The sequence below is a fragment of the Microbulbifer sp. MLAF003 genome, from assembly GCF_030012965.1.
Taxonomy (GTDB): Bacteria; Pseudomonadota; Gammaproteobacteria; order Pseudomonadales; family Cellvibrionaceae; genus Microbulbifer; species Microbulbifer variabilis.
This window is the reverse complement of record NZ_CP120232.1, coordinates 2,525,930-2,583,600: the sequence shown is the minus strand read 5'-3', so window position 1 is coordinate 2,583,600 and position 57,671 is coordinate 2,525,930. Positions and strand designations below refer to the sequence as shown.

General features: G+C 50.0%; 39 protein-coding genes (1 of these 39 cut by a window edge). 28 read left to right on the top strand and 11 right to left on the bottom strand.

The window, feature by feature from the left end; all coding sequences use genetic code 11:
• On the top strand, window positions 1-232 hold the end of the coding sequence (locus tag P3339_RS12330; RefSeq protein WP_282950663.1) for a DUF6702 family protein. 254 nt of this gene lie to the left of the window's left edge; 232 of the gene's 486 nt are visible here — the last part of the coding sequence; its start codon lies off the left edge, out of view; its stop codon occupies window positions 230-232.
• Window positions 233-703: 471 nt separating this feature from the next.
• Window positions 704-1,309 carry a hypothetical protein gene (locus P3339_RS12325; RefSeq protein ID WP_282950662.1) on the top strand — a complete coding sequence of 202 codons (606 nt, stop codon included), beginning with the start codon at window positions 704-706 and terminating at the stop codon, window positions 1,307-1,309.
• Window positions 1,310-2,068: 759 nt separating this feature from the next.
• Here the strand turns inward: P3339_RS12325 and P3339_RS12320 are convergent.
• The 4 genes from P3339_RS12320 to P3339_RS12310 form a co-directional block, all read right to left on the bottom strand.
• Entirely contained in the window at window positions 2,069-2,284 is a 216-nt protein-coding gene (locus P3339_RS12320) for a PD-(D/E)XK nuclease superfamily protein (RefSeq protein WP_282950661.1), read from the bottom strand.
• Between the two features lie 163 nt (window positions 2,285-2,447).
• On the bottom strand, window positions 2,448-3,266 hold the full coding sequence (locus P3339_RS23480; RefSeq protein ID WP_353056822.1) for a TonB-dependent receptor domain-containing protein: 819 nt from the start codon (window positions 3,264-3,266) through the stop codon (window positions 2,448-2,450).
• 29 nt (window positions 3,267-3,295) lie between these two features.
• Complete coding sequence (locus P3339_RS23475; protein WP_353056821.1) at window positions 3,296-4,753, bottom strand: TonB-dependent receptor; 1,458 nt, start codon at window positions 4,751-4,753, stop codon at window positions 3,296-3,298.
• A 42-nt stretch (window positions 4,754-4,795) separates the two neighbouring features.
• Entirely contained in the window at window positions 4,796-5,518 is a 723-nt protein-coding gene (locus P3339_RS12310; protein WP_282950660.1) for a DUF1826 domain-containing protein, read from the bottom strand.
• 630 nt (window positions 5,519-6,148) lie between these two features.
• Here P3339_RS12310 and P3339_RS12305 point away from each other — a divergent pair.
• Window positions 6,149-8,374 carry a S46 family peptidase gene (locus P3339_RS12305; RefSeq protein WP_282950659.1) on the top strand — a complete coding sequence of 742 codons (2,226 nt, stop codon included), beginning with the start codon at window positions 6,149-6,151 and terminating at the stop codon, window positions 8,372-8,374.
• Window positions 8,375-8,425: 51 nt separating this feature from the next.
• On the opposite strand, the gene P3339_RS12300 is transcribed toward P3339_RS12305, so the two are convergent.
• The gene (locus P3339_RS12300) at window positions 8,426-9,049 is read right to left on the bottom strand and encodes a DUF3299 domain-containing protein (protein WP_020415345.1); all 624 of its coding nucleotides are present in this window, start codon (window positions 9,047-9,049) and stop codon (window positions 8,426-8,428) included.
• 86 nt (window positions 9,050-9,135) lie between these two features.
• Between P3339_RS12300 and P3339_RS12295 the strand changes: the two genes are divergently transcribed.
• The 3 genes from P3339_RS12295 to P3339_RS12285 are packed head-to-tail and all read left to right on the top strand — an operon-like array spanning window position 9,136 to window position 11,070.
• On the top strand, window positions 9,136-9,582 hold the full coding sequence (locus tag P3339_RS12295; protein WP_282950658.1) for an ATP-binding cassette domain-containing protein: 447 nt from the start codon (window positions 9,136-9,138) through the stop codon (window positions 9,580-9,582).
• On the top strand, window positions 9,543-9,872 hold the full coding sequence (locus tag P3339_RS12290; protein WP_282950657.1) for an ATP-binding cassette domain-containing protein: 330 nt from the start codon (window positions 9,543-9,545) through the stop codon (window positions 9,870-9,872). Before P3339_RS12295 ends, P3339_RS12290 begins: the two co-directional genes overlap by 40 nt.
• A complete protein-coding gene (locus tag P3339_RS12285; RefSeq protein WP_282950656.1) occupies window positions 9,862-11,070 on the top strand; it encodes an ABC transporter permease in 1,209 nt (402 codons plus the stop codon). The genes P3339_RS12290 and P3339_RS12285 overlap by 11 nt, the downstream gene beginning before the upstream one ends.
• 119 nt (window positions 11,071-11,189) lie before the next feature.
• Here P3339_RS12285 and P3339_RS12280 read toward each other — a convergent pair whose 3' ends face one another.
• The gene (locus P3339_RS12280) at window positions 11,190-12,809 is read right to left on the bottom strand and encodes a (2,3-dihydroxybenzoyl)adenylate synthase (protein WP_282950655.1); all 1,620 of its coding nucleotides are present in this window, start codon (window positions 12,807-12,809) and stop codon (window positions 11,190-11,192) included.
• A gap of 121 nt (window positions 12,810-12,930) precedes the next feature.
• On the opposite strand from P3339_RS12280, the gene P3339_RS12275 reads away from it, so the two are divergent.
• The 19 genes from P3339_RS12275 to P3339_RS12185 all read left to right on the top strand — a co-directional run bounded on the left by P3339_RS12275 (window position 12,931) and on the right by P3339_RS12185 (window position 43,970).
• Window positions 12,931-13,668 (top strand): thioesterase II family protein, encoded by a 738-nt coding sequence (locus P3339_RS12275; protein WP_282950654.1) that lies wholly within the window; start codon window positions 12,931-12,933, stop codon window positions 13,666-13,668.
• Window positions 13,669-13,985: 317 nt separating this feature from the next.
• Window positions 13,986-14,315, top strand: a complete 330-nt coding sequence (locus tag P3339_RS12270) for an isochorismate lyase (RefSeq protein WP_282950653.1) — start codon at window positions 13,986-13,988, stop codon at window positions 14,313-14,315.
• The gene (locus P3339_RS12265; protein ID WP_282950652.1) at window positions 14,312-15,727 is read left to right on the top strand and encodes an isochorismate synthase; all 1,416 of its coding nucleotides are present in this window, start codon (window positions 14,312-14,314) and stop codon (window positions 15,725-15,727) included. Before P3339_RS12270 ends, P3339_RS12265 begins: the two co-directional genes overlap by 4 nt.
• Window positions 15,705-21,770: a non-ribosomal peptide synthetase gene (locus P3339_RS12260; protein WP_282950651.1), complete on the top strand. Its 6,066-nt coding sequence runs from the start codon at window positions 15,705-15,707 to the stop codon at window positions 21,768-21,770. The genes P3339_RS12265 and P3339_RS12260 overlap by 23 nt, the downstream gene beginning before the upstream one ends.
• Window positions 21,713-22,339: a phosphopantetheine-binding protein gene (locus P3339_RS12255; protein ID WP_282950650.1), complete on the top strand. Its 627-nt coding sequence runs from the start codon at window positions 21,713-21,715 to the stop codon at window positions 22,337-22,339. The genes P3339_RS12260 and P3339_RS12255 overlap by 58 nt, the downstream gene beginning before the upstream one ends.
• A 48-nt stretch (window positions 22,340-22,387) precedes the next feature.
• Complete coding sequence (locus P3339_RS12250) at window positions 22,388-27,973, top strand: non-ribosomal peptide synthetase (RefSeq protein WP_282950649.1); 5,586 nt, start codon at window positions 22,388-22,390, stop codon at window positions 27,971-27,973.
• Window positions 27,974-29,443 (top strand): ABC transporter ATP-binding protein, encoded by a 1,470-nt coding sequence (locus P3339_RS12245; RefSeq protein WP_282950648.1) that lies wholly within the window; start codon window positions 27,974-27,976, stop codon window positions 29,441-29,443.
• A 32-nt stretch (window positions 29,444-29,475) separates the two neighbouring features.
• Window positions 29,476-29,781 carry a hypothetical protein gene (locus tag P3339_RS12240; protein ID WP_282950647.1) on the top strand — a complete coding sequence of 102 codons (306 nt, stop codon included), beginning with the start codon at window positions 29,476-29,478 and terminating at the stop codon, window positions 29,779-29,781.
• Window positions 29,778-31,229, top strand: coding sequence for an ABC transporter ATP-binding protein (locus P3339_RS12235; protein ID WP_282950646.1), 1,452 nt, complete (start codon window positions 29,778-29,780; stop codon window positions 31,227-31,229). The genes P3339_RS12240 and P3339_RS12235 overlap by 4 nt, the downstream gene beginning before the upstream one ends.
• Window positions 31,148-31,531: an ATP-binding cassette domain-containing protein gene (locus tag P3339_RS12230; RefSeq protein ID WP_282950645.1), complete on the top strand. Its 384-nt coding sequence runs from the start codon at window positions 31,148-31,150 to the stop codon at window positions 31,529-31,531. The genes P3339_RS12235 and P3339_RS12230 overlap by 82 nt, the downstream gene beginning before the upstream one ends.
• On the top strand, window positions 31,528-32,628 hold the full coding sequence (locus P3339_RS12225) for a saccharopine dehydrogenase NADP-binding domain-containing protein (RefSeq protein WP_282950644.1): 1,101 nt from the start codon (window positions 31,528-31,530) through the stop codon (window positions 32,626-32,628). Before P3339_RS12230 ends, P3339_RS12225 begins: the two co-directional genes overlap by 4 nt.
• Window positions 32,625-33,116 carry a hypothetical protein gene (locus tag P3339_RS12220; protein WP_282950643.1) on the top strand — a complete coding sequence of 164 codons (492 nt, stop codon included), beginning with the start codon at window positions 32,625-32,627 and terminating at the stop codon, window positions 33,114-33,116. The genes P3339_RS12225 and P3339_RS12220 overlap by 4 nt, the downstream gene beginning before the upstream one ends.
• On the top strand, window positions 33,017-33,775 hold the full coding sequence (locus tag P3339_RS12215; RefSeq protein WP_282950642.1) for a class I SAM-dependent methyltransferase: 759 nt from the start codon (window positions 33,017-33,019) through the stop codon (window positions 33,773-33,775). Before P3339_RS12220 ends, P3339_RS12215 begins: the two co-directional genes overlap by 100 nt.
• 9 nt (window positions 33,776-33,784) lie before the next feature.
• The gene (locus tag P3339_RS12210) at window positions 33,785-36,346 is read left to right on the top strand and encodes a class I SAM-dependent methyltransferase (protein WP_282950641.1); all 2,562 of its coding nucleotides are present in this window, start codon (window positions 33,785-33,787) and stop codon (window positions 36,344-36,346) included.
• A complete protein-coding gene (locus P3339_RS12205) occupies window positions 36,336-37,442 on the top strand; it encodes a Gfo/Idh/MocA family oxidoreductase (RefSeq protein ID WP_282950640.1) in 1,107 nt (368 codons plus the stop codon). The genes P3339_RS12210 and P3339_RS12205 overlap by 11 nt, the downstream gene beginning before the upstream one ends.
• Before the next feature lie 67 nt (window positions 37,443-37,509).
• Entirely contained in the window at window positions 37,510-38,397 is an 888-nt protein-coding gene (locus P3339_RS12200; protein ID WP_282950639.1) for an ABC transporter ATP-binding protein, read from the top strand.
• Window positions 38,394-41,807, top strand: coding sequence for an ABC transporter permease (locus P3339_RS12195; protein WP_282950638.1), 3,414 nt, complete (start codon window positions 38,394-38,396; stop codon window positions 41,805-41,807). Before P3339_RS12200 ends, P3339_RS12195 begins: the two co-directional genes overlap by 4 nt.
• A gap of 19 nt (window positions 41,808-41,826) precedes the next feature.
• Window positions 41,827-42,621 carry a TonB-dependent receptor gene (locus tag P3339_RS12190; RefSeq protein ID WP_282950637.1) on the top strand — a complete coding sequence of 265 codons (795 nt, stop codon included), beginning with the start codon at window positions 41,827-41,829 and terminating at the stop codon, window positions 42,619-42,621.
• Window positions 42,561-43,970: a TonB-dependent receptor gene (locus P3339_RS12185; RefSeq protein ID WP_282950636.1), complete on the top strand. Its 1,410-nt coding sequence runs from the start codon at window positions 42,561-42,563 to the stop codon at window positions 43,968-43,970. Before P3339_RS12190 ends, P3339_RS12185 begins: the two co-directional genes overlap by 61 nt.
• 89 nt (window positions 43,971-44,059) lie before the next feature.
• Here the strand turns inward: P3339_RS12185 and P3339_RS12180 are convergent, their stop codons facing one another.
• Window positions 44,060-44,743 carry a VOC family protein gene (locus P3339_RS12180; protein ID WP_282950635.1) on the bottom strand — a complete coding sequence of 228 codons (684 nt, stop codon included), beginning with the start codon at window positions 44,741-44,743 and terminating at the stop codon, window positions 44,060-44,062.
• 298 nt (window positions 44,744-45,041) lie between these two features.
• Window positions 45,042-46,931, bottom strand: coding sequence for a potassium transporter Kup (locus tag P3339_RS12175; RefSeq protein ID WP_282950634.1), 1,890 nt, complete (start codon window positions 46,929-46,931; stop codon window positions 45,042-45,044).
• Between the two features lie 324 nt (window positions 46,932-47,255).
• On the opposite strand from P3339_RS12175, the gene P3339_RS12170 reads away from it, so the two are divergent.
• The 3 genes from P3339_RS12170 to P3339_RS12160 all read left to right on the top strand — a co-directional run bounded on the left by P3339_RS12170 (window position 47,256) and on the right by P3339_RS12160 (window position 54,108).
• A complete protein-coding gene (locus tag P3339_RS12170; protein WP_282950633.1) occupies window positions 47,256-48,896 on the top strand; it encodes an acetolactate synthase large subunit in 1,641 nt (546 codons plus the stop codon).
• 285 nt (window positions 48,897-49,181) lie between these two features.
• Window positions 49,182-49,832 carry an MOSC domain-containing protein gene (locus P3339_RS12165; protein WP_282950632.1) on the top strand — a complete coding sequence of 217 codons (651 nt, stop codon included), beginning with the start codon at window positions 49,182-49,184 and terminating at the stop codon, window positions 49,830-49,832.
• Between the two features lie 676 nt (window positions 49,833-50,508).
• On the top strand, window positions 50,509-54,108 hold the full coding sequence (locus tag P3339_RS12160) for an amino acid adenylation domain-containing protein (protein WP_282950631.1): 3,600 nt from the start codon (window positions 50,509-50,511) through the stop codon (window positions 54,106-54,108).
• Window positions 54,109-54,268: 160 nt separating this feature from the next.
• Here P3339_RS12160 and P3339_RS12155 read toward each other — a convergent pair whose 3' ends face one another.
• From P3339_RS12155 to P3339_RS12145, 3 genes are all read right to left on the bottom strand, one after another.
• On the bottom strand, window positions 54,269-55,504 hold the full coding sequence (locus tag P3339_RS12155; protein ID WP_282950630.1) for an MFS transporter: 1,236 nt from the start codon (window positions 55,502-55,504) through the stop codon (window positions 54,269-54,271).
• Window positions 55,505-55,681: 177 nt separating this feature from the next.
• On the bottom strand, window positions 55,682-56,944 hold the full coding sequence (locus tag P3339_RS12150; RefSeq protein WP_353056820.1) for a type II toxin-antitoxin system HipA family toxin: 1,263 nt from the start codon (window positions 56,942-56,944) through the stop codon (window positions 55,682-55,684).
• Between the two features lie 28 nt (window positions 56,945-56,972).
• Window positions 56,973-57,356, bottom strand: coding sequence for a helix-turn-helix transcriptional regulator (locus P3339_RS12145; RefSeq protein ID WP_282950629.1), 384 nt, complete (start codon window positions 57,354-57,356; stop codon window positions 56,973-56,975).
• Window positions 57,357-57,671: the final 315 nt, after the last annotated feature.

The following is a 57,671-nucleotide window of genomic DNA, read 5'->3' as shown; positions in this document are numbered from 1 at the left end:
TGGTGATGTGTTAAATCTCAATTGGGTAGGTATGGAAGCCGATGTTCATGATATCTGGATATATCAGGAAGTGCCTTTGGTAGATCTTTCCAGTAAAAAATTGAGCATTAAGCAATCGATGCTGATGGAGATTGAGCGGGATCAAGTGAACACTATTACTGTAAATAATAGCAGTGGAAATCAAAGCTATACCTTAAAGTCAGGTGAGAGTAGGGTAGAGTTCAGTTTGTAATCTGATCATATACTAGTTAATCACTATGAACAGTGAGTGATATGTGGGGTTTCAGCATACCTCACTCACTCTAACCAAATTCAGTCACTTATTATGGCTGTTGGCACCGTTATACAGTTCTACTGTTGTGGCCATTAGTGATAATAGCCACTGGGTCCAATTATTACTAATCAACCTGTTTTCAATAAGTGAAAAACCTCTTAAGAACCTAAAATATCAAAACGACTGGTAAGACCTCTGAACCCTCTTAGCCGGCAGAATAAGTTCTCTATCTCGCTCTGTTCTCCTATATGCCAGGCCGTCTTTACTTTATACGAGAAGATCCATGAGAACGTAGGCGTTAAAATCCATTATTGATAGTCTCTGTAGATGTAACTTGAGACTATCTTTTGAGCGCTACAAAAGTATATCTTCAAATGGGAAATATCAGTTTATATTCAATTCGACTTTTAAATTCCAAGGGAGACACTCATGACGAAGCATTCATTTTTACTCACAGTGGTTTTGATTGCCCTTGTCTTTGTGAGATTTGAAACGTCAGCTGAAGAAGACAATCTTAATTCCATCAAAAGTGGCAAGGGTATCATTTGCAGTAATGAGTATGTCTTATGCACATCTGCCCCCTGTATTCCAGACCCCAGGAATCCGGATTCAAATGCAATATGTAGGTGTGATGTTAACAAAGGATTGAACTTTGGGTTATCAGAATGTAAAACCCGGATACCTGCGACCAACTCAAACGGCGTTAAAAAAGCCTTGTCGACATTTTCTTTCGCTCAGGCTCCTACTAAGCCTGTACTTTCCTGCCCCGAGGGTAAACCGTGGACAGATTGCCTGGATCAGCCTTGTATTGTCGACCCAATGAATCCGCTCAAGGCCATATGCACATGCAAGATTGTACGTGATAAGCCTTTTGTAACTTTTGGAGGGGATTGTGTTTCTCTGACTTGTGATACGGGTTATTGGTCAGGCGCAACTGCAGAGTCCTATCTTGAGGCAAGTAGACAGCTTATGAAGGCAGTTGATTTAGATGAAATGCCCGCTAAATACTGTGTGGGAAGGCCCCCTGAGATTTAAAAGTGATTCCTGTATCATTCTGAGCCTTTCCACGGCTTCAGCCAATCGTTAAAAATGATATTCGATTTTTTCTATACGGTCCGTTGATCGTTAAATTGATTTGCTGCTCGTATATATCTGCGAAAATAGATGTTTTATGTCTATGGCCAGATGTATCTCTTCAAGTCTGGTGCCTCCTAAATCAGCATTTAGACGGATACGTATCTGCGAAAGACTCCCATTTGCCTCGACAATCAGATTATTGCCCGAGCCAACCAGATTGAATATCTACTGAGCGATTGTTAACGCAACATAAACATCTAAAGAAAAACGGAAAATTCCGGGATCTCCGCTTGTCAGTGAGTGGAATAGTCCTATTGTATTTTTCTTTCATATCTATTTAGGGCACTTCTCCCCGCAAATCAAAGGTTGGCACAATAAGAAAATTATTTAAATAGAGGCTCAAACGGAGCAAAATTAAAGTTTTTCCAGGTATATTAACCTGGCTCCTTCTATTTACTAATAAACCCCTTCAGGAACATTCCTGACTCTAGATGGCGCGAAAGCTAAGTCGCGTCATGGCACTGCCGGAGCATTAAAAATGGTCCACAGACTGTCGCTAAATAAAGAGGTGGATGGATATATAAATTTTATATGGTGGTGATATATGACTAAAAAATCTTTACATTTTCTTCATTTTGATAAGTTGGATTGATTTTTATATTCTTTGTCAGATTTTAATTTTTTGCAGATAGGCCGAAAGTGTTGATAGGTGCTAGATTATATTTTTTCACGCACTTGCTTAAACCAGTTGAGGACTTTCTGGTGGTGCTCTTGCCCATATAAGAGAACAAAGTTACGGGTATGGTAGTTATTCTTATCTTGGAGTGCGCTGATACGTTCATCAACAAAGCCTGGTGTTAGCTCAATACCGCATTCTATCGTAATACAATGCAGCCAAGCATTAAAATCTTCGGGTACTATTGGCTGAGTCATGTTAATTCCTAATTAGACTTTTGGTAACTGCACGTCCTATGGGTGAATTTATAGAAACGTTAGAATATTTCTCAGTACTTATTGAGTACTACTCATATAAAAGAAAAACCACCGGTAATAATCATTGCCGATGGTTTTTTTGACTGACTAGAGCTTCCCTTGATTAAAACATGCCCCGCAATCCAACACTAAAGTTCCTCCCGGGAAGTGGAGCAAGTTCTTTCAGGAAGGATGAATGCACATAGGCTAACTCGTCAGTTAGGTTATTACCCTTTAGGTAGACTGTAAGGTTGTGCTGATTTCCTAGAAAAGTGTACGCAAGCTCAGTATTCAAAAGTGTGTAAGCAGCGGTGCTAGTTTCCAGTTCTGATACTTTGTTTTGCTCAAACGCGTGCGTAATCTCAATTCCTGCATCCCATCCATTGGAGCTATAACTTAACATACTGCCCAATCGTGCAGGTGGAATGCGAGGCAGGTTACCTCCGTCATCCAACTTTCCACGAACAGTGTCTCCCCACAGTGTTAATGTGAGTGGCTTGGATATTTGCCAGGCAAACTCAGCTTCTAGCCCGTAGAGTGTCGAATCAGCTTGATCGAAGACATAAACGGGTAATTCGCCATGATCGTGACTCTCTTCTTCCTCATCGTGACCATGCTCTTCAATATCTTCGCTGGTGTAGCCCGTATTGCGCTCGTAGTAGAAATTATCAACCTGGTTGTAGAATAGATTCAGCACCCAGCCGATATTTCCGGAATGCCGGCGAAAACTGAGGTCAATGTTGTTGGAAACCTCTTCCTCAACATTGTTCTCGTAGTAAAAATAGGGCTCTTCTGTGTCATCCAGTCTAAATAGTGCGCCGACTTCGAAGGTGCTGGTGCCAATATGGGGACCATAAGAAAAAAGTTCAGCGGCACTGGGTGCTCGTTGGGCGTGGGTAAAAGAGATGCCGGCATTGTAATTGGCGGCAATGTCCCAGACCAAGCCGGCAGAAAAGCTATAGGGTGTGAAAGCTAACTTATCGAGATTCCCCCCTCCCAGTCATCATCGGTGGCTTCGATAGTGACTCTTTCGATTCGGGCTCCTAACTGCCATAGGAACTCTCCCGTTTGCTTTTCCTGTATCAGCCCAATTGCTGAGCTTTCTGTTGTGCTCGGCGGGGTGAAGGCCTCTTCACCTATCGCTTCAAAATCGGTGGTTTTGCTTTCCAGGGTTATTGCGCCGCGCCATCCGGCCCTTTCTTGCAGTAATAGGTTGACCCGAGCTTGAAGTGTCTGATTGCTGAATGTTGTACCGACAGCGTCGTTTTCGATTTCAGAATGTTCGTAGTCTGTGTATCCAATTCTGGCATCCAGGCCGCTCAACCATATGTTGTCCAGAGACAGTTCACTGACCAGCTGCCATCGGTCCTGTTTCAAATCAGAAACTACTTCTTCTTCATGTTCATCATGATGCTCTGATTCATCATCTTCGTGTTCATCAGAGTGGCCGTGCCCGGGAATACCGTTAATTCGCTCCAGGCGCCCATAGGCAAGGCCGATCGAACCATTATCTAAAAACCAGTTGCCACCGATGTTGAACCCTTTGCTTTTTGAGTCACTGTTCTCTAATACCCCACTGGATTCTTCGCCATAGTCGCTTGAGGTGGGAATTTCATAGTCGTCACCTTTGCGCCAGAAACCGTCCACGTGATACGCCAGCTGATCATTGCCGCCGGTATGAGCCAGCGAGGCTTCGCGCTCATCTGCCACGGTATTGCTTCCCAGCGAGTAAGCGGTCCTGTTTTCACTAGAGGTAGGGATCCGCTCATCTACCACATTGACTACGCCACCGATGGCTCCTGAACCATAAAATAAAGTGGCAGGCCCCCGCAGGATTTCTATCTGCTCTGCAGTAATGGTCTCAGTGGCGACGACATGGTCTGGGCCAACTCGGGAGGCATCAGCGCTATCGAGCCCATTTTGGGTAATCAGAACGCGGGGGCCGTTGAGTCCGCGGATAATGGGACTACTGGCTACTGGTCCAAAGTAGCTGGAATGAACCCCTACTTCATTCTTGAGGGTTTCTCCCAAAGTGGAGGCTTGTTTTCTACGTAGCTCTTCGCCGGCTACCACTGTTACTGGTTGTGCTGATTCAATGGTGGAAGCATGTAATGGCGTGGCTGTTACGTCAATTTGTTCGATAACAGTGTGTTGCAAGGTAACTTTCAGGGGCTCATCCTGACCAGCTTGTAAAATTACTGTCTTATGGCTGTGCCCCGGGGCATTGATATGGATCTCGCGGAGCTGTGAAGTATTCATCTCAAGTGAAAATCGGCCCTGCGCATCTGTTTGTGCCTGCTGTCTACTTCCCGCGACTTCAATACTAGCGCCATAGATGGGCTCTCCAGAAGTATCTAATACCTGTCCGGAAATTCCATGGGCCAAGTTTGAAAGAGTCATCAGTGCGAAAAGGTTCGCGGTAAGTTTCATGAGTTATTCCTAATAGAATTTTTACGTCCCAGTAAGCGCTCGTCATTCGTCGGCGGATCCGAAATCGAATGTGAGTAGCAGTCGCAGTTGGCCGGGCTCGACACTGGGCGAGCGGTGGATTAGGCCAAAACCTTTATTGCCCTCCCAGAGTTCGCCCTTGAGTAGAGCAACTGAGCCGCATGTCAGGTGATTGATGGAAGTTGAGGGGAATTCCTGGTTAGCCTTTAAGTCGAGCGTATTTGGGTCAATAGAGTCTGGAGTCAGCCACTCAGTCCCCGTGCCTAAATAAGTCGTAATCAATCGGCAGGGCACCCGATCTACATGAAACTTGGGGCACATTGCACCGTTCAGGGTTGTTAAACGAATACCGACTCCGCTTAGCTCGAATAGGTAACTGAACATATCTGCCAGTAACTGGATATCAGCACACAAGTGCGGGTAGGGACCAAGCTCTGGCAATGCTTCACCGAGACGCTCGATCTTGGCGGTAGGTAATAGAATCCTACGGTTGGGATGGACACCACTACTTAAGAGGGAGCGGCAATCACTGGCTATGCTACTGGACAGTTCCCGTTGCCAGATGGCCATATTGATATCAGCTTGGAAAATATCTGCTAAAACTTCTCCATTATCTGCAGATACGGCCCGACGGGTATTTGGCAGGTCTGCCACTGACAGTCCTTCCTCTTTCGGAGCCAGTTCAGCACTTGGAGCTTGTGTGATAAGTGTCTCATGGCTTCTTTCTGTAAAGTCGGTCAGGCTCAAGCTAATCTCCAATTAAGTAACTTCGGCTAATAAACACTATTTTCAGAGGCTTTAATTGCTTTGCTCTCTGCTGTGGCGGGCGGTGCAATACCTAAATTCCTCACTCACACTACCCATCCTTTAAGTTTAGCTATGATATAACATATCATATTGAGGATGGTCGGCCTAGGCAACCTCCAATATTGGGGAGAATCAAGCTTGAAGCCCGAATTCATCGGGAGTTCTGATAGCTGGAGGGAGCCCTGGTGAGGCGTATTGACCAGTGCCTGGCGCAAGTAGGTTATTCGGCGATATTCTTTTTAGCTGCAAAACTGTTTATCGCAGATTTCTTTCTTGCTGTCGTCGTAATTCACATTTTGTTCAGATTTGATTGGATCAAAATGATACAGTGTATCAATTGTGTATTTATGGTTTATCCCATTTGAGTGGAAAAGCCAGGGAAATAATGGCAATGATTGGCAGGGTTTAGCTAGGGGTGCAGCTTCGTGCCGGCCTGCAGCCGGGGAGGGTATGTTACTCTGTCAGCCTGCCGTGTTTATATGTGAATTTTCGGTGTACCGGAAAAGACAGGGTTAGCGTTGGGAAGTACCCAAAATTAACCTGTTATTTTTTAAATATTGCTGAGTAAATATGAAAATCAATAATTCTATTGTTTACGGGGTTGCAACTGCTGCATTATTTGCTGGAGCGAGTTGCGCCAGCCTCGCCGCAGAGAAAGAGAGTGTTTCGACTGAAGGCATGTGGCAACCTCACCAGTTGCCTGAGCTGTCCAAAGAGCTTCGGACTCATGGCCTGGAGCTGGACCCAGCCAGCATGACCAAGCTTACCGAATTTCCAATGAACGCGGTGATCAGCCTGGGGGGATGTTCCGCTTCCTTTGTCTCTCCCACGGGATTGGTGATTACCAACCACCACTGCGCCTACGGTTCAATTTCATACAATTCAACTGAATCCAAGGATTTACTGGCTGAAGGTTTCCTGGCCGGAGATTTGTCTGAAGAGCTGCCTGCTGCACCGGGCTCCCGCGTCTACGTCACCGTTGCAATGAACGAAGTAACGGACAAGGTTAACGAACGCCTGACAGATGAGATGGATGGTGCTGCACGTTTTGTCGCTATCGAAGAAGCGGAGAAGGCGCTGGTTTCCGAGTGTGAAAAAGATCCGGGCCATCGTTGTGAGGTCTATAGCTACTACGGCGGTTTGAACTACTACCTGGTTAAGCAGCTGGAAATCCGCGATGTGCGCTTGGTTCATGCGCCGGCGTCTTCGATTGGCAAATTCGGCGGCGATATCGATAACTGGATGTGGCCTCGCCATACCGGCGATTACGCTTTCTACCGCGCCTATGTTGGCAAAGATGGTAAACCGGCTGATTATTCCAAAGATAATGTCCCTTACGAGCCCAAGCACTATTTGCCTGTAGCGGCAAAAGGGCCTAAAGAAGGTGATTTCGTGATGGTTGCCGGTTATCCGGGGCGTACCAACCGTTATCGCACTGCCCAGGAAGTGGAAAGCAACTTCAACTGGTATTACCCAAACATGCAGCGGGTACTGGGTGAATGGTCGGAAACGATTGGTACGGCAACTGCCGACAATAAAGATGCAGAGTTAAAGTATGCAAGCCTCGTGGCAGGTTTGAATAATTACTCTAAAAACTTTACCGGTATGATGGAGGGTTACCAGCGCAGTGATCTATTGCAGCGTAAAGAAAAGCTGGAAAAAGATTTGCAAGCTTGGGTGGATTCAGACAAGGCCCGCGAGAAAAAATACCAGTCGACGATCGATGATCTTGAGGCGCTGGTTGTAGAAAAAGAATCAACCCGTGAACAGGACCTGGCCATCGATTATATGGATCGTTCAGCCATGCTGGGTGCCGCGAGCAAACTGTATCGATTGGCCAAAGAGAACGAAAAACCCGATGTTGAGCGCAAGCCGGGTTATCAGGAACGGGATCTAACCCGATTCAAAGAGGGCATGCGTCGTATAGAGCGCAGCTATCACCCATCAGTCGACAAACAGATCTGGCTTTACTTCCTGGACCGTTACCAGGCGCTCCCGAAGGAGCAGCATATAGCCAGCTTTGATCGTTACTTGAATATCGGCAAAGGCAATACTGACCTAGAGGCAACTCTCGACAAAATGTATAAGGAAACAGAGCTTTCCGATGTCGAGGTACGTGAAGCGTGGATCGGTAAAAAGCCTGAAGACTTCAAAGAGAGCAAGGATCCGTTTATCCAGCTGGCAGTGGCAATGTACGATGATATGCTTGCCCGTGAAGAACATGAGGAATCCATGAAAGGGCGTTTCGCCCAATTGCGCCCACAGTATATGGAGATGCTGATAGATTATTACCACTCCTTAGGTAAGCCGGTCTACCCGGATGCAAATAGCTCTCTTCGCGTGACTTATGGCCTGGTTAAAGGCTATGAGCCACCAGCTGGAACAATTAAAGAGGCAGCAGATGGTAATGACGGTAAACAAGGCTTTGTACCTTTTACAACCTTGCGTGGTATTAAGGCAAAGTATACCGGCGAGGACCCCTTTGATGCCCCCAAAGCTTTGATGGAAGCGATCGATAAGAAGAACTATGGCCGTTACTATGAAAAGCAGCTGGATTCAGTACCGGTTAATTTCCTAAGTACCGTAGATATTACGGGCGGTAACTCAGGATCTCCGACAATGAATGGTCGCGGTGAGTTGGTGGGAGTCGTATTTGACGGAACCTACGATAGCATCAATGCTGATTGGGACTTCACTGATAGTACCCGGGCGATTCATGTCGATATCGCTTATATTCTCTGGGTAATGGAGAATATTGACGGGGCCGGATACTTGGTTCGGGAGATGGGCCAGTAGCCGACTATAGTTGAGTTAACGTCCTCAAGTGAGCAATGCTCACTGAGGGCGTTATTCTTTGTAGGGTTGAATGTTATCCACTTCCATACTGTAAGCCGCAGTACCGAACTCACTCTCCATTTTTAGTGTTCTTAGTTTCCCTTCTATAGAGAAAGGCTCGTACAGAGCCTCAATTTGAACTCCCTCAGGAAAACGGCCATGGATAACCTGGTTTGGCGGTGGGGGTGGCAGATGAATACAGGCTCCGAAATAGGGCACAAAAAGGAAACGGGAAATCGTTAATTCGTCATTAAATTCAATCGGGACGATAAATCCAGCAATACGTATCTGTTGATTGTCGAACTCTGGTTTTATTCGAGTGGAAGTCAAAGCGGCTTGGTAACGGCTTTCATTTTCAGTCGTAGTGGTAATAGCTGATGTGTTAGGCATTGAGTCGGCAGCCGAGCCTTCAACAATATCATCTATGTATTCTGGTGGGTTGAGTAACGCATCCAGGTCATCTTTCGGGATTAACTCTTCCCAGCTGACTTCGCGATAATTGATACTTACTTGTTTGACTTGAGTATGTTCTGCAACTGGGGGCGAAACTGGACGAGTTTCAATTCGACTGTCACAGGCAGCAGCGAGTAGTGCGGTGGTCAGGGTGCAGGCTGCCGAAAGGGGAGTTCTGTTCATGGCTCGGATTTATTTACTATATAAAATGATGTGATATATCATTATATATCTGTTTGCAAAAATCCATGCTGCAAATGAGGTGCAAGATGAATGCCTTCACTACAAGACCTCAACTTGCTATTGAGGTGGAGCAGTTGCGCTTCGCTTATCGTAAAGGCCCGGCGGTTTTAGAAGTCCCCTATTGGTCGCTACCAGTGGGGGAGCAGGTGTTTTTACGCGGCCGCTCCGGTAGTGGCAAGTCAACGCTGCTGAACCTCCTGGCAGGCATTCTGGTTACAAAATCGGGGAGCCAAAAGGTTCTAGGCCAATCGTTGGGTGAACTGAGTGAGCGCAAGCGGGACCGTTTCAGGGCAAAACACATTGGAGTTGTATTTCAGCGATTTAACTTGATTCCCTATTTGAGTGTGGAGGACAACATTCGTGTCGCCACCCACTTCGCTGGTTTCCGGGGCGATTTTCGAGGCAGGGTTAGGGAGTTGCTAGGGGGCTGTGTTTGGGAGAAGAGGTTTTACCCAAGAAAGTGGTCCACTTGAGTGTCGGGCAGCAACAGAGAGTGGCAATTGTGCGTGCATTGATCAATGAACCGGAATTGTTACTGGTTGATGAGCCTACATCAGCTTTAGACCCCGAAGCGAGAGATGCATTTGTCCAGCTGTTGATGAATGCTTGTGAGCAAAAGAAATGCACACTGGTTTTTGTCAGTCACGATAGCTCCCTGGAACGACACTTCCCTTTGGTTGCGGATATGCGCGAAATAAATATTGCCTGGAAACTCAGGCCCGATTGGGATACTGCACCGGAGGCGTTGGCCGATGTTTATTAAGCTTGCCTGGCATAGCCTGATGCAGCGTAAGGGAAGTGTATCCCTGGCCGTTTTGTCTGTGGCAGTGAGTTTGATATTAGTGTTGGGTATCGAGCAGTTGCGAAGCCATACTAAAAGCAGCTTTGGTCGTACGGTGTCAGGGGTAGATCTTATTGTTGGAGCGCCCACTGGACAGCTAAATCTATTACTGTACAGCATATTCCATATCGGGAATGCCAGTAACCGTATTTCATGGGAGAGTTACCAGGAATTTGCTCAGCTCACGCAAGTTAATTGGGCTATTCCCCTATCCTTAGGAGATTCACATCAAGGTTATAGAGTTGTGGGAACCTCAACTGGATTTCTCGATCACTATCGGTATCGGAATAAGAGACCATTGGAGCTTTCAAGTGGCCAGAATTTTGTCGATGCTTTTAGTGTGATATTGGGGGCGGAGGTTGCTCGTGAGCTAGACTACCAACTCGATGACTCCCTAACATTAGCGCACGGCTTGGTTGGAACTCATTTTACTGAGCACGATGAAAATTCATTTGTTGTTAGGGGGATACTCAAACCCACAGGTACTCCAGTAGATCGAGTTCTGTACGTAAGCTTGGCAGGGTTGGAAGCGGTCCACGGCGCTGATGTGGAGCATGATGATCTGGTGCCAGATAACATTACTGCCTTTTTGCTGGGGCTTAATTCCCCAATGGCTACATTCCAGGTGCAGAGAAAAATTAACGAATACTCCAAGGAGCCTCTATTGGCAATATTGCCGGGCATTGCATTATCGGAGCTCTGGCAGATACTGGGAGGTATTGAAAAGATATTATTTTTTGTCTCTGCGATGGTTGTTTTAGCTGCATTACTTGGCTTGTGTATCTTGCTACTTTCTACGATGCGTGAGCGAAGATCAGAGATAGCATTGTTGAGGACTATAGGATCGGGCCCATTGTTTCTATTTTTATTGATCCAGGCTGAGGCACTATTGGTTTTGCTTTTAGGTGTTGTAATCGCAGTTGCAGGGCTTATATTAGGAGTCTGGCTGGTTGAGCCGCTGTTGGCAGATCAGTTTGGAGTTTATCTTGATGGATTTAGTATGGGCGAACATACAATCATGCTTTTGGGGGCAGTGCTTGTTAGTACTTTGATAGTAGCTGCAATACCCGCTATTAGTGCATGTCGGCAGGGTTTAAGAGATAGCCACTGGGTAGGTTGAGCGGATAATTAGGCGCGGTATGGAGTATTTTCCCTCGTGTTTATTTAAAAAGTACGTCCTTTTTTGGCCAGTAGCATCACTAAACTAATCGAAATTGATTGTTCAGTGATGCATTAGGGCTAATCTACTCCCTGCTGATTTTCTTGCTCCAAAAGCTTCTTCTTATCAATTTTACCTACGGGGGTAACTGGAAGGCGAGATAATACTTTGAGATGTTCTGGTAGCTTAAAGGTGGCCAGGCCTCTTTCGGTCAGGAAGTTGCGTAACATTTGTAGGGTGGGCGCATTATCTGCACATACAATAGCTGCTCCAACTTGCTCTCCTAGCACTTTATCCGGCAAGGGCATAACAGCTGCTTGTTGAATGCTGGGGTGGGCGAGTAGGTGCTCTTCAATTTCGTCGCATACAAATGTTTCCCCGCCCCGATTCACAACATCTTTGAGTCGCCCGGTAACTACAATATTGCCATTGTCCAGAATGCGTACACGATCCCCGCTGCGATAGAAGCCATCTGGGGTAAAAGCGCGTCGGTTATGTTCTTCTGCACGGTAATAGCCTCTCAGTGTATAGGGGCCGCGAGTGAGCAGCTCTCCTTCTTCTCCGGCTTTCACTTCCTGTCCGTACTCATCGACCACTTTTAGAGTATCGAGGGAGCTCATAGGTCTGCCTTGAGTATTGGTGATGGTTTCATCGTTATCTTCGTAGTGGGTGTAACATATCAAGCCTTCGGCCATACCGAATACCTGCTGTAGTGCACCGGGAAAAGCATCTATTGCAGCATTGGCGTCAGTTGGACTCAGCTTTGAGCCACCGACTTGCAGTAAGCGGAGAGAGCTTAAATCAGCATCTTCCCACTCTGTCGCTGCAGTCCAGACCTGAGCCAGTGCTGGGACCAGGGCTGTGGCGGTTACGCCGTAGCGCTCTATCAGCTCGAAGCAGTAGTCCGGGCTTGCATCTTTGGTGAATATTACCTGCCCACCCATGGATAGCGTGCCCAGAATGCCGGGGCAACCCAGTGGAAAATTATGGGCGGCGGGGAGTACTGCCAGGTAGATTTCATCTTTTCCTAAATTACAAGCGGCGGTAGCGCAGGTAATGTTGTAACGATAGTCATTGTGGGTGCGTGGAATAAGTTTCGGAAGTCCTGTAGTGCCACCGGAAACGAGGAATAAGGCTGGGGCGTTGGGGTCCACGGGAACTGGGGTGAAGCCTTGGCATTCTCTTCTGGGCAGGGGAGGGAATGTGTCATTTTCATCAGAGCTGTATATGCCTCGCAAGGTCGGAGATTGCGAAGCAATTTGTTCTGTCATGCTTTGACGGCTTTCACCACTTTCCGCTCCTGAAGTGATATAGATACTGGCACCCGAGACCTGTGCAAAATGGCATATTTCATTTTGGCGATGTGCAGGCAAAGCTAGTACAGGAACCAGTCCCGCTCGAAATAAGCCGAGCAGGGCTGTAATAAAACTGACCTGGTTGCTCCACTGGAGTATTGCTCGCTCCCCAGCTTTGTAGCCTTGTACCACCAGGCCTGCGGCAATACTATCGGCCTCGTTAACCAATTCTGTGTAAGTTAATTGATCCGATAGATCCCGAACTGCGCATCGGTTGGGAAAGTTTTTCGCATTACGCGTGATCAGCTCCCAAATAGGTTGGTTATCCCAAATTCCTTGTTGCTGATAGAAAGCCTCTAGTTCCTTCGGGTGAGGCGTGTAACCATTAAGTAAATTATTTTCCATGCTGGTCTCCTGAAATGTTTGGGTGGAGCAGGCGAGTGATTTTTTGAATCTTCTTTGGATTTCTAAATTAAGAATTAACAGTTAGTATTCACGGCTTCAAATTTCTTATTGAGATAAATTTATGTCCGGCGCTTGGCTACAGATTCCTCGCCCTCAACCTAAAGCGGCTATCCGACTTTTGTGTTTGCCTCATGCTGGTGGTTCAGCATCACTTTACCGGCCCTGGGCGAAATTATTGCCAGCTTCCATAGAGTTGGTTCTCGTATGTTTACCGGGTAGGGAGCAACGCTGTAATGAAGCTATGCCCGCAGATATGCAAACTTTAATTGCTTTGTTAAGTAGGGCTATCAAACCTGTCATCGATAAACCTTGGGCAGTATTTGGGCACAGTATGGGAGCTACAGTTGCTCATGAATTGGCTCTCTCCTTGTATCGCGAAAAATTGCGCGGTCCTGAACACATATTTGTCTCTGCGCGCGAAGCGCCACAATTTCAAAAGAGTGGAAACGTACACCAGTTGAGTGATGAGTCTCTCTGCCAACAACTTATTGAACTTGGTGGTACTGCCCCTGAATTATTAGAGATTCCTGAGTTAAGAGCCCTGCTGCTTCCCACTATACGCCAGGATTATCGATTGATCGAAACCAGCAAGATGTCCTCGGACCAACTTTTAGATTGCCCCATCACCGCGATGCTAGGACGGGATGATCCTGAGTTGAGCACCGATGAAGCTCGGGGTTGGCAGCAGTGGACCAATGGTGAGTTCCAATTGAAAGAATACGCAGGTAACCATTTTTATCTGTCAGATTGTCCCGATCTGGTTGTTGGCCATATTGTTCAGAAGCTCCGCTTGACCTAACTGCATGTGAAGTTAAGTTGGCCGTATAAAACCTTTCTGTTTCTTGTAACGCTATCAAAATCAATTGTCGGGAGAATAGGGCTGTTGAGCGGCTCTATATTCGCCATCGTTCAATAGATAGCGGATCTCTACTTCGATTAATTCGAGATCGCTATTTTTGATGATGTTCGAATTATTTCTCTTTAGTAACAAGTAGCACACAGTCTCTCCACCCTGATGCCCAAATCCAAAACAAACATCCCGTTGATTTCGAAAATGATATGTTATAACGTTTCATTATTGATGGGAAGATGAACAGCTTAGGTGATGGAGTTTCTATGCAAGCAACGAAGCTGCCAATGGAGTGTAAAAATCTGGATGAGATCCGCCAAGGTATTGATTCCATTGATCGCGAGATCATCAGGCTGTTGCGGCAGCGTATGGGATATGTTTTGTCTGCAGCGCAGTTCAAACCAGATGAAGCCAGTATTCCCGCTCCAGATCGGGTTGCGGCTATGTTGATTGATCGCCGTGGTTGGGCTGAGGAAGAGCAGTTATCTGCTGACTATATCGAGTTGCTTTTTTCTGGGATTATCCAGTGGTTTATCAAACAGCAAAAACTGCATTGGCGAACTGAGCGTGCCCTACATGCTGAGGAGGGTCTATGAAAGGGCGCTCTAAGTACGACGGACTGGAGGCCTGTTTGCAGGAAGCCAAGTCCAGGGTAAGCCAGGGGCAGCCAGAGGTTCTGGCATCATTTTCCTTCCCATGCCACAGGCGCGATCCAATTGGGTTGTTCGCTGCTAACTATCGACATGAACGAATAACATCTCTGTGGGGTACGCCCTCCAGTGACTTTTATGCCCTGAGTTTTGGCTCTGCCTACGAGTTTAGCTGTGCTCCTGGGAAATCCTGGTCTGAGATTCAAACTAATTGGCAAAAATTACAGGCTTCTTCTGTCGTGAGCGGGGGACATCAACCAATTTTGTGTGGTGGGTTTGCTTTTGATTACCAAAAAGACCCTTCAACGCTTTGGCAAGATTTTCCTTCAGGCGTGTTAACGCTACCTGAGTTAGCCCTTTATTGTGAAGCGGACCACAGTTATGTGGTAATAAATTTAATCGTGACTGGTCATACAGACTGCAGTCTCGCTACTGAGCAAGCCAAAGCGCGGTGGCAAGGCATCTTATCTCGTAATCCTGACTCCTCTACAAATGACAATTTACCGCTGGTGGAGAGTGATTTTAGTAATAGTGATACTGATCAAATGGATTGGCAACAGGGTGTTGTTGATGCGGTCGAATCAATTAAGCGTAACGAATTTCAAAAAGTGGTTCTCGCTCGTTCTGAAGCACTGAACGCGGATTGCTGCCCGGGAAGTATTCTCGGATATTTACAAGAATCTTACCCCGATGCCTATTTGTTTGCCTTTTCCCGCGGAAAAAGTTGCTTTCTTGGGGCTTCGCCCGAGCGCTTAGCGGCTGGTAAAGACGGGCGTATCAGTACCGTTGCTCTGGCCGGTAGCGCACCCCGGGGAAAAGATCCTGCAGCTGATTACAAATTGGGATTATCTCTGCTCGATAGTGATAAAGACCGCTTCGAACACGACCTGGTTGTTCAACATCTCCTCTCTATTTTACGTAAACACTGCCATCGTGTAGCGGAACCTGAACCGCCCCAGCTCTGTAAATTAAAGCAAATTCAGCATTTGCTGACGCCGCTAGAAGGCTTGATGAAAGATCGCGTAAATCTTTTGGATATCTTATCGGATTTACACCCAAGTGCCGCGGTGGGTGGCCTGCCGAGGAGAAAAGCGCTGAAGTATATCCGTGAAAATGAAGGCCTGGATCGCGGTTGGTATGCAGGACCTGTTGGTTGGCTCAATGCTGAGGGGGAAGGGGAGTTTGCTGTTGCGCTGCGTTCTGCGCTTTTTACCCCCGGCAGGGTCACACTATTTGCCGGTTGCGGCCTGGTTGAAGCCTCCCTTCCTACCCACGAGTATCGTGAAAGTTGCATCAAAATGCGTGTTATTCGAGACGCAATAAGGAGCGTATCTCTTGTCGCCGAAGCCGCAGAATAAATCAGAGCCAATCAGTCCGGCCAGTTTGTTAAAGGATTTAGTTTGTCAGGCTATTGATGCCGATATTAATGACATTAATCCGCAGGCTGACTTAATTGCGCTGGGGCTCAACTCAGTGCAAATCATGAGGATTGTTGGCCAATTAAGGCAGAAAAAGATCAAGGTGAAATTTGCTGATCTTATCGCGGTGCCTCGATTGGAAGCCTGGCTTTCACTACCTCAGTTGGCTATTGGAACTGAAGAAAGTACCAGTGAACATTTATCTGTGCCGGGCGCTTTTGATGAAATCACTCCCTTTGATTTGGCACCGATGCAACATGCCTATTGGATTGGGCGAGACCCGAATCAATATCTAGGGGGCGTTGCCGCACACTTTTATCATGAGTTTGATGGCCAGGAAGTAGTACCTGATCGATTGGAACAGGCTGTGCACTCCCTCTTCGAGCGACATGGGATGCTGCGTGTTCAAATCCTCGATGATGGCCGACAGCAGATTCCCGCTGAAGTGAGCTGGCCCGGTTTAAAGGTTCACGATTTCAGGCATCAGGCTGCCGCAGAAGCGGAGCAGAGTCTTATCGCTGTTAGGGAGCAACTCTCCCATCGGCAGCTGGATATATTGCAGGGTGAGGTTTTTGATGTACAGCTCTCATTGTTACCTGCGGAATTAAAAGCTGGCGGCACACGCCTGCATATTAATCTGGATATGGTCGCTGCAGATGCCTTTAGTTTGCGCGTGTTACTGAATGACCTGGCCAAGCTCTACCTGGAACCAGAGCAGTCTCTGGTTCCGTTGAATTACAGTTATCCGCGCTACCAGGCTGACCGCAGCGTTCTTCACTCAAAGGAAGAGCGCCGAGCTGAGAAGCAGCAGGCCAAAGAACACTGGCAGGATCGCCTGGCAGATTTGCCCGGCGCTCCTCAATTACCCACTGCGATAGGTACTGAGTCTAAAGACACTCGTCGCGTTGTTCGTCGCCACTATAGTCTGTCTGCTGATCGGAAAAACCAGCTAGCGGAATTTGCGAGCCGTCACGGTATTACTTTGTCCATGACCCTGGCAGCGGCGCTTGCCGAAGTGCTTATGGTCTATAGCGAAGAGTCAGATTTCCTGCTGAATCTCCCCCTGTTCGACCGGGAATCCCTGCACCGGGATGTCAACTCCCTGGTAGGAGACTTTACTTCTTCGATCTTGCTTGCCTGGCAGGGCAGCCAGAGTGGAACCTTCGTTGAGCGTGCACAGCGTTTACAACACAACTTCCGTCAGGATGTAGCGCACGGGAGTTATTCCGGCGTAGAGGTGCTGCGTGACCTCAGCAGGCAACAGGGACAAACGGTGTTTGTGCCGGTCGTCTTTACCAGTGCGCTTGGGCTGGGAGAATTATTTGGCGAGTCAGTTCGCAGTGCCTTTGGAGATGTCAACTGGATTATCTCCCAAGGGCCACAAGTGTGGCTGGACGTACAGGTTATGGAGCTCAAAGGCGGCCTGTCCGTAAACTGGGATGCGAGGGAAGCTGCTTTTGCTCCCGGCGTCCTGGATGGCATGTTTGCGGCCTTTACGCAGTTACTGGAATGCCTGATCGGCAGCCCGGAATTCTGGGCCCAGCCCATACCATCGCTGCTGCCAGCGGAGCAAAAGCAGCAGCGCCAGCAGGTAAATTCCACAGCCAAACCATACCAGCCTCACCAATTACACGAACATTTTTTTAGCAATGCTAAAAACTGCCCTGAAGCAGTGGCTCTCTATTGGAACGGCGATCAAATCCGTTACGGGGAGTTGGCCCACAGAGCTTTGGCAATGGCTGCGTATTTACAGCTTCAAGGTGTTGAGCCCGGTGATTTGGTCGGTATTTTATTACCCAAGGGGCCGGAGCAGATTGTTGCAGCCTTGGGCGTATTAGCGGCAGGAGCGGCTTATCTGCCGCTGGGTATAGACCAGCCACCGTTGCGTAGAGAGCGCGTACTCAAACTTGCTGGAGCCAAGCTGGTTATAGATAACTTGTCTGTGCTCTCCGGTGTTGCGCCTTTATCCCAGCCTGTTGTGGGAAAGGCAAAAGATCTCGCCTATATCATTTTTACCTCTGGCTCTACCGGTGAACCCAAGGGCGTCGAAATTAGTCACGGTAGTGCCTGGAACACCATAGCGGACATTAACGCGCGCTTTTCGGTTAATCAAAATGATCGCGTGCTGGCCGTATCAGCATTGGATTTCGACCTTTCCGTTTACGATATTTTTGGGCTCTTGTCCGCCGGCGGAGCACTGGTATTGGTTGAAGAGGAATCCCGGCGGGATGCTGAGCGCTGGCATCAGCTGGTGTGTCAGCATGGCGTTACTGTTTGGAATACGGTGCCGGCGCTGTTGGATATGCTGCTGACCACAGGTGGTGATACTCCAGCTGGCGAGCTGCGCCTGGTTTTAAATTCTGGCGACTGGATCAGCCTCGACCTGCCGGAACGATTAAAGCGCGTAAACCCCGGTTGCCGCTTTATCGCTTTGGGTGGCGCCACCGAAGCTTCTATCTGGTCGAACAATTTTGAAGTCAAAGAAGTTGATTCCTCTTGGCGATCTATTCCCTATGGTTACCCCTTGGCCAACCAGCAATTCAGAGTGGTGGATGCCCTGGGGCGCGATTGCCCCAACTGGGTGACAGGGGAGTTGTGGATCGGTGGTGCTGGCGTTGCTTTAGGGTATCGCGGTGCTCCCGGTATCACTGCAGCCCGTTTTGTGACAGACGAAGGTAAGCGCTGGTACCGCACCGGAGACTTGGGCCGCTACTGGCCGAACGGGTGCCTGGAGTTTTTGGGTCGCGTCGATAATCAGGTCAAGGTGCGTGGACACCGCATTGAACTCGGCGAGATTGAAGCGGCACTGACCGCGCACAAAGGGATTGCGCAAGCGGTCGCACTGCTGACTCAGCGAGGTGTGGTTGCGGTTGTCGTTCTGGAATCCAAATTATCGCAAGGGGCTATCAATCCAGAAAAGTGCTTTGTTGATTTGCAGCAGTTGCAGGCACCCTTGAACGACCTGCGGGAGTTCCTGACCCAACGATTGACCAGCGCCATGCTGCCCAGTGAGCTTTGCTGTCTCGCTGAAATACCGCTTACCGCCAATGGCAAAATTGATCGCGGCGGTTTACAGCAGTTTGCCGATGAATCCATAGCGCAACATCAGGCAAAGCAGAACCCACCGCAAGGTAAATTAGAGCAGCAGGTGGCTGCCATCTGGTGCAAATTTCTCGATGTTACCGATATAGCGCGGGACGATAACTTCTTCGCACTTGGGGGTGACTCCCTGTTAGCAACCCGTGTTGTGCGAGATCTGCGCGAGTCTGGCTTTGAAGGTGTCACACTGTCGGAATTATTTAGCCAGCCCAGCTTGGCCGACTTTGCTGCGACATTAGTTCAAGATCCAACTGAGAACCCACAGCGAAACAAAGGTACTACCGAAATTGCTGCTACACCCTGGCAATCGGATAAGGCCAATCGGTACGCCGCTTTTGAACCTACCGATGTCCAGCGGGCCTATTGGCTGGGAAGGGACCCAGAATTTGTTTTGGGTGGTATCGGTTGTCATTTTTATCGCGAATACGACGTTGTTGATCTCGATCTGGAGCGTTTGGAGTCTGCACTAAACGCGATGATTGCCCGCCATGAAATGCTGCGGGCTGTATTCGACAGCGAAGGTCGACAGCGCATCCTTGCCGATGTGCCGAGATTTTCCATCGACGTTACAGAGGTAGACCGCGATCCAGCTTCTGCTTTTGCGCAACTGCGACAGAAGTGCGCGGAGCAGGTGTTTGAGCCCAGCCGGTGGCCACTGTTTGATGTCCGTGCTGTGCGCTGTGGGCGCAATACCCGATTGGCTATCAGTTTGGATAATTTGATTCTCGATGCCTTCAGTATTCTGCTGTTTTATCGTGAGTTAAATGTTCTTTATCAGAGCCCTGAAACTCATCTACCTTCTATCGAACTCACTTTCCGTGACTATGTGCGCAATGTATTGCCGCAAACTACCGCCGTATTTGATAGTGATCTTCCCCAAGGTCCCCTGGCTGCCGCAAAAACCTTTTGGCAGCACAAACTATCGGAGCTGCCTCCCGCGCCCCAGCTACCCATTGTACGGGAGCCGGCATCCATTGAGCGCCCGCACTTTGTGCGTCATCAACAGCATATTGATAAAGGGACCTGGCAAAACCTGGTTGCGCGCGCGGCTGAGCAGGGAATCACGCCTTCGAGCCTCCTTCTAACCGCTTTTGCCGAAGTGCTTAGTCGTTGGAGCAGTCGCCCCGACCTGAGTTTGAACCTTACCCTGTTTGATCGCCGTGAAGTTCATCCGGATATCTATCGGGTAATGGGCGATTTCACCTCCCTAACCCTGGTGGGTTACCGGCCAGAGGCCGGTGACAGCTGGTTGGTGCGAGCGAAAAAAATACAAGGGGAAGTTGGCGCGGCCCTGGAACATCGCGATATTTCCAGTGTTAGCCTGATGCGGGAATTAGCCCGCCGGCAGAGCGACGCGGAAGCCACAATGCCCGTGGTCTTCACCAGCGCACTGGGTATTCCCGGTGGCACAGCGGCACCGGAAAATGGGCCCCTGCGGGAACCTATCTGGGCCCTGACACAAACGCCGCAAGTCTGGCTGGATCACCAGGTGGTCGAAGTTGAGGGTGGCGTTTTCTTAAATTGGGATGTGGTCGAAGCGCTTTTCCCTGAGGGGATGTGCGCGGAAATGTTCCAGGCCTATATCGGCTTGCTCCAATGGGCGGGTGACGCTGAATGGGATTCCACACCGCCTGATTTATTACCCAAGTCTCAACGGGATTTGAGAACCCAGCTTGAAAAGCGTACCGCAATTGACCCAACGGATAATTTGTCGCAGCGATTTTTCCAGCAGGTAAAAGCGAACCCTGAGAATATCGCCTTGTATTGGGGAGACGAAAATTCCCTGAGTTATGGTGTCCTGGCAGAGCGTGCTTTGCGCATCGCTGCCTGGTTATTGGAAAGCCAGGTTTCACCTGCCGAGGTGGTGGCCGTCAACCTGCCGAAAGGGCCCGACCAGATTGCCGCTGTTTTGGGGGTACTCGCAGCGGGAGCTGCTTATTTACCTGTCGGTATCGATCAACCGCAGGCCAGGCGTGAGTCAATGTTGCGCCGTGCCGAGGTAAAAGTGGTACTCGACCAAAGTGCAATTCATCAGGCCGAACAGTTCACTCCTATTGGTGAACCGATTTCTGAGCCTATTGCAACAGAAGCTGAGCAACTGGCTTATATCATTTTCACTTCCGGCTCCACAGGCGAACCCAAGGGCGTCGAGATCAGTCACGGTGCCGCCTGGAATACCATTGCCGATATCAACGAACGTTTCTCTGTTGATGAAAATGATCGTGTACTGGCCATTTCAGCCCTGGATTTTGACCTCTCTGTTTACGATATTTTTGGACTGCTATCGGTCGGTGGTGCGCTGGTCTTGATTGAGGAGGAGGACCGGCGGGATGCCGAGTGCTGGCATCAACGAGTATGTCACTACGGCATCACCATCTGGAATACGGTACCGGCGCTACTGGATATGTTACTCACTGTCGGTGCCGGTACACCGCCTGGCAAATTGCGTTTGGTATTAAATTCCGGCGATTGGATTGGCCTGGATTTACCGCAGCGCTTAAAGCAAGTACAGCCCGATTGCCGTTTTATCGCACTGGGGGGCGCCACTGAAGCTTCTATTTGGTCTAACAGTTTTGAAGTTGTAGAAGTAGATCCAAGCTGGCACTCGATCCCGTACGGATACCCCCTGGCTAACCAGAAATTCAGGGTAATGGATACCCAGGGGCGCGACTGCCCTGACTGGACAACGGGTGAGCTGTGGATCGGTGGTGATGGTGTCGCCATGGGCTATCGCGCGGCTCCCGAATTGACTGAAGCGCGCTTTGTTACGGTCGATGGTGAGCGCTGGTATCGCACAGGGGATCTTGGACGCTACTGGCCGAATGGATGCTTGGAATTTTGGGCCGCGCCGATAGCCAGGTCAAGGTCCGTGGCCATCGCATAGAGCTGGGTGAAATCGAAACCGTATTTAATCGTCAGATGTTTGTGCAGCGCGCACTGGTGCTGGCCACAGAACAACAGCTGGTCGCAGCTGTTGTGCTCGCACCCGAATGCCCACCAACGTTTAATACTGATGAATTGCGCGAGTACCTTCGCCACCACCTGCCGTCTTATATGATCCCGGACTTCATTGTGACTTTGCCGGAAATGCCCCTAAGTGCAAACGGCAAATTGGATCGGGCTTCAGTATTAAAACTCGTGCATGCAGTGGAAAAACCGCAACAGGAAAAAGTGGCTGAACTGGTGACGGATAACGAGCGCCTGGTAGCCCAGATTTGGCAGGAGCTTCTCAACCTGCCAGTAATAAACCGCGATCAAAATTTCTTTGAATTGGGTGGCGATAGTTTATTGGCAACCCGGTTTATCGACCGCTTAAAACAGCAACACCGCTTGCTGCTTCCCCTCAGACGTTTATTCGCCTCTCCGAGACTGGCAAATGTTGCCGGTGCCTTAAGTGCAATGGAACCGCTAGTGGATGTTGATCCCGATACGGTGGAAGAGGGTGTGATATGAGCTTGTTGACAATTTTATTTTTCAGCGATTGGACGGAGTTTTAACCCCATGACGGCTATGGAACTGATCGACGAATTACAAGGGCTTGGGGTGGAACTCTGGACCGAGTCTGAACAACTGCGCTTTCGTGCGGCCAAAGGCCTGCTGACGGAGCAGCACAAGCAGAGGCTGCGGGAACACAAGTTACAAATTATCGAAATACTGAGCGCGGCTCAAACAGCTGCTGGCAACGACCAGGACCTGGGAGTGGTGGTTGAGGCCGATAAAGATAATCGGCATGACCCATTCCCTTTAAGCGATGTGCAGACCGCCTACCTGTTGGGTCGACAAATTGCATTTGGCTACGGCGGCGTTGCTTGTCACGGTTACCTGGAGCTGGAATACCCGGGATTAAATCCAAAAGGTTTACAGGAAGCCTGGAACCAACTCATTGAACGTCACCCGATGTTGCGGGCGGTTATCGAGCAGGAGGGATACCAGCGGGTTCTCCCCCAAGTGCCGCACTACGAAATGAAAAGCCAGGACCTTACCGGTTTGGACGAAGAGGCCCTGGAGCTTGCCTTGGAATCGGTGAGAGATGAACTGGGCCACCGCAACTACCCCATTGGTGAGTGGCCCATGTTCGAACTGCGCCATACCCGTACAGATAAGGGCCATATAGTGCATTTCTCTATGGATGCACTGATTGCGGACTGGGCCAGTGCGGGCATTTTATTTAATGAACTCGATCTCCTGCTGTCTCACCCCGGTGCAGCCCTGCCGCCACTGGAAATTGATTTTCGCGATTATCTCCTGGCCGAACGAAGTCTATTGGACAGCCAGGGCTACCAAAATGATCGTCGCTACTGGTTGGATCGCCTTGAGCAATTGCCACACGCACCTGAGTTACCGGTTTTGCCGCCTGCTTCCGAGACTGAATCTGTACGTTTTAATCGCCATCACTACCGCCTGGACACGGCGCACTGGCAGACACTGAAGCAGCGAGCCGGTACTGCCGGCTTGACCGCGTCGGTAGCTGTTCTGGCTGCCTATGGCGCGGTATTGCAGCGGTGGAGCTGCCAGCCATGCTTTAGCCTGAGTCTTACCTTATTGAATCGGCTGCCCTTACACCCTCAGGTTAACCAGCTGATCGGTGATTTTACTTCGGTCAGTGTGTTGGCGATTGGTGATTCCAATGGAAAAACCTTTCGCGATTGGGCGGCTGGCATTGGCGAACAGTTGTTCAGTGATATTGATCACCGCTTGTTCTCCGGTGTGGAAGTACTGCGGGAAATGTCCCGTGCGCGAGGACCCGAGGCCGCATTGATGCCGGTGGTATTTACCAGTGCTATTGGCCTGGGAGATACCGAAAAACCTGCCAGCGGTAGAAAGTCCGGCAGGGGAATTACCCAGACACCGCAAGTCACCCTGGATTGCCAGGTGAGAGATGATGCCGATGGTCTGGAAATTAACTGGGACGTGCGCCAGGGCGTTTTTCCATCGGGCTTGGTGGAGGATATGTTCGCGGCCTTTACCGGCTTGTTAAATGAGCTTGCCGCTGGTGGCGACGGGCAATGGCTTAGCACATCTCCGGTTTCTTTACCCGAGTGGCAGCAACAGGAGAGGCATCAGGTTAATCAAACCGATGGGCCAGTTCCTTCAGAATTATTGCATCAGGGCGTATTTGCACAGGCTGCGGCAACGCCGGAAGCTACTGCCATTATTGATAGTAATGGCAGTGTGAGTTATGGCGACCTGGCGAAAAAAGCGGCGGGTATCGCCAAATCGCTGAGCAAAGAAGGTTTCCAGCTGGGTAGCCGCGTAGCCATTGCAATGCCCAAAGGGCGAGAGCAAATAGCGGCGACCCTCGGTGTGCTCCTGGTTGGTGGTATCTATTTGCCACTGGACGCGGCACAACCGGAAATACGGCTCAATAAATTGTTGCTCAGTGCAGAGGCGGAATACGTCCTGACACTCAGCGACCTCGCCAGCCAAATTAAGTGGCCATCAGAAGTGCAGGTGATCAGTGTAGATACCCTGGCACCTGAAGCCGAGATCCCGCTAGCCAGTGATGGTGACCCCGAGCAGCTGGCTTATGTTATCTACACCTCCGGTTCTACCGGCGAGCCCAAGGGTGTGATGATTAATCATCGGGCCGCTTTAAATACGGTGATGGATATTAATCGCCGCTTCGAAGTGAGCCCGGGCGATCGTATTTTGGGCTTGGCCCAACTCAGTTTTGATTTGTCGGTCTACGATATTTTTGGCCCCTTGGCAGCCGGTGCAATTTTGGTGTTGCCTGATCCGGCCCGCGGTGCAGACCCTTCACATTGGGCGGAGGTCATGGATGAGCACCGAGTGACACTGTGGAACTCTGTCCCCGCGCAGTTGCAAATGCTGGCCACCTATCTGGATACAGAGCCTCGGCCGCTGCCCGAATGGCGATTGGCAATGCTATCGGGAGATTGGATTCCGGTTACTTTACCGGAACATATCAGGCGCCATGTGCCCGCACTGGACCTGATCGGCATGGGTGGGGCTACAGAAGCAGCAATCTGGTCCAACTACCACCGTATTGAGCGAGTCGATCCTGCCTGGAGCAGTATTCCCTATGGCGTGCCGCTGACGAACCAGGGTTTCAGGGTGCTGGATAGCCAGTTGCGCGATGCCCCTGTGTGGGTGGCAGGTGAGCTGATGATTACTGGCCTGGGGTTGGCCGATGGTTATCTCGGTGATGCGGCCCTCTCTGAACAGAAGTTTTTCTCTCACCCGGTGGATGGCCAGCGCCTTTACCGCACTGGCGATTTGGGCCGCTATTTGCCCGGTGGCGAACTCGAATTCCTGGGCCGTGAAGACGGGCAGGTAAAAATTCGCGGACACCGTATCGAACTGGGAGAAGTGGAGTCTGCATTATTGGCCCACCCCGCAGTATCAACAGCAGCGGCGGTAATTGAGAGGAAAGAGGGCGGCTCGGGAGCGGACTTAAATCTGTTGGGCTTTGTAGAAAGTCGTCGCTTGGATGATACCGAGCCGGCGGTTATCGATCCCGAGCTGGTAAATTCAGTGCGTCAGTTTGCGCACTACCAGGCCGGTGAGCCGGAAGCTGTCAGTGTCGGCGACTATGTGCAGGCGCTTGAACAAGCGGCCCTGTTGTCGATGCTTCACGGCTTGATGGGCCTGGGGGCTTTTACAGATTGCGAGCAGGGATACAGTGCAGAAGAAATTCTTTCACTAGCGGAAGTCCACGAAAAGCATCACTGGCTGGTGCGTCGTTGGTTGGACCTTCTCGTTAATGCGAAGCTGCTCAGCTTATCCACTATCAGCGCCGCTGCTGAGGGAAAATATACGCGTACCCGGGCAGTCGACATCTCTGCTGTTGATGAAGCGTGGAGGCGCGTTGAGCAGGGAATTGAAAGCGGTTTTTGTAATCGGGAATTCCTGCAATATCACCGGGATCATGTCGAGTTATTACCCCAGTTACTAGCGAATCAACAAAACCCGTTTGAATTGTTGTTCCCCCAGGGCGACCAGCAGGTGGCTTTGTCCCTCTATCGGGACGATCTTATTGCCCGCTATAACAATGCCGCCGTTGCCGCATTAATTAACCGCATTGCCGCCCAGAGCGATAGAGGGTTAACCGTTCTTGAGTTGGGTGCTGGCACAGGGGCTACCAGTGCGTCGGTTATTCCCATGTTGGATGGATATGACGTTGACTATCTATTTACCGACATGACCGCATTTTTCCTGACTGAGGCTCGCCGCCAATTTAAAGAGTGGCCTTGGGTACGGTTTGGATTAATGGATCTCAATACAGACTATCGCGCCCAGGGTTTGGCGCCCAATAGTGCAGATGTCATTTTATGTGCCGGGATGCTCAACAGTACCCAAGATCCAGAGGCGGCTATTGCCAGTGCAGTCGAATTGCTGGCGCCCGGAGGCTGGTTAATCCTGACTGAGCCAACGGTGGATCATGCCCATATCCTGCTCACCCAGGGTTTTATGATGGACCCGGCTGGCGATGATCGCGCTTGTGGTGCGACCAAGTTCCTTTCTATCGAAAAATGGCAATCACTGCTAAAAGCCCATGGTGCTGGCCAAGTGCTCTGCCTGCCGGAAGATGAGCATCCTTTGTCGGCTTTTGGTATGAACTTATGGGCCGCGCAGATGAAAACTGATCGGCAATATTTGAGTGCCGGGAAATTGCGGGACTTTTTAGCGAATAGATTGCCCGCGCATATGGTGCCCGCCCATTTACAAGTTCTCGACCAGCTGCCGCTCACCGCCAATGGCAAAGTCGATCGCAAAATGCTGGCCGGTTGGCGACCTGCGACTGGCGATGCACAAGAGGCTGCGCACTCAGAACAGATGGACCCTCTGGAAACGGCTCTGTGCAAACTCTGGGCTAATGCACTGGGCCTCGATAATGTGGGCCGACAGGACAGCTTTTTCGATCTCGGTGGTGACTCGCTGATTATGGCGCGGGTTGCAGGGCGCTTGTTGGAAGAGATTCCCGAGGCAAAATCGTTCACTTACGACGCCTTGTTGCGCCACATGCTCAATGGACCAACCGTTGCGGCATTGGCCAGAGCACTGAGAGTCGAGCCGGGTGCCGTTGCCGACGAGCAGGCAGACACGGATAGCGACAATCTGGTGGCAACTACCCGCGAGGGCAGCAACTCCTTGATGGTGCCTTTCAGCCATAAAAGCGAGGGTAAAGGGGTATCCAAAGAAGAGTCGCCGGTACGGATTATGTTCCATGCCGCCCTGGGTACCCTGGATTATTTCCAGCACCTGGGCAAAGCGCTTGCGGCCCAGGATTTGGGCCAGGTATTCGGGATTGCTGTCGCCAATACAGAAACGTATCTGTCCATTGATGCCAAAGAATTAATCGAGCGCACCGCCGATGATTACGCCCAAAGAATCATCGACGAGGGCTATCAGCGTTGCCAGTTAATTGGTTACTGCCTGGGCGGTCTGCTGGCAACGGAAGTTTCGCGCAGACTGCTGGAGCGCGGTGTCGATGTGATTGACCTCAGCCTGATCGACAGTATCCCAATGTTTGTCGATACCGATGAAGAGCTGGCTTTCGAAGCGATTTTTGCCCCCAACCTGAATCTCGACCCGGTAAAAGCGGTATTTGGTGAGCATATCGAGAGCGAAGATATTTCCCGCGCGATCGAGACCTTAATGCAGAAACACAACGGTCGTGTTCCCGCCGGTGCAATGGCAGAACTCGACGGTGATGCCGGGCTTAAAGCTGTAGCGGAAGCCGTGCGGCAACGCTCTCAACTCACCCAGGAGCAGCGCCTGGCCGATTATACCGAGATGGCCTCTGCCCGGGCGGGTGTGCCGGTTGAAGCTGCGATGATACCGGGACTTTTCCGGGTGTGCCGACACAGTATGCGCGCTGCCTGTTTTGATCTGCCTCCCTATATTGGCGATATGACCTACTTGCGCTGCCAGGAAGAGCAATCCTTCGGTGTCACCGCCGGCGTAGGCCATATGGCTGCGCCTTATTGGCAGGATGTTTGTCTGGGTGACTTTGAATTAATTGATGTGCCGGGCAATCACTTCAGCGTGATGGAGCCGCCGCAGGTTGCCACTGTCGTTGAGCACTTGGCAAAACCATTACAGTGCGGTAAAGCGGGCAAATAGATGGCTGAGCACATTTTGCCAAAGACCAACTTGCGAAAGTCCAACCTGCGGGAACTGATGCGTCCATTTCGTGGCCTTGTATGGCTGGGGGTGGCGCTCGGTGCCTGTGGTGCGCTCACTTCACTGATTCCTTTTATCGGTATTGTTGAGCTGACTCGCCTGTTCCTGGCGCCCGGTATCAGTGGTATCGCCGAGGCGATTATTCCCATTGTCTTCGCGATAGTTGCCGGGCTGGCGATGGGTTGGATCTGCACCGTGATCGGTTTGTGGTTAACCCATATTGCGGACCAGCGTATGCAGGCGGAATTGCGACGGGCCCTGGTGCGAAAATTGGGACAGGTGCCCCTGGGTTGGTACAGCGAGCACACCTCCGGCGCGGTGCGTAAAGCGGTGCAAGACGATCTTGATGATCTTCACCATATGGTTGCGCACCATCAGGTGGAGTTGGCCGCTGCATTTGCACTGCCATTGGCGGGCCTGGGTTATTTAACCTGGCTCGACTGGCGCTTGGCCCTGTTGGCTGTACTCACCTTGCCAGTTTATCTGCTGTCCTACGCCTGGATGATGCGTGGTTTCGGGGAAAAAATGCAGCAGTTGGATAAGGACTTTGGTCGGGTCAGTGCTGCGATTGTTGAATTTGTTCACGGTATTGCGGTGGTCAAGGTTTTCTCGCAAACCGGCCGCGCCCACAAAAATTACCAACAGGCCGTCGAGGATTTCAGTCGCCGTTACACGGGCTGGGTGACACCGCTTGTCCGTTTGGAGGCTGTAACCTCTCTGGCCTTGTCTGTGCCAGTCATTATGTTGGTGAGTCTGGCCGGAGGCGCTTGGCTGGTGGTGAATTCAGGCATTCAGCCGATTGATGTTCTCGCAACAACGCTGATCGCCGTGATGATTCCCCAGACGATTCTCACCTTGAGTCAGGGGCTGACCGCCCAGCAAAAAGCCAAAGCTGCTGCAGGCAGGATCGATCAATTATTGGAGGTTGCGCCCCTGGCTGTTACCTCTGAACCCAAAGAGCCCAAAGATGCGGGGCTGCTCTTTAAGCAGGTCAGCTTTGCCTATACCCAGGATCGGCTGGTATTAAGCGATATTACTTTGCGCTGTCGCCCCGGTTCGATCACAGCTTTGGTTGGGAGTTCCGGTGCCGGGAAATCCACCCTGGCCAAGCTGGTGCCCCGTTTTTATGACGTGACTCAAGGTGCTGTACTCCTGGGGGGCGTCGATGTCCGTGATATTGCACCGGACAATTTATATCGACATGTGGGTTTTGTACTTCAGGAGACCCAGCTGTTGGCTGGCACTGTGGCAGACAACCTGCGCCTTGGGCGCCCGGATGCCAGTGATCAGGAGCTGGAGGATGCAGCGCGCAGTGCCTGCATCCATGAACACATTTTAAGTTTCCCCCAAGGTTACCAGGCGGTTATTGGCAAGGATGCCTTTTTTCTGGTGGAGAAGCGCAGCGCTTAAGTATCGCGCGCACGCTTTTAGCAGATGCCCCTGTGTTGATTTTGGATGAAGCCACAGCCCATGCTGATCCGGAGTCCGAAGCGCAAATTCAGCAGGCATTATCCTGCCTGGTGCGTAATCGCACGGTACTGGTGATTGCCCATAAGCTGCACACCATCACCGGTGTTGACCAGATTGCGGTCCTGGATGGTGGCCGCTTGGTTGAATGCGGAAGTCACCGACAACTGTTGGCTGAGGGCAAGCACTACGCGGAACTATGGCGTTTGTACAACAGTGCCGAACAGAGTGAAAAAGCAATGAGTGGTGAGGCTCAGGTTATTAGCGGGGTCTCATCATGATTCGCAGTTTGCTTGCCATTCTCGGACCTGCGTATCGCCGTGAAGTTGGCATTTATGCGGTATGGCTTCTCGCCTATGGGGTTTTGCAGGGAATCGCGGTGACACTTCTGGTGCCTCTGCTCAGCTCACTGTTGGCCTTTGAGATGCAGGCGGTTGGCTTTTGGTTGATCGCTCTGTTCTCGGTTGTTGCGATCGCCTGCGTTGCCCGTTACCAGCAAACCATTAAAGGGGCTGCGCTGGCCATTCTGGTATTGAAAACCCTGCACAATCGATTGGGTGAACACCTCTCTCAACTTCCTCTGGGTTGGTTTAACTCCGAAAAAGTGGGTCGTGTATCCCGCAGTGCAACCGGGGGCACCTTGATGGTGACCAATATCTTTGCACATCTGCTACCCCCTGTTGTCAGCGGCGTTGTCACTCCGCTTACCGTGGGGGTGGCGATGTTGTGGTTTGACTGGCGCTTGGGGCTGACCGCTTTGTTGTTTGTGCCCCTGATTTATATCGGCCATCGCTGGTCCGCCCAGTGGATAGGCGCCATGGAAACAGAAGTGGATGCTGCCGGTGCTCGCGCCAGTAGCCGGGTGGTGGAGTTTGCCCGCAACCAAGCGGTACTCAGGTCTTTTGGCAAAAATGTCAGCGGTTATCCCCCGCTGGAAGAGGCGATTGCCGGGCAAAGCAGAGCCGCTGGGTCCATGTTACGGCAGACCTTCCCCCGTTTGTTTGCCGGTGGATTTATGGTGCAACTCGCCTTTGCCGCAGTGATTGCCGTGGGTATTTGGCTCACGCTCAATCAACAACTTCCCCCTATTGAATTGGTGGCTTTGCTAGCTTTGGCGGCCCGATTTACCGGTCCTCTGGCGGAACTCGCCGGGCGCAGTGGTCTGCTGCGTATGGCCGGTAATGATTTACGCAGGCTGGCCGCTATCTTTTTTGAACAACCGCTACCAGAACCACCGAGATCTCAGCCATTTACCGAGCAGATCGGATTGGTTGAATTTTCACAGGTGGATTTCAGCTACGAGCCGGGACAACCGGTATTGAAGGATCTTTCCTTTAGGGTTTCTCCGGGTACCACCACAGCGATAGTCGGAGCATCAGGCTCCGGTAAAACCACCATCACCCGTTTGTTGCTGCGTTTTTTTGATACCGACCAGGGCCAGGTAAAAGTGGGCGGGGTGGATGTGCGGCAACTGCGCACAGAAGACCTGATGCAGCATATCTCTATCGTTATGCAGGACGTGTACCTGTTCAGCGACACCCTGGAAGCGAATATTCGCTTGAGCTGTCCCGAATCCAGTCAGGAAGAACTGGAACGTGTGGCGAAACTGGCTGGCGTGGATGAGATTATCGAGCGCTTGCCGCAGGGGTGGCAGACCCAGGTAGGGGAGGAGGCGCTGCACTTTCCGGTGGCGAACGCCAGCGGGTCTCTATCGCCCGCGCCCTATTAAAAGCCGCACCGATCGTTGTACTGGATGAAGCAACAGCGGCGCTGGACCCGCGCAATGAAAAATACCTGAACAGCTCCCTGAGGCAGTTACAACAGGGTTCCACTCTTATTGTGATCGCCCATCAATTATCCACCGTGATGAATGCAGACCAAATTATCGTACTTGATGCAGGTACTGTGGCCGAGATTGGAAATCACCGGGAATTGTTATCCCTGCAAGGCCTTTACGCACATTTTTGGCACCAGCGCAGCCGTGCAACTGGCTGGCAACTGGTTGAGACCGATACGGAGGTAAGCTTGTGACAATTGCGATTTTAGGTGGCTACGGCGATGTGGGCGCAGCCGTTACCGGCTATTTACAGTCCCTGGAAATGGGGCCTTTGCGTATCGGTGGTCGCAATGCACATAAACAGCCGCTATCCAGTAATTCAGTTATTTCCTATCAGACGGTGGACTACCTGGATACAGCCTCACTGGATCAGTTTGTATCCGGTTGTAAGGTTCTGATCAATTGCGCAGGACCTTCACATTTAATTGGCGACAGGGTTGCCAGGGCTGCGGCACAAGTGGGGGCAGCCTATATCGATGTTGCTGGCGATGAGGCTCTCTATGAGCAACTCGATTCACCCTATTACCAGAGTAGTGGATTGATCGCAGTTTTATCAGCCGGCTTACAGCCGGGGCTGAGCAGCTTGCTACCACGCTGGCTGGCAGAGCAGGAGTTTTCACAGGTAGAGAGCCTGACCAGTTATTTCGGCCTGCGCGACCGGTTTACCGATGTCGCCGCCGATGATTATTTGCAAGGCGCCAACGAGCAGCACAGCAAGCCCTTAGCGGCCTGGCGTAATGGTCGCCGTTTGAACGGTGTACTGAAACGCCGCTCCGATGTGGAGCTGCCTTTTTTCCCAGACACAGCCACGGTTCTCCCCTATTTAAACAGTGAAAGCGAGCGTTTGGCCCGGGACTTATCCCTCTCTGAAGGCGATTGGTATAACGCGATTACCGGCTCTCATATCTTGTCGGCATTTAATAGCGCCCATGGTTTGAGTCGCGACGAAGCGCGGGCAGCACTGTGTCGGGCCAGTGCGCTGGATCTGGCGGGGCGCCATCCTTATGTGGTCATGCTTTTGCAGCTTACCGGTAAATACAGCGGGCAAGAGCGCACTCGCACGGCGGCGTTGCGGGGCACCGGTAATGCAGATCTAACAGCAGCGGTAGCCGCAGTTACCACTTTGGCTGTACTTCGCGATGAAATCCCAGCGGGTTGTCACTACTGCGCCCAAGTATTGCCGCCGGCGTCAGCGATGGAGCGCATGTCGAAGATTGGGGCATTCAGTTTTTTAACCACCCTGGAAACAAGTATTGAAGATATGGAGTGCCTTGAGGAGGGAGCCATTTGAAAAACCTAACACCTCCAACTGCCAATACCGTCCATGAGGCTGGGCTGGCAGCTCTACCTGCTGAGCTGACGGTAGACAGTGGTTTGGCACAACTGCCTGCTGCAATGCAGAGGCTGGAATTCATCAGCCTGTGGGCGATTATGGAGTTGCTTTCTTCCAGCGGCGCGTTGACCGCCGAAAATGTCGGGCGCAGCAGTGACGAAATTATTAATACACTGGGTGCCGCTTCCCGACACCACTGGCTGGTTCGCCGCTGGCTGGTGGCCTTGGTTGAACGGGAGTTTTTGAAGCTCAGTAATGGCTACTACTCCTGGGAGCAAATTCCCGAGAGTGCAGCTGGTGCAGATAAATTACCGGAGGCCTACGAAGCGTTGGGATTTCCCCGGAAATGGCTCAATCTCATCAAAAGCTCCTCAGGCATTTGGCTGAACTGGTGCGGGATCAGGTCTCCATTAATCAACTGCTGTTCGAGAATGGAGAAATACTAACGGCATTGGCCGCCTACCAGAACAACTGGTTTACGACTTATCTCAATTATGCGGCGGCAAGCATTGTAAAACAGGCTGTTAAACCTGGCCCTATGTTAAGAGTGCTCGAATTAGGCGGCGGCGCGGGTCTAACCACTGCTGCAATTTTAGATACTCTGGCTGGCAGGCCGATTAATTATCGCTTTACTGATATATCGCCTCTATTCACCACCGCTGCCCAGAAGAAATTCCGCAATCACATCGGTTTGCGTTGCAGCCTGCTCGATATCAATGCGGATTTCACTGCGCAGTCAATCCCAGCAGCCAGCACCGACATTGTTGTGGCTGGCAATGTTTTGCACAACGCCGCTCATATTGGCCAGACCTTACAGCGTATTCGTCGTTCTCTGGTCACCGGTGGTTGGTTGCTGTTTAGCGAGTCCACTCGGGAAAACCACGCCATGTTAACGGCAATGCAGTTTCTTCTTTCCCCCGCAGAATCGGAGTCGTTGCTGGGGAGTGAAGACCGGAGAGGGGGAACCGACCAGGTGTTTATCGACAGCACAGCATGGCAGGAAGAACTGGTTGTGGCCGGCTTTGAGGTTAAGTGCTTCTTACCTGCATCGACATCGCCATTATCGGTCGCGGGTCAGACTCTATTTTTTGCAAAAGCTGTTTAAGGGGCTGTGATGAAAATCGAAGTAATAACAGCGGAAATCATATGTGGGTTAGAGCAGTTGGGAGAAACGCCTGCACTATCCCTTGATGGCCATGAGTGGAGTGGTAACCAGGTACTGGCCTGGACAAAAGCTGTTGCAGAAAACCTGAGTGAGCAGCTGGATATTTTGCAAGGTAAAGCACTGCTGTTACCTGCCAATAGTTGCAAAGAAGAAGTTCGACTGCTTTTGCACTTGGTGGCGCTAAGGTTGGGGATCGGGTTTGAAAATGAAGCCCCGACTAATGCAGAGGTTGAGCCCCTGGCAATTAAGGAGCCTCTGAATAACTCCGTGATGCTTCTGGCTTGCAGAGCGGTTCACAATCAAGGCGCGGCTTCGCAGGAATGTCTAGACCTTTCAAGAAGTCGCAACGCGGAGTGTGAATCGCTCTGCAAGCCCCGAAGGGCGGGCCTTGAAGGCCGCACCTGCTGCGTTGCAGCTCTTGCCAAGGGCTACGGCCATTCGCGGCGAGCTGCGCCTAACATCTGCAGCCTTCAAGACCCGCAGAGGTATTACGGAGTTATTCAGAGGCTCCTTCAAGTACAAACCCCAGATTTATTGGGAGTCGTTCAAGAAGAACTTTCCCTGTTGTTAACAGACAAGGGGATGATAGAGGCTGACACCGCTGAAGCAAATTTCACACTGTATAAATCCCAACAAGAGTCGCTAAGGGCTCTTCAGGGCAGGGTAGGGGTATTTTCCCCTCTCAATAAATTTGCCCGATTTGCCATTTTTGCGGCATGGAGTTGTGGGCTTGCTGTCTACTTGCAGTCGCCTGAAATCAATCCCGCAAAAGCACTGGTCGTTTTGGAGCGCTCGGGGTTTAGCGGAGTAACACTGCCGGCAACTTTATTGAAGGGATTGGTCGCACATCCCGCAATTGCCCTGACAAACCTGAAAAATCTGCAATGTCTGCTCTATGAAACCGAAGTTTTGTTGCCACAGCCCTTGTTGCAGAATGCTCGGCGCTTATTAACCAGTGATATAGCAGGTTGGGTCTGTAGCGAGACGGGTATAGAACCTGTTGCAAAGGCGGAGCAGGCGTTAACCCAAAAGCTTGAGGCCATCACTGAGAGCGTTGCGAAACACCCCGCCGTTGCCAACTCTTTCACTGTGCCCCTAACCGGGGGCGACCGCTGGGCTGTGTTTGCACAAGCTAAGGTACAGGAGAAGATACAGGACAAGCCTGGCATGCCCGATATGGCTGGGTTATTTGAAGGAATTAATACCGAGCTGGATACAGAATTTGCCCATATTGACTTGGAACATGCGGTAAAGGTTATCGAACAGCTTAACGCTACCGCTTTGCTATCTATGCTGAATGCCTTTAGTCACCTGGGACTGTTTTGTGATCAGCACTCAGTACACAGTTTGGCAGAGATACTCGAAATCCCACCGGTTGCTCAACAGCACCGAGCCTTGATTAAACGTTGGGTTAGGGTTTTGCAGGAGCAACAGTTACTTAGTGCTGACGGTGACAGCTGGCGTGTCGAGGTTGATCCTGATAACTACAGTGATACCGCTCTTGCCCAGGCCTGGGGTCAATTGGAACAGGATTGGCGAGCACTCTCTGGAGCAAGCAAAACGATCGATTACGCCCGCGCTAATGCGGAGCAATTACCAGATCTGATTCGAGGCAAAGTCCAGGCTGTGCACCTGCTGTTCCCCCGTGGTAGCACTGAGTTGGCGAGTGCGCTCTACCGGGAGGGTATCGCTGCCAGGTACCAACAGCGTGCAGTCAGTGCTTTATTGAAGTCCATTTTAAATAACCGGGAAGGGCAGCCACAGCCCCTGAAAATTTTAGAGGTTGGTGCAGGCACCGGTGCGACAACCCAGGCCCTCTTGCTCGTGTTGGACGGTGCCAGTGGTCATACCCAGTTTGATTACCAGTTCACGGATATATCTTCGGCTTTTCTCGATAGCTTTTTTGCACAACATGGTGATCAGGAGCAACGCCCCTGGTTACACCGTGGTTTGTTTGATATTGACCGTCCGTTGCGGAGCCAGGGATTTTCTCCCAATAGCTTCGACGTAATTATTGCCGGCGGTGTTTTTAATGCCGCCCATAACACAGATGCCTCACTGCGAAGAGTAGCTGAGTTATTGCGTCCGGGAGGTTGGTTCATTATGACCGAGCCAACCAGTGAGGAGTTCTGGGTAATGGCTTCACAGGCATTTATGTTGGTTGATGCCGTCGACGAGCGCACGGATTCCGGTGCAACATTTCTGTCACTTTCCCAGTGGCACAATGCCCTGGATGCTGCCGGATTAGAGTTGGCTATGGATTTGCCAGTATCTGAACACCCCCTTTCCAGGCAGGGACATCGCTTCTTTGCCTGCAGAGCCAAACAAAATCAAATGCGCCTGACGGCAGATTGCCTGGCCGAATATATCGATCATATTGATTCAGATATTTGTATCGAGGTTCTGGACCAACTGCCTTTGGCGCTTGATGGTGAGGTAGACAGCGCCCAGTTGCAGGAATGGGCCCAGTCCATGGGCAGTCATCAGGGAGATTCGTCCTATGGGAATTGATAAGCGCAAGCGGGTTGTCGTTGCAGGGACAGGCTTTGGGCGTATTTATCTCGAAGCCCTGACATCCACTAAATTACCCGGTCGGGATTATTTTGAATTGGCCGGTTTACTGGCTCGGGGCAGTGATTATTCCAGAAAGTGTGCCGAGCAATATGGGGTGCCGCTTTATACCGAGGCTGAGCAAATTCCCGATGACATCGACATAGTGTGTGTTGTTGTTCGTTCTGGGGCCACGGGGGGCGAGGGTTCTGAATTGGCCCAATCGCTACTCAAGCGGGGTATTCATGTATTGCAGGAGCACCCGGTCCACACCAAAGAAATTACTGCAAACCTGCTGGCAGCAAAGCAGGGAAATGCGGCTTACGCGGTTAATACGCTATATCCGAATTTGCGTCCCACCAGGCAATTTTTGGCGGCGGCCGAATATTTGCGCCGGCACCAGCGCCTGGAGATGGTCGATGCTATCTGCAACAGCCAGATGGCCTATCCGCTGCTGGATGTAATTGGCCGCGCGGTAGGCGGCCTTCGCCCCTGGTCTTTTAGCGAGCCGGTACAAGCGGAAGGGCACCCTTTTCAAAGTTTATCGGCCACTCTTGGCGGAGTGCCCTTGACGTTGCGCATACAAAATCAGGTGCACCCACAAGACCCGGACAATCATTCCCTGTTACTGCATCGACTTGCCATAGGTAGTGAGGGGGGTGTTCTAACCCTGGCTGATACCCACGGCCCCGTGCTGTGGAATCCAAGGCTGCATTCACCACGGGATCAAACAGGCAGGCTGATACTTAGCGGTGAGGGTACCGAGCGATTGGCGGTGCCCAGCATGGTAACCCTGGGTGATACGGACATGCGCAGTTACCACGACATTTTTGCCCTCACCTGGCCTGAGGCCGTTATCCAGGCTCTGCATTCCCTTTGCGCCGATATCGCGCAACCTGAAAGACGCAGACAGAGCGGCCAGTGGGCTTTGAGTGTTTCGATGGCATGGAGTGATTTAACCGCGCGTATCGGTATGCCGGCATTAATCCAGCCCGGGGAACCGGAACCAGTATCAGTGCAGGCGCTTACCGATATTGTTCGCCAGGCTTGCGACTAAAAGACAACGCAAATAGCAAAAAAAGTGATTACGGAATTTTTACTTATAAACGGGGTTAGGAGGAGAGATGCAAAAGCAATCAGGGTTGATCGTTGAAGGGCTCTTTAAGACTTATAAAAACGGGGTGAAAGCGCTAAACGGTGTTGAATTGGAAGTTGGCCCCGGAATGTATGGGTTGCTAGGGCCGAATGGCGCGGGGAAAAGTAGTTTGATGCGCACTTTGGCAACCCTGCAAACACCAGATAGTGGTCGGATTATTCTCGATGGTGTGGATGTTCTGGCAGACCCGGATTTTATGCGCAGTAAATTGGGTTATTTGCCGCAACATATTGGCGCATACCCCGGGATTGCCGCACGGGCATTACTGGATCGTTTTGCCTGGCTTAAAGGTTTTACCCAAACGAGCGCACGGCGCCGCGAAGTGGACAGGCTTTTGGAGCAGGTCAATTTGGCCGATGTGGCCGATCGAGCTGTATCAACTTATTCCGGCGGCATGTTGCGCCGCTTTGGTATTGCTATTGCACTTATCGGTGAGCCGCGCCTAATTATTGTCGACGAACCCACAGCAGGCCTGGACCCCGCGGAGCGCAATCGCTTTCACTGTGTTTTGGCGGATGTCGCGGCGGATGCGATTGTATTGCTGTCCACCCATATCGTTGAAGATATCGAAAACCTATGTCAGCGCCTGGCGATATTGGCCTCAGGGCGCATTGTCGTTGAGGGGACAGCCCCGGAAGTGGCTGCTCCCCATAAAGACAAGATGTGGCAAGCACTGATTCCTCGCGGCGAGCAGTTACCGGAATCCCTGCACAACATCGCCAAGCCCGATGGCACCCAGGTAATCGTACACGGTGAGAAACCCGAAGACCCTCGATTTACGGCCCATACCCCGCGCCTGGAAGATATTTATCACCTGGCGATTGAGCAGGTAAAAGACCAGCGGGAGGCGGCATGAATAAGCTGGCGCTTATTGCCCATGAGGCAAAGCTGGAAATAAGGGCCGGTTTTAGCAGCGGCATTGTGGCTTTGGCCTTTTGGGGCCTGGTGATCTACCTGCTATTGAATCTGGTGAATGCAGACTATATGCAAAAAATGGGGGCTACAGATATCCCCCGGAACTCCCCATCGCTCATTTACCTGATGGGTGCTGGGTGTATGTTCTTTCAGTTTTTTGCCTGGGCCTGGGTATTCTCACAACCGATTCTGCGCGATCGCAAAGCCAGTTTGCACGAAGTCATTTATACAACCCCGAATTCCCTGAACGTAATGCTTTGGGGGCGGTTTATCGGTGCAGCGGTGATAGGGGCCATATTAAGTGCATCGGCGCTGGTGGGCTTTTTATTCTCGCCGGTATTGGTCTGGATGGGCTTACTGCCTGAAGCGGCGATTGGCCCAGCCCCCTGGAAAGCCCTCGGCTTTGCATGGATCTGGCTACAGATTCCTGCCAGTGTCGGTATCGGTGCTCTGTATTTTATTATGACGCTGCGCACTCGAAGCCTGGCGGGTCCCTTTGGGCTCGCTGCGGCTCTGATGATGTTGTGGATGTTTGCTGTAATCGTGCTTCAGGGTGCAAGCATTAATCCGCAGCTGGCTGCGGTCATGGACCCTTCGCTGTTTACTTTTGTTTATACGGAAGTCACCTCCTGGACACCTTTGCAAAAATCCTCTTCTTTATTGCCCTTTACCCTGGGCTCGGTATTAAACCGGATTTTTTGGTGTCTCTTACCACTGCTCGCTTTAGCTGTCTACTTGAAATACCTGCGAAGGGAGTCCCTGGTTCTGGAAGGGGCTGCCAAACCTTCTCGCGCTAAAGACAGCAAAAACAAATCCGCCAGTAAAGTAGCAGATCTCACTCCATCCAAGCCGGACACCGCATCATTTGGCCGCAGCCTGCGTCAATTAATGCTGGAAGCCCGTTGGAGACTACACCATGTATGGACTAGTCGGGCCTGGTGGGTTGGTGTGGCGATCCTGGTTGTAATGGGAGTCGTCAGCTCTTTTACCCAGATTATCTGGCATGCGGAAGGGCCCATGGCACCGCGTTTGGAAATGCTGTTGCCGCTCCTCAAGGATGTTATTTTCCTTGTGATTGCATTTGTGATCGCGGCACTGACTGGCTTGGTATGCCGCAGGGATCAGGTGCCAGGGTTTGAGGATATGCTGGCTGCTACTCCAGCGCCGGACTATATGCGCCTGTTTGGTGTTGCCCTTACGGTATTTGCCATGACGGTGCTGTTGGCATTGCTACCGGGGTTATCGGGCATCTTTGCCGTGCTTCTTTCTGCACCGGCCTCTGTCGATATTGGCCAGGCATTTACCTACCAGTTGTTGATAGTGACAGCACCGTTATTGGAGTTGTCGATGATGGTGCTTCTGGTGCATGCGCTATTCCGCCATGCGGGCTTTGCCTACTCCATGTCAATGTTCGTGACCTTTATCTTGGTACTGAATCATGAGTTGGAGCTGGTGCATTACCCTCCCTATGAAGTGGGTATCACTGCACATATTCAACTGTCGGCCCTCAGTGGTTGGGAACCTTGGACCGGTTATTTGTTAGCCCTGGATGGATTCAAAGTTGCACTCGCCGTATTGATGGTCGGCCTGGCTGCTCTATGGGTTCCAAGGGGATTGGATAGCCGCATGTCCCGGGGTTTTGCCCTGATACGCTCTCGCCTAATAGCCCCTCAGGGTGCCTTGGTGGCTTGTTCCGCTCTATTTCTTCTTGGCATAGGCTCGGTACTGGAAGACAAGTTGGTAGTGCAGGGAGGTTATCAATCACCGGATCAACTGAAGCGGGAAGATGCAGCCTGGGAAGCATACTGGTTGCCGAAAGCCACTGAGTTTGAAGTATCTGGAGGTGATCTGAATATCAGTATCAACCCGGATAATCAGACAGTGGAAGCTGAGTGGCAATTGCACCAAGTCCAGGTTGATGGACAGGGCTTGCAGTTTGAATTGCCCCAGGGATTTGTCCTGGTGAACGCTTTGGTGGATGGGCGTGAAGTAACGCCTGAACAGCGTTACGACCATATGTCCCTGCCAATCTCAGGCTGCCCTGAGCCAGGTTGTAATATCAAACTATCGTGGCAACTGACTGCGCCCGGCTGGTCTGCTGAGGGAGAGCCCTCGGGGCTGACACCCAGCGGAGTCTGGTTACAAGCCAGTGATATTGTTCCGCGTCTAGGCATTGATCCCGAGCGTATTTTGCGGGTGCCAGCAAAGCGTGAAGCATTGGGTTTAAGCCGTGAGTTTACGCTGCCAACCGCACAGCTGGCCGCAACTCTTGAGGGCGCGGCCCCTTCGGGAGATTGGCGCTGGCAAGTTCGTATTGAAAGCGCTGACAAGCCTGTCTTCAGCGAACAGGGCAGTACCACTGGCCCCTTGGATTTCGCCATTCATTGGGCACCGTATACGAAACTTGCGGTATTCGACGGTTTTGAAATCCCCCATGATTCCAACCGCTCTACTATGGTCTCCGCCATTGCAAAAGATGTGGGCCAGATGCAGGCCTGCGTTAATGATCGGCTGGGTACAGATATCGAAATTAAGCGGATTGCCCAGTGGCCGAGAGGACTCGGCGAGACTCGGGCCAGCGGCACCTTGTTGCAATTGTCCGAAGGGCCTCACTGGGATATCGCCGATGAGGGTACAGGACGCTGGCTGAGGCGGGTTGATATTGCCCGTGCCTTGGCCAGGCAGCATCTAGTTGCCAGGTCGGATTTACGACGTATTGCCGGTTCCGCATGGCTCAGCGATGGGGTTTCTGGAGCGATTGGCCTGCTGTGTGTTGCAGAAATCGACGGCATCGAAGTACTTGATGATGTACTGGTCCGCTACTCCGACAAAACGACTAGAGATTTGGCTGGCAGCGAGATCCCTGTTGAACGTTTAAGCACAGCGCCGATTTCTGGTTGGGCTCGCTACTATGCACCGGTCGCCGCACTGGATTGGACACTTCATCAAACCCCGGAATCCCTGTCTGCATTACTCGATGATATTCAGCAGCAGAAAAACATCGAGAGTGTGCTGCACGCCTATGTGGGCGTGACACGCACACAAAATATGCTCGGGGCTCCTCTCTCGTCAGCTTTGACGGTCGAATATTTGGAAACAGGCCAGATACGCCTGGATGGGCAGCGTTGGCGCTGGGAGAAAGGCGGGTGGCAGCCGGTTACCGAAACTGCCAGTTACCGTTTGTTAGCCGATATCAATGAGCTGGATGCAAAGGTCATCAACGGAAATGCACTGATCGATCGCTTGCCTTCCGAAAAAGTATTGGCGCTGGATATCTGGCCATCTTATCAGCGGGACCCTGCACAGAATTTACTGGCTGAGAGTTCTGAAGTTTTGAACAATGATTTATAGGTAGAAAGGAAATTAATTCATGCTCAGCTTAATCCGAGATAAAAAAGAACTCAGCAAACAGATTTCATTGCTGTCCGCAACATTAATGTACGCCTCTGGAGCCTATTCTGCTGCGGAAAACGCAGATAAAGAGAGTGCTTCTGAGAACGCGATGGAAGTTGTTGAAGTCACTGCACGGCATACAAAAGAGAAAGCCAAGGATATTCCCTTCAGTTTAAGTGTTATTGGTGAAGAGGAGTTAAAAAACCGGCTGCATCTCAACGTTGAGGATGCTTTACGCAGTGCACCTGGAGTGGATGTCTACTCTTCCAGCGGTGCGGTGGATGCGAATATCCGCATCCGTGGTGTTGGCTCTCTCAACCAGGTAAACAAAGATGATGGCTCAGTGGTGGTTAACCTTGACGGTGTTTCTATGCCGGCAGGGAATGTATCCCTCGGGACCCTGGATATTGAACGCCTGGAAATTATAAAAGGCCCGCAAGGGACGTTGTTTGGGCGTAACAGTGAAGCTGGGGCGATCAATATTACCACCCGGAAACCGACTGAAGAGTTTGAAGCTTATGGGCGCATTGAGCTGGGTGAAGACAACCAGAGCCTCTTTGAAACTGTAATCAGCGGCCCATTTTCTGAATCACTCCGAGGTCGCTTAGCAGTGCGTCATACCAGTGAGGATCACTGGGTTGAAAATACCACTAACGGTGAGCCCATGACCGAGCCTGAAGATCTGGCTTTCCGGGGAGCTTACTATGGGATTTGGGTCCAGAGACCTCTGCTTTATTTATCGCAGAGAGGCAGCACCAGGAAGGCTTCCTGAACTTGCAGTTGTTGCAACCTTTTGGCGATGATCCGAGCAGTGAACATACCTTGGGGGCATTTGACGATAACGAGAAAACAGTTGAGCGTTTTTCTACAGAAATCAACCATCAACTGGGTAATAGTCAATTGACTTCAATCACCGCATTGGTCGACACAGATTTTAGTTACCTAACCGGATTTGATCAGGAGACAGCCGCAGCTGTTTTTAATTTCCCTGTGGAGTATCTTCGTGGTGACAGTCAGGATGAACAAACTATCAGCCAGGATTTGCGCCTGTCCTCACTGCCTGATGCATCTACTTTCTGGGTAGTTGGGCTTAACTTGCAGGATAGTGAAAGAAGCTTCGATTCGATTGATTTGGTGTCCTACGCCAACCAATACCGGGATTATGAAACGGATAGCCAGGCTATTTATGGTGAGACTACGGTTCCTTTAACTGAAGTCATAAAATTTACAGCTGGACTGCGCTACACCCAAGAGAGTAAGGACTACGCCGGTGAGTACGCCAGCTATGGCACGGATGGAAATTTTTATGTCTCCCAAGATCAAAGAACGTTGGATGATGATTATACAACCGGGCGATTGGCTCTGAGCTACTCGCTGACTGAGTACACTAACCTATACACAATGGCCGCACGAGGCCATAAATCCGGTGGCTTCAATGATTTTGCGTTACAGTCCGCTGATAGCGTGGCGTACAAGCCGGCAACCGTTGATAGTATCGAAGTTGGTTTCAAGAGAGAATCAGACAGCTTGAATATCAGCGGTGCGATATTCTTTAACTCTGTGGAAGATGATCATTTGCTTGGCTTTGATTTCGCTTCCTACTCATCGGCTGCGGTGAATGCGGATACGGAAACCTTTGGAACGGAGTTTGAAGCCGATTGGTTTATTACTGAGAGGTTCAGTATTGCCGGAGGCTTGAGCTTCCTTGATACGGAAATTACCAAAGATGTTTACGGTGTTTCCGGTGGTGATGTTATGGCGGGTAATGAAGTACCCGATGTGCCTAGCTGGAGTGCAAGTCTGGCATTAAATTACTACCAGCCACTACCAGACTTTATGGGTTTAAGTGCACCAGCTCTCAATACCAATCTAACAGTTCGCCATGTGGATGAGCGTCCGGCAGATGCACAAAATCATTTTAACCTGGATGCTTATAGTAAAGTGGATCTGCGCCTAGCACTGCAAACAGATTCTATGGAACTCTACCTGTTTGCCGATAACTTGCTGGATGAGCAGTATCAACTATACGGTTACACCAATGCGATATTTGCTCCTGACGCCAGAATAGGGGCGCCGGCAAAAGGGCGTCGCGCGGGAATTGGAGCACTTTATCGTCTGTAATGAGGTTATGACAGCTTAGTTAATAGCTGTTTTGTATAGCTCGATGGTTAGTGGATCAATCACTTTACAAGATTGATCCACTAATTTGTTTAATTTGCAGGGTTGATTTTACTTCCATGCAATAGAGTAGGATCCAAATTTTCTTTCAGCCCGCTAACTTCTATGCCTGTGACTTTGGTTGTGGGACCAGGTTTGATATTAAATATGGAATCTTGATCGGTTAAACGTCGCACAGACTGCCAGTCCTGCTCACTGACTTCCATATACACTTTACTCAGGCCATTAGCACCATTTTTATGATCTGTTTTTTGGGGGTATTGAGGTGGGTTGTACGGACTCACTAAAAATGGCAGTCGCTCAGAGCGAGGGTAAACAAAGCGAAAACTGATTTTTTGTCCGTTTGGTTTGGTGCGTCGCCAGGGAATTACTCGCCCAGTTTGAACCCCTTCACGGTTCATTACTGAAAGATCATTATCAAAATCGTCACTGACTAAGGCAACATCACAAAAACCTTCCCCCTCTTGCGACCAACGTATCATTCTACGTCCCGCGCCCCGGCCAGCAAAGACATCAATCAGCCATTTGAAATAGCGAGCATTAGATGGAGATGTCAACAACTCAATAATTGCCCCTTCACTGAACCAAATGTGCGCATGCTGGGCATTTTTTTCTTTTGTGGCGTAATCCACGGTAAAACCAAGCTGGCGAAAATCCTGTACAGCTTGATGAATATCCTTAACCCAGAGTAAAACATGGCTACAGCGTGTTTTCATAATAGTGCCTAGTTGTATGGATTAGTTTAGGGGTAATATTACAATCAAGGAAATCCTAATTTAAGGGTTGGGTCGTCATTTTCTGGTAATTAATAATAAAAATAATTTATCGTGCATTCTTATTGTTAGGTAACTGATGCCAGTTGTGGAATATGTATAATATTTCTAATTGACTTGACGGTAAAAGGGTTTTACTTAATCGGTACTCCAGAGAGGGCTAAGATTTAATGTTCAAGTGTGAAATGAAATGTCGAAACAAGGTGGTCGCATTGTTAGCCTCACAGAAAAAATAGCGAATCTAGATCATAATATGCTCCCCCATTTCTACTGTGCGGTTTGCCGGTATTCGGAAGTATGCTATCGCACTACTTGAGTTACGTACCATGGCTGAAAATAGTCTTTCCCGCCAGGGAGGCATATTACTGTAACCATGTTTTACTGGGATTATATTTGTTCTACAAAGGAAGAAGGATGCTTTACTTGGATCGATATCCAATAAATGGGTATTGTATAATCGCCGTAGGGCTCGCTCAACATCCGGATGCTCCATATATCCATACCGAAGAATTAAGCGGTAGCACCCCTCCCTCATCTTGCTAATGATAAACCGGTTCCGTGGTGCAACAAGGGGTGTGTTGGCAACTGTTACGATGAGAAATAATAATTTTTCGTGAAGGACCTTATTGTGCTTAAGATTGTAAATTAGGGCATGGGGAGTATAAATTTTGTTCGTGGTCACAAATACTGCTGTACCAGGAACACGGGTTGGTGGATCTTTAAATAGGGAAGTTAAAAATGGCTCGAGTTCATAGTCTTTGCTTTTTTGATAGCGCTCTATAGCCTTTTTGCCTTCCCGCCATGTCGTCATCAGTAGTCCAATTACGGCTCCTAAGGTAATTGAAAACCATCCGCCATGGCTGATTTTGGCAATATTGGAGGTGAAGAAAGATAGATCAATGAGGATAAAGAAAATTGCACCAAGGATACAGATAGGCAGGCTGTACTTCAGGTGGTGTCGATAGACAATGGCCGCAATACAGGTTGTAGTCAGCATTGTACCACTGACAGAGACACCATAGGCTCCTGCCAGGTTAGTCGAAGATCCAAACCCCAGGACCACAATAATTACCAGAACCATCAATATAAAATTTACGCCGGGCATATAAAATTGGCCAGCAAGATCCGAGGATGTATAACGTATTGCCAAGCGAGGCAGAAAGCCAAGTTGGATTGCCTGCTTGGTAAGAGAAAATGTACCGGAAATACAAGCTTGTGATGCGATACATGTGGCTGCAGTGGCTAAGGCGATCATCGGGAAAAGCGCCCAGGCCGGGTACATACGAAAGAATGGGTTGTCGGAAGAAGAGGGGTCTACCATCAGAAGGGCGCCTTGCCCCATATAGTTCAGTGTCAGAGCCGGGAAGACCAGCCCTAGCCACGCGATACGTACTGGGGTGCGACCAAAGTGCCCCATATCGGTGTAGAGTGCCTCACCACCGGTGAATACCAGCAGTACAGCTCCAAGAATCCAAAATGAGGCTATACCGTGCCCGGTAAGGAATTTGAAAGCATGGATTGGGTTTAACGCATGAATTATTTCGGGTTTTTGCACGACCCAGGTGATACCGATAGTTAATAAAGACAGAAACCAAAGAGCGGTAATGGGGCCAAATAGTTTTCCGACGGTCTCTGTTCCAAATCGCTGTAGAAAGAAGAGTCCCAGTAGAATTCCAATCGCAATAGGTAAAACCATCGGCTTAAAAATATCTCCACCAATCTCAAGGCCCTCTATTGCAGAAAGGACGGAGATCGCTGGAGTTAAAACGGCGTCACCAAAGAATAGTGCAGCGCCACAAAGGCCAGCCAAAATAACGAACTTCCGTAGATACCTCCGATCTTGTATTGAGGAAAGAGCAAGCGTCAAAAGCGCCATAATCCCGCCTTCACCACGATTGTCCAGGCGCATCACCAGGATGACGTACTTGACAGTGACAATAATCACTAGAGCCCAAAAAACTGCCGAAACGCCTCCAATGATATTCTCATGGGTAAGTGGAATACCATGTCTTTGGTGGAAGATCAGCTTAAAGGCATAAAGAGGGCTAGTGCCAATATCACCGAAAACTACGCCAAGAGCAGCAAGGGAAAGCACCCAGTGCTTTTTTACGCCTTCCGAGCGTTTTTTCATTTGCAACTCTTACAATCCGGTGTCATACAGAGGCAGGGATCAACAATGTATTGATGGAAAGGACTCCCGTTATTAATAGTTCATTCCTTTGCCCTGATGTTAGCAACCATGTAGACCGAGCGGCCTGGTCCGCTACTGGGATCCTAAGAAGATGATTATTTTGAAGCCAATTTAATTTGGAGATTTTCGTCGCTCACTGGCAGTTCTGATTTAGAAAAATACTGGCAGTCATGTTGTAGGTCAGGAGCATCTGGTGCCCCACATCCTTTGGCGTCATCCAAGTAAGTGCTGGCAAAAGTGCCAGCGATCATAGGAGCCGTATCAATGAAAGCATCCGATCTATTTATTCATGCCCTGGAGGCTGAAGGCGTCGAATATATTTTCGGTATCCCCGGGGAGGAGAACCTGGATGTACTCGAGTCTTTACGTGGCTCCAAGATCAAGCTGGTTCTAACCCGTCACGAGCAGGGTGCCGGATTTATGGCTGCTACATATGGTCGTCTGACCGGTAGATCGGGCGTGTGTTTGGCGACTTTAGGGCCAGGCGCTACAAACTTGGTGACGGCAGCGGCCTATGCCCAGTTGGGTGGCATGCCAATGGTACTTGTCACTGGCCAAAAACCCATTAAGAGTTCCAAGCAAGGCCAATTCCAGATTATCAATATCGTGGATATGATGCGTCCGCTCACCAAGTACACCAAAACGATCGTTGGTGGGGACTATGTGCCATCTTATGTCAGGGAGGCATTCAGGCGTTCAGAAGAAGAGCGTCCAGGAGCAACACACCTTGAAATTCCTGAAGATATAGCTCGTGAGCACTCCACAATGCCAGTGCTGGAAGCAAGCTATACCCGCAGGCCCATCGCTGAAGAGAAAGCTATACGCCATGCTGCAGAAGCTATCTCAGGATCACGCAAGCCGTTATTGTTAATTGGTGCCGGTGCAAATCGAAAGCTCACGGCAAAGATGTTGCGTAAGTTCGTCGATAAGCTGGGGATTCCTGCGGTAACAACACAAATGGGTAAGGGGGTCATTGATGAATCCGGCCCACACTTTATTGGTAATACGGCGTTATCTGATGGAGATTTTGTACATCGGGCGATTGAGCAGGCAGACTTGATTATCAACGTAGGTCACGATGTAGTAGAAAAACCGCCATTCTTTATGCGTCCTGGGGGAGCGGAAGTTGTACATATCAACTTCAACTCTGCCCAGGTAGATCCGGTTTACTTCCCCCAAATCGAGGTTATAGGGGACATTGCCAACAGCCTTTGGCAATTAACTGAGCATCTGAAGCCACAGGAACACTGGAGCTTTACCGATGCCCACCGTATTCGCGCTGCATTGTTAAAGCAGATTGATGAAGCTTCCAAGATTGACACCTTCCCAATCCGCCCGCAGCGATTGGTCAGGGATGTGCGGGAAGTAATGCCAGAGAAGGGCATCATTGCCCTTGATAATGGCATGTTCAAAATCTGGTTTGCTCGTAATTACCCAGCACGATGCCCAAACACGGTACTTCTGGATAATGCGCTGGCCACTATGGGGGCTGGGTTGCCCTCGGCTATGGCAGCCAAACTGGTTAACCCTGATCGTCGTGTAGTCGCAATTTGTGGTGACGGTGGCTTTATGATGAACTCCCAGGAAATAGAGACGGCAGTTCGTTTAAAGATGGACCTGATCGTACTGATTTTGCGGGATGACGCCTACGGAATGATCAAGTGGAAGCAGGCTATGATGGAGTTCAGCGATTTCGGTCTGGACTTTGGCAACCCGGATTTTGTTGCCTATGCGCACTCCTATGGTGCTCATGGTCATCGTATCGAGGCAACAGGAGAACTAAAACCAATGATCGAGAAGTGCTGTAAAGAGGGTGGGGTACATCTGATTGATGTTCCTATGGACTACAGCCATAACGATCGCATCCTCAACCATGAGATTCGTGAGTTATCCAGCAAGCTGTAATATGGGGGCGCCAGGAGGGGCTAGTTGACTTTTAGCCTCTTCTTACACTCTTATACCGCTTTTGCGTTCTATCTATTGGTCTTTTTCCTGTTATTCCTACCCCATTTTTTTGATCAAGATTAAAAGTGGGTGTCTACTGATTGCTGGAGCTTTGCCATCGGCTCGATATGAGAGAAGTTATAGTGGGAAAGTAATCACCTTCAAAAAACCAAGTGTCAAGTTTCCGAGAATTATGATAGAAGAAGCTCCTTAGGGTGATGAAATCGAACGATCAGTAATAAAGTTATGAAAATTGTTTCCATCAATGTTTCCAAGAAGAGGGTTGTTGAATACAAAGGTGAGCCGGTCACCACCGGTATTTTTAAGAAACCGGTGAAAGGTAAAGTGCTTGTTAGTAAAGGCAATCTGGAAGGGGATGAACAGGCCGACCTAAAGCATCACGGCGGCGTTGATATGGCCGTTTATGCATTTGCCAGTGACCACTATGAATATTGGAAAGGAATTCTGGACAGAAGCGAATTACCTTATGGAGCTTTCGGTGAAAATTTAACGGTGACCGGGCTTATCGAAGAAAAGATTTTTATTGGTGACCGGTTTCGTGTGGGAGATTGCCTTCTGGAGGTGAGCCAGCCAAGAATCCCTTGCTTTAAGCTCAATATAGCATTAGACAGTGATAAGGCCGTTAAACTATTCAAAGAGCACTTCAACACAGGTGTATACTTCAGGGTACTTAAAGAAGGCTATATCGGGCAGGGAGATGAACTCAGGAAAGTAAAGGAGTTAACAGGCTCTATTAGCGTAAAGTCTGTGTTTAGGGCTCTATTTGACAAAGAGTATACGCGTAGTAAGCAGATTCTTGAAACTGCTTATCAATTACAATCCCTTTCTCAGGAGTGGCGAGAAAAAGCGAAAAAACGTTTAAAGCGGGTTAGTTAGCCCAATGCCCAGATTTTTTTAAATAATCCTCTTGTAAAATATCCTGGACCGGCAGCCGCTTTGCAGCAGTATTTTTACTTGCTTTACCAGGAGACTTGCTTATCTAACTGTTGCAGGTTTTCCTTTCCTATATCGCATCATTAGTTGCAATTTTTTAAATAAGTTCCCTGGGTAATATGGCTAATTAGGCTTGAGGTATGGCCAAGTGGATCGTGAAAGATTGTAAAGGGATCTTTCCACAGCAGTAGGAACCGTGTAACTTTTTTCATATCGACATAAAAAATAAATAGAAAATTATTACAGTTAGGCTGTGTGAAGAAGGTGTTGTAAATGGTTGAGCTGGTAATATTTAGTTCAATGATCAATCAGAAATTTAGCCTAAAGCCCTTTTGCCTATATATTCCTTATTTTCACTGCAGAGTTATTCCAGCTTGCTTGATTAAAAGATAAAACTATGGCGCAAGAACAGTAGATTTCACTTAATAATGGTGTTTGTATCACTTTGTGCGATACGTCATTCGTGATTTTTAATTAAATATTACCCTTTAGTTTGTGGATTTGGGTTTATAGGAGGTGTTTCTAAAAATTAGGAAATTTATGACCAAATTTGAAAGACATTAAATTGAATTGAAAGTTAATTTCCAGATATTTAATAAAGATATAAAGGTAAGATTCTGTGAGTAGTCCAGTTAAAAATTCCAAAATACAGCCCCAAACCGATATTTCAGTCTGCAGTTTGATCGCACAGCAAATGCTGGAGGCCCCTGATCGATTAGCCATTATCGATGGGAGAGCCAGTGTGAGTTTTAAGCGTCTGCTACAACGGGCCAGTGCGATCTCAGCTGAACTTGAGATTCGTGGTATTAAGCCCGGATCTTTGGTTGGGGTATGCATGAGCCGCTCCTGGGAGCTTGTGGCAACTTTAATTGGCGTAATACGAGCGGGGTGTGCCTATGTACCTTTAGACCCCGCCTACCCTCGAGATCGCATTCGTTACATGCTGGAACACTCACGTGCTTTGGCGGCTATCGTGGATAATGATAGCTCTGCTGACCTATGTCGCGAAGTGGGTGAGTTAATCTGGCTCGACAAAGTGAACGACCAAGGGGAGGAGATTTTAGATAGTTATGCCAGGCCATCAGCAAATGACTTGGCCTATGTTATCTATACCTCTGGTTCTACTGGCAAACCAAAAGGTGTTGCAGTTGAGCATCGGTGTATTGTGGCAATGTGTCACTCTATGGGAGAGTTGTTCAGTGAGAAGGAACTCCAGGGAGTATTCGCAGGGGCCTCAGTCTGTTTCGATACTTCTGTAATGGAAATATTTGGCACCTTGTCACTCGGGGGCACGGTAATACTGGGTAAGAATATACTTGATTTGCCAAACCATCCGGCAGCGGATCAAGTAAGAACCTGTGTATCTGTGGCATCGGCAATGCAGACATTACTAGCCACTGAAAAGTTACCCGAGGGGCTTCAGTGCCTGGTATTTGGTGGTGAGGCGTTAAAGCGATCCCTGGTTGAACAGGTTTATTCATTGAAACCTGGGCTGCGTGTATTCAATGCCTATGGCCCTACTGAGGATACGGTTTACTCAACAATTACCGAAGTTGAACCAGGCATCAAGGCGATTACGATTGGAAAATCAGTGCCAGGTTCCCGTGCGTATATTTTGAATGAGTCCATGCAACCGGTTTCTTCGGGTGAAGCCGGTGAGTTGTATCTGGCTGGAAGCAAACTGGCAAGAGGGTACTTATATGATGAAATTCTCACTAAGGAGCGTTTTATCGAGAGGGAATCTAGTGACCTTATCCCGGATCGCCGCTTGTACAGAACGGGAGACCTGTGTCAGTGGACGGAAAATGGTGAGATAGAATTTCTTGGTAGAGTTGATCAGCAGGTTAAGGTCAGGGGGTTCCGTATTGAGCTTGAGGAGATAGAGTCGACGCTTGAGACTATGCCGGGTATTGAAGCTGCTGCAGCGGCCGCCGTAGATGGTGGCATTGGTCAGAAAATGCTTGCAGTCTACATTGTTAGCCGGGACAAGACGATAACAGATACAGCCGTTAAAGAGTTCCTGGCGCAGCGGCTTCCGAAATATATGATCCCCCAAATCGTGAGGCACTTAGAAGCATTACCTGCGTTACCCAACGATAAGCTCGATCGCAAAAAGCTGATGGAATTAGAGGAGAGCTATGCTGGGTTGGGATCAAGTGTTGATACTGAGAACAGTACCAGTGACTTGATGCAACGCCTGATCGGTTCCAGCTCAGAACAGCAAGCAATTTTACTGTCGATTATTCAAAGAGAGGTGGCCGTACTCCTTAATTTTGCAGATCCAGAAGAAGTATTACCGGAACAATCTTTTTCTGGCCTCGGTCTCGACTCTCTCACAACCTTGGAATTGGCTCGGCGTTTGAGCAATAACCTGGGCCGTTCGGTTGCTTCCCAGGCGATTATGACTTACGCAACCCCAAATGCCCTGGCAAACCACATCCTTGGTGGTTTGAGTGATAATTCAGCTAAGGATTCGAATGAAAAAGTGAATCGTGCAGCATCGGATTCACTTGCCAGCTTCCAATCGCATATACAGTCTAGCCATCCGACTTTCCAGGCTGCAAAAGCACCGTCCTGGTCTGCACTGGATAAGAGTAAGCTGGTGCAAGAAGTCATGTATATGGTGAACGACCAGCGCCGAAACCCTTACAGTAAAGTGCTGCGCACAGGTAGTGCTACTCGGGGCACAGTGAGTGATGTTTACAATGATGAAGAGCAGGAAGCAATAATCTGGACAACCAATCTATATCTTGGTCTGAACCGGGATAAGGAAGTTATGAAGGAAGCCGCTTCCGCGGTAGCGAAGTTTGGCACTGGGATGGGTACTTCTGCCGCTGCGTCAGGTCTCACAGATCTCCACCTGGAGTTCGAGACTGAGTTTGCAGAGCTGGTAGGAAAACCGAGTGCATGCTTGTTCCCTACAGGGTATACCGCCAATGTTGGAGTGGTTGCAGGTCTTCTTGGTGAAGACGATGTGGTGGTTATAGACCAGCTTTGCCATGCATCTATTGTTGATGGTGCCCGTCTCTGTGGCGCAACAATCCGGACATTCAAGCATAATGATGCCGCCGACCTGGAGTCTGTGCTTGAGTCAGAAGTATCCCCATACCGTACGGTCCTCGTTGTTTTGGAAGGCGTATACAGCATGGGGGAGGGCGCCGCACCGGTAGCCAAAATTGTTCGTACAGCAAAGAAATATGATGCGCTCATTTTGGTGGATGAGGCGCATTCCTTCGGATTCTATGGTGAACGTGGAGCGGGCATTTGTGCCGCGCAGGGAGTTACCGACCAGGTGGATTTCATTATGACGACGCTCAGTAAGGCGCTGGGCAGTCTTGGTGGCGTTATTGCCGCGAAGGAAGAGTATGTAGATCTTTTGAGGTCATCATCAAGAGCTTATATTTTCCAGGCTTCGATCAGCCCTGCAGATATTGCCGCGGCACTGACGGCTTTGCGGAGGCTTAGCACCGATGATGGCTTACGGGAGCGGCTCTGGGATACGACACGCTATATGCGGCAGCGGTTCGAACAAGCCGGCTATGATCTGGGGACAGGAGATGGGCCTATTGTTACGCCGCACTTTAGTAACAAAGATAAGCTGTTTGCAATAGTGCAGGAGTTATATAAACGCGGTGTCCAGACATCGGCGGTTACCTATCCCATAGTGGAGAGCGGGCGTGGCCGGCTCAGGCTTATTTGCTCAGCAGCCCATACGAAAGGGGATGTGGACAAGACCGTTGAAGCCCTGATCGAGGCGGAGCGGGAAGTTGATAACTTATTGGTTGCCACAAAAGAAAAAGCTATGGACCCGAGCATAGCGCAGTCCGAAGTGGAAGATTGGGCGAATAATTTCTCCAGCTATCTTAAACGATCATTAGCAGGAGGCTCAGCCCCAACTCCAAACCTGGCTATGTCTGTAAGTGTCACTGACCAGTCTGAGCCGGTAAGGATTTTGTACTACGACGGAAATGTGACCTTAAGTGATCATAAAATATCCGGTCTGCCTTCCTGCTCAATGCTCCTAAAAAGTAGCGATGCAGTTTCCGCCTTGCACTCCTCCGATGTACAAGGGTTACTGAAAAGCATCTGTGCAGGGAGTTGTGTTTTAAATGGTCAGGTGGAGGCATTTATTTGGTTTATCGCGCGCATGGTTGATTTGCGGCGGGGCTCAAACGAGTCAGCAGCTAGCCGGCTGCCTCATGAGCAAGTTGTCTGCTAGTTGAGTCGAAAATTAATCTGGATGATTGGCCCTAGCAAATACTGCGGGGCCTCTTTTGGATGCGTTATTGGCATCCATGCCCCATATGGCTCCAGGTGCAGTTGTAGCTTTGACATCTCACTCTTGAGGAAGCTTTCATGAGACGTAAGTTACTGATTTCTCACTTCTCCACTCTGGCTAAGTTTTGCCAACCCAGCTGAATTAGTAACAGGACCAATATTGCTGCGGCAGCAGTGATAAAAAATGGCAATCGAATATTCAATTCCATCGCTCCCCCACCGACCAGGGAAATCAGACTTGCTACCAGCGTAAAGCCCGCGGTGGCTATTCCCATTACCCAGCCCTGTTCAGTTTCATCGACGCTATTGGCAAATGTCTTCAAGAGGGCGGGGTAGGCGAGCCCAAAGCAGAGATAGGCAAAGAAAATGCTCAAGTAACAAAGCCAAATTTGATTACTGAATGCAAAGACTAAAGCGCTGCCTCCCATAACCAAGGCAGATAATTTGATAACCAATGGCTTGCTCCAGCGTGATAAGACTGGCTTAACCATAAACAGGCTGGATATCGCCACAGCAATGCCCATAGTCAGCATGGCCATGCTGGTCACCAGCAAGCCTGCCTGGAACCGGCTACTCAAGTAATTGGCGATAAAGATATAAAAGCTGAGATGTACCAGCATAAAGCAGAGGTAGGCGGGGCAAAGCCTGATTACCCCTGGGCGGTCTTTTAAATGTATGAACTGTGTAAAGAGATCCAGGAATCGCAGCTTGAGCTGCATCGGCGCCTTTCGGCTGTCATGGAAGAAGAGCAAGATTAGGCATAGGGTGACGGCGACAAGCACTAGCGCAAAGTAGAAGGGCAGTTGAATGCTGGCGATATTCCCCAGTAGTTCTCTATCTGCCAACAAGCCAGCCATGATAGGGCCGGCAACCGCGCCGGCACTCATGCCGGCCACTAGAAGACCCAGGTTCCTGGAGGCTTCCAGTTCTGTCTTGCTGGCATCAATCATTGCCGCCTGCGCTATAGGCTGGTTGCCTGCAGTGAATCCGCTGACCACTCGCCCCAGGATCAGGAGCCAGAGGCTGCTGTTAACCAGAGAGAGGATAGTTATTGCATAACCAACAAGAGCACCTATCAGGCATAGCACCATAGCATTCTTGCGCCCAATACTATCGGATAGCTTTGCGATATACACAGAGCCGACAAACCAAGCCAGAAAGAAACTACAGATAACGACGCCATAATATAGATGCCGTGTCGCCTGGGGCGTATCTGTAGGTAAGAACTGGAATTTTGTCGACATAACCAATTCATCGATAATTGGAAAAAGGAGTCCCTGGCCCATTAGGTCAACAAATACCACAGCCAGCAGGGCTAAGCGGCACATTGAAGACATGATGGGGGCCTCGCTTCTTGTTCGGTTATCAATTCCAATAACTGAATCAAGATAGCAGTTGGGGTGCTTTGACAGGAGTATCTACTGGAGCGGTAGGGCGATTGCTACTTTGCTTTTTTCGGGTGTCGGTATGGTGGAATTACGCTCCCTTGCGTATTTTACTGTCTGGATTATCGATCAGCAGAGTTGTCGCTGGTTTTGGCGGATTTCGATCATCCAGCTTTCGGATACACCAGCGCTTTCAGCGAAGCCCTCCCATTTATTCACGGCTGCTGCTACCTCTTCAACAATATCCATTGGCCGCTTGATGCTGATTGCCCTCCCTACGGCAAGCAAATCTTCTAATTGGAAATTGTCGCGCTTACCATTGATACTCATCTGATGTTGACTGGTCCACGCGCCCCCCGGATTGTGGGCGTAGGTTACATCGAATGCGGGCGACAGAGACCATTCGCCTTCGGGGCCCATCAGGAATGCAATGTTCTTTGTGTGATCATCTTGGTTCCTGGCTAAAACATTGAATACCATTCGGCGATATTGTTGAATCGCTTCATTCTTGGGCAAGTAGAGTTCACGCATAACGCTGAAGGCCTGCTCGTAAGAGTGGGCGCCAGCCATATTGAAATCCAGGTGCGCGATGCCGCAGAGAGATTGCATATGTAGCTTCTTGCCATTCACGCGATCGAAGCGCCGCGTCATGAAATGTGCCCGGCCGTTTTCTTCGAGAAGCTGGCAGTCTGTCATGTTAATACCAGCCTCCAAGGCCATAAGATGGTATGCGTACTCAATCCTCCCGTACCCATCGGTGGCGCCGAGTTCCAGATCCCCGGCACCATCAAATTTCAGCAGCCAGTAGTCGTAATCTTTCGGCGCGGGAACTTGGCCCGAACGTATATCCCCCTCGCTATTCATAGCAATCACCGCTTTTGCTCTGGCGCCTCCAGCGCTGGTACCCACTCTTAATATGTCCAGCAATGCCCCGGATTTCTCGGTATCACTCTTTCCAAGTTGGGCGTTCAGGTCAGTTTGCCTGTGGGTAATGGCTGCAGCTAGTTTTACCAGCTCCTCAATATTGAGATCGACAGAATCCTTAAAGCTGCCATCCACCGCGGGCTGAAATTCCAGCGCTCCCATACCACGGGTACCGGTATAGCAAAGCCGCTCAATGGGGTTAAAGCTTTCCGGAGTCCGCCCCTGCCGAGCGAGCCAGGCATCAATAACGGCATTACCGAATTTGTCGGGCAGACAGTCTGCAAGTAGCCCCGGCAGTCCCTTAAAGGTGTCCCGATTGAGTGTGCGGAACATATAGGGTTCTAATGGAGACTCGATAGGCATGGTAATAGGGGCAATATCCAGCCTGCGCTGTAAAAACTCTGGGGCATATTCAAAAGCACCATACCCGCTGTCGTCCCAATGGACAGCGCCAACTATTTCCCCCACAGATGCACTACTGCAGTATTTGTTCGATTTACCATTCTGGCTTATCCCTCTTTTTAATGTTTCTTGCCGGGGTCTTGGGGGTGCCTTCATCAGCCCCCTCTTTAAGGGCGTTAGTGGCGCCAGAGGCTCTGGCTCTTTGCCGCTGCTTGCCATGCATAGCAAGTTGCATGGGACTAACAGTTGGAGCTGGGAGGAAAGCTTCCAGTGCATCCAGCCGTCGAAGCACTCTCAGTGCCGCAACCAGGCTGTCGAGCCTGCCGCGACCAGCCTCTAACCCTTTGATGGTGGAGGTAGATAAGCCGGCACGCTCAGCCATATCATCCTGGGTGAGGTTCATCCGCAAGCGGTACTCTCTGAGCCTGTTGCCCAGCGTATAGAGTATCTGTTTATCAGACTGTCCGTGGAAGGCCATTGTAGCTGTTATTCCATCTGTAAGTTACTAATCAGCTGTTTAATAGCTGCTTTTTGATCTATTAACACAAGTTAAAGTTATATGCTATTAGTAGTTAAAAATCCACCTTTTAACTAGCTTAAAATTAAATTATAGGTGGAGAAGCGGCTTTTATTCAGGGTAAAGGTCAATGCCAGGGGTAAAATCGATCTCGATACCTATGTTCATAATTAAAAGTCGGGGCAGCCTCTATCTATGGTCCTCCGAAGATCCTCGTGCAGGTGAAGGTGCTTGGGGCTACTTCAAGCTGTAGATCCTGGAAAGGGCTTTGAGCCT

Excerpts from the sequence above, each read along its gene's own strand:
- P3339_RS12325 (WP_282950662.1), top strand. The coding sequence starts at position 704 with ATGACGAAGCATTCATTTTTACTCACAGTGGTTTTGATTGCCCTTGTC.
- P3339_RS12320 (WP_282950661.1), bottom strand. The coding sequence starts at position 2,284 with ATGACTCAGCCAATAGTACCCGAAGATTTTAATGCTTGGCTGCATTGT.
- P3339_RS23475 (WP_353056821.1), bottom strand. The coding sequence starts at position 4,753 with ATGAAACTTACCGCGAACCTTTTCGCACTGATGACTCTTTCAAACTTG.
- P3339_RS12305 (WP_282950659.1), top strand. The coding sequence starts at position 6,149 with ATGAAAATCAATAATTCTATTGTTTACGGGGTTGCAACTGCTGCATTA.
- P3339_RS12300 (WP_020415345.1), bottom strand. The coding sequence starts at position 9,049 with ATGAACAGAACTCCCCTTTCGGCAGCCTGCACCCTGACCACCGCACTA.
- P3339_RS12295 (WP_282950658.1), top strand. The coding sequence starts at position 9,136 with ATGAATGCCTTCACTACAAGACCTCAACTTGCTATTGAGGTGGAGCAG.
- P3339_RS12285 (WP_282950656.1), top strand. The coding sequence starts at position 9,862 with ATGTTTATTAAGCTTGCCTGGCATAGCCTGATGCAGCGTAAGGGAAGT.
- P3339_RS12280 (WP_282950655.1), bottom strand. The coding sequence starts at position 12,809 with ATGGAAAATAATTTACTTAATGGTTACACGCCTCACCCGAAGGAACTA.
- P3339_RS12275 (WP_282950654.1), top strand. The coding sequence starts at position 12,931 with ATGTCCGGCGCTTGGCTACAGATTCCTCGCCCTCAACCTAAAGCGGCT.
- P3339_RS12270 (WP_282950653.1), top strand. The coding sequence starts at position 13,986 with ATGCAAGCAACGAAGCTGCCAATGGAGTGTAAAAATCTGGATGAGATC.
- P3339_RS12265 (WP_282950652.1), top strand. The coding sequence starts at position 14,312 with ATGAAAGGGCGCTCTAAGTACGACGGACTGGAGGCCTGTTTGCAGGAA.
- P3339_RS12255 (WP_282950650.1), top strand. The coding sequence starts at position 21,713 with ATGCTTGGAATTTTGGGCCGCGCCGATAGCCAGGTCAAGGTCCGTGGC.
- P3339_RS12250 (WP_282950649.1), top strand. The coding sequence starts at position 22,388 with ATGACGGCTATGGAACTGATCGACGAATTACAAGGGCTTGGGGTGGAA.
- P3339_RS12245 (WP_282950648.1), top strand. The coding sequence starts at position 27,974 with ATGGCTGAGCACATTTTGCCAAAGACCAACTTGCGAAAGTCCAACCTG.
- P3339_RS12235 (WP_282950646.1), top strand. The coding sequence starts at position 29,778 with ATGATTCGCAGTTTGCTTGCCATTCTCGGACCTGCGTATCGCCGTGAA.
- P3339_RS12215 (WP_282950642.1), top strand. The coding sequence starts at position 33,017 with ATGGCTCAATCTCATCAAAAGCTCCTCAGGCATTTGGCTGAACTGGTG.
- P3339_RS12210 (WP_282950641.1), top strand. The coding sequence starts at position 33,785 with ATGAAAATCGAAGTAATAACAGCGGAAATCATATGTGGGTTAGAGCAG.
- P3339_RS12205 (WP_282950640.1), top strand. The coding sequence starts at position 36,336 with ATGGGAATTGATAAGCGCAAGCGGGTTGTCGTTGCAGGGACAGGCTTT.
- P3339_RS12200 (WP_282950639.1), top strand. The coding sequence starts at position 37,510 with ATGCAAAAGCAATCAGGGTTGATCGTTGAAGGGCTCTTTAAGACTTAT.
- P3339_RS12195 (WP_282950638.1), top strand. The coding sequence starts at position 38,394 with ATGAATAAGCTGGCGCTTATTGCCCATGAGGCAAAGCTGGAAATAAGG.
- P3339_RS12190 (WP_282950637.1), top strand. The coding sequence starts at position 41,827 with ATGCTCAGCTTAATCCGAGATAAAAAAGAACTCAGCAAACAGATTTCA.
- P3339_RS12180 (WP_282950635.1), bottom strand. The coding sequence starts at position 44,743 with ATGAAAACACGCTGTAGCCATGTTTTACTCTGGGTTAAGGATATTCAT.
- P3339_RS12175 (WP_282950634.1), bottom strand. The coding sequence starts at position 46,931 with ATGAAAAAACGCTCGGAAGGCGTAAAAAAGCACTGGGTGCTTTCCCTT.
- P3339_RS12170 (WP_282950633.1), top strand. The coding sequence starts at position 47,256 with ATGAAAGCATCCGATCTATTTATTCATGCCCTGGAGGCTGAAGGCGTC.
- P3339_RS12165 (WP_282950632.1), top strand. The coding sequence starts at position 49,182 with ATGAAAATTGTTTCCATCAATGTTTCCAAGAAGAGGGTTGTTGAATAC.
- P3339_RS12155 (WP_282950630.1), bottom strand. The coding sequence starts at position 55,504 with ATGTCTTCAATGTGCCGCTTAGCCCTGCTGGCTGTGGTATTTGTTGAC.
- P3339_RS12145 (WP_282950629.1), bottom strand. The coding sequence starts at position 57,356 with ATGGCCTTCCACGGACAGTCTGATAAACAGATACTCTATACGCTGGGC.